The organism is Mycolicibacter longobardus (assembly GCF_002102265.1).
Taxonomy (GTDB): Bacteria; Actinomycetota; Actinomycetes; order Mycobacteriales; family Mycobacteriaceae; genus Mycobacterium; species Mycobacterium longobardum.
In genome coordinates, this window is sequence record NZ_LQPG01000007.1 from 1 (window position 1) to 57,671 (window position 57,671).

General features: G+C 68.3%; 50 protein-coding genes and 2 riboswitches (1 of these 52 running past the window's edge). Of the genes, 22 read left to right on the top strand and 28 right to left on the bottom strand.

Going from position 1 to position 57,671, the window contains the following annotated elements:
- A partial coding sequence (locus tag AWC16_RS00910) for a PPE family protein (RefSeq protein WP_085262958.1) occupies positions 1-1,264 on the bottom strand: 1,264 nt, incomplete at its 3' end.
- Positions 1,265-1,300: 36 nt separating this feature from the next.
- Positions 1,301-1,432, bottom strand: a riboswitch (cobalamin riboswitch).
- 145 nt (positions 1,433-1,577) lie between these two features.
- Between AWC16_RS00910 and AWC16_RS00915 the strand changes: the two genes are divergently transcribed.
- Positions 1,578-3,284, top strand: a complete 1,707-nt coding sequence (locus tag AWC16_RS00915) for a glycosyltransferase (RefSeq protein WP_234812071.1) — start codon at positions 1,578-1,580, stop codon at positions 3,282-3,284.
- An 18-nt stretch (positions 3,285-3,302) separates the two neighbouring features.
- On the opposite strand, the gene AWC16_RS00920 is transcribed toward AWC16_RS00915, so the two are convergent.
- Entirely contained in the window at positions 3,303-5,537 is a 2,235-nt protein-coding gene (locus tag AWC16_RS00920) for an NADP-dependent isocitrate dehydrogenase (protein WP_085262959.1), read from the bottom strand.
- A 142-nt stretch (positions 5,538-5,679) separates the two neighbouring features.
- Positions 5,680-5,800, top strand: a riboswitch (SAM riboswitch).
- Between the two features lie 131 nt (positions 5,801-5,931).
- Between AWC16_RS00920 and AWC16_RS00925 the strand changes: the two genes are divergently transcribed.
- From AWC16_RS00925 to AWC16_RS00940, 4 genes are all read left to right on the top strand, one after another.
- A complete protein-coding gene (locus AWC16_RS00925; protein ID WP_085262960.1) occupies positions 5,932-7,272 on the top strand; it encodes a bifunctional o-acetylhomoserine/o-acetylserine sulfhydrylase in 1,341 nt (446 codons plus the stop codon).
- Between the two features lie 11 nt (positions 7,273-7,283).
- Positions 7,284-8,423 (top strand): homoserine O-acetyltransferase MetX, encoded by a 1,140-nt coding sequence (gene metX, locus AWC16_RS00930; protein ID WP_085262961.1) that lies wholly within the window; start codon positions 7,284-7,286, stop codon positions 8,421-8,423.
- Positions 8,420-9,172 (top strand): class I SAM-dependent methyltransferase, encoded by a 753-nt coding sequence (locus tag AWC16_RS00935; RefSeq protein ID WP_085262962.1) that lies wholly within the window; start codon positions 8,420-8,422, stop codon positions 9,170-9,172. The genes metX and AWC16_RS00935 overlap by 4 nt, the downstream gene beginning before the upstream one ends.
- Before the next feature lie 116 nt (positions 9,173-9,288).
- Complete coding sequence (locus tag AWC16_RS00940; RefSeq protein WP_085262963.1) at positions 9,289-9,723, top strand: DUF732 domain-containing protein; 435 nt, start codon at positions 9,289-9,291, stop codon at positions 9,721-9,723.
- 17 nt (positions 9,724-9,740) lie between these two features.
- Here the strand turns inward: AWC16_RS00940 and AWC16_RS00945 are convergent, their stop codons facing one another.
- The 6 genes from AWC16_RS00945 to AWC16_RS00970 all read right to left on the bottom strand — a co-directional run bounded on the left by AWC16_RS00945 (position 9,741) and on the right by AWC16_RS00970 (position 15,133).
- Complete coding sequence (locus tag AWC16_RS00945) at positions 9,741-10,604, bottom strand: cyclopropane mycolic acid synthase family methyltransferase (protein WP_085262964.1); 864 nt, start codon at positions 10,602-10,604, stop codon at positions 9,741-9,743.
- Between the two features lie 42 nt (positions 10,605-10,646).
- The gene (kasB, locus tag AWC16_RS00950) at positions 10,647-11,909 is read right to left on the bottom strand and encodes a 3-oxoacyl-ACP synthase KasB (protein WP_085262965.1); all 1,263 of its coding nucleotides are present in this window, start codon (positions 11,907-11,909) and stop codon (positions 10,647-10,649) included.
- 24 nt (positions 11,910-11,933) lie between these two features.
- Positions 11,934-12,794, bottom strand: coding sequence for a cyclopropane mycolic acid synthase family methyltransferase (locus tag AWC16_RS00955; RefSeq protein WP_085262966.1), 861 nt, complete (start codon positions 12,792-12,794; stop codon positions 11,934-11,936).
- Between the two features lie 27 nt (positions 12,795-12,821).
- Positions 12,822-13,712 carry a cyclopropane mycolic acid synthase family methyltransferase gene (locus AWC16_RS00960; protein WP_085262967.1) on the bottom strand — a complete coding sequence of 297 codons (891 nt, stop codon included), beginning with the start codon at positions 13,710-13,712 and terminating at the stop codon, positions 12,822-12,824.
- Between the two features lie 282 nt (positions 13,713-13,994).
- Positions 13,995-14,288, bottom strand: coding sequence for a DUF3017 domain-containing protein (locus AWC16_RS00965; RefSeq protein ID WP_085262968.1), 294 nt, complete (start codon positions 14,286-14,288; stop codon positions 13,995-13,997).
- Positions 14,285-15,133 carry a bifunctional methylenetetrahydrofolate dehydrogenase/methenyltetrahydrofolate cyclohydrolase gene (locus AWC16_RS00970; protein WP_085262969.1) on the bottom strand — a complete coding sequence of 283 codons (849 nt, stop codon included), beginning with the start codon at positions 15,131-15,133 and terminating at the stop codon, positions 14,285-14,287. Before AWC16_RS00970 ends, AWC16_RS00965 begins: the two co-directional genes overlap by 4 nt.
- A 39-nt stretch (positions 15,134-15,172) precedes the next feature.
- Between AWC16_RS00970 and AWC16_RS00975 the strand changes: the two genes are divergently transcribed.
- Together AWC16_RS00975 and AWC16_RS00980 are read left to right on the top strand one after the other, a co-directional pair.
- Entirely contained in the window at positions 15,173-16,357 is a 1,185-nt protein-coding gene (locus AWC16_RS00975; protein ID WP_085262970.1) for an NADH:flavin oxidoreductase, read from the top strand.
- A gap of 64 nt (positions 16,358-16,421) precedes the next feature.
- Entirely contained in the window at positions 16,422-19,115 is a 2,694-nt protein-coding gene (locus AWC16_RS00980) for an ATP-binding cassette domain-containing protein (protein ID WP_085262971.1), read from the top strand.
- A 9-nt stretch (positions 19,116-19,124) separates the two neighbouring features.
- Here AWC16_RS00980 and AWC16_RS00985 read toward each other — a convergent pair whose 3' ends face one another.
- From AWC16_RS00985 to AWC16_RS01000, 4 genes are read right to left on the bottom strand one after another with little or no spacing between them, the layout of a single operon-like run.
- The gene (locus AWC16_RS00985; RefSeq protein ID WP_109561242.1) at positions 19,125-19,700 is read right to left on the bottom strand and encodes a GTP-binding protein; all 576 of its coding nucleotides are present in this window, start codon (positions 19,698-19,700) and stop codon (positions 19,125-19,127) included.
- On the bottom strand, positions 19,693-20,109 hold the full coding sequence (locus tag AWC16_RS00990) for a DUF742 domain-containing protein (RefSeq protein ID WP_109561243.1): 417 nt from the start codon (positions 20,107-20,109) through the stop codon (positions 19,693-19,695). Before AWC16_RS00990 ends, AWC16_RS00985 begins: the two co-directional genes overlap by 8 nt.
- A gap of 17 nt (positions 20,110-20,126) precedes the next feature.
- Positions 20,127-20,570 carry a roadblock/LC7 domain-containing protein gene (locus AWC16_RS00995; protein ID WP_085262974.1) on the bottom strand — a complete coding sequence of 148 codons (444 nt, stop codon included), beginning with the start codon at positions 20,568-20,570 and terminating at the stop codon, positions 20,127-20,129.
- Positions 20,567-23,404, bottom strand: coding sequence for an ATP-binding protein (locus AWC16_RS01000; RefSeq protein ID WP_085262975.1), 2,838 nt, complete (start codon positions 23,402-23,404; stop codon positions 20,567-20,569). Before AWC16_RS01000 ends, AWC16_RS00995 begins: the two co-directional genes overlap by 4 nt.
- A gap of 248 nt (positions 23,405-23,652) precedes the next feature.
- On the opposite strand from AWC16_RS01000, the gene AWC16_RS01005 reads away from it, so the two are divergent.
- On the top strand, positions 23,653-24,117 hold the full coding sequence (locus tag AWC16_RS01005; RefSeq protein WP_085262976.1) for a tRNA (cytidine(34)-2'-O)-methyltransferase: 465 nt from the start codon (positions 23,653-23,655) through the stop codon (positions 24,115-24,117).
- Between the two features lie 119 nt (positions 24,118-24,236).
- On the opposite strand, the gene AWC16_RS01010 is transcribed toward AWC16_RS01005, so the two are convergent.
- Both AWC16_RS01010 and AWC16_RS01015 read right to left on the bottom strand, forming a co-directional pair.
- Entirely contained in the window at positions 24,237-24,884 is a 648-nt protein-coding gene (locus AWC16_RS01010; RefSeq protein ID WP_085262977.1) for a nitroreductase family protein, read from the bottom strand.
- 19 nt (positions 24,885-24,903) lie between these two features.
- Positions 24,904-28,215 (bottom strand): error-prone DNA polymerase, encoded by a 3,312-nt coding sequence (locus tag AWC16_RS01015; RefSeq protein ID WP_085262978.1) that lies wholly within the window; start codon positions 28,213-28,215, stop codon positions 24,904-24,906.
- Positions 28,216-28,329: 114 nt separating this feature from the next.
- Here AWC16_RS01015 and AWC16_RS01020 point away from each other — a divergent pair, with 114 nt between their 5' ends.
- Positions 28,330-28,761 (top strand): MmpS family transport accessory protein, encoded by a 432-nt coding sequence (locus AWC16_RS01020; RefSeq protein ID WP_085262979.1) that lies wholly within the window; start codon positions 28,330-28,332, stop codon positions 28,759-28,761.
- Complete coding sequence (locus AWC16_RS01025) at positions 28,758-31,655, top strand: MMPL/RND family transporter (protein ID WP_085262980.1); 2,898 nt, start codon at positions 28,758-28,760, stop codon at positions 31,653-31,655. The genes AWC16_RS01020 and AWC16_RS01025 overlap by 4 nt, the downstream gene beginning before the upstream one ends.
- A 10-nt stretch (positions 31,656-31,665) precedes the next feature.
- Here the strand turns inward: AWC16_RS01025 and AWC16_RS01030 are convergent, their stop codons facing one another.
- Positions 31,666-32,529 (bottom strand): universal stress protein, encoded by an 864-nt coding sequence (locus tag AWC16_RS01030; RefSeq protein WP_085262981.1) that lies wholly within the window; start codon positions 32,527-32,529, stop codon positions 31,666-31,668.
- Positions 32,530-32,614: 85 nt separating this feature from the next.
- On the opposite strand from AWC16_RS01030, the gene otsB reads away from it, so the two are divergent.
- Together otsB and AWC16_RS01040 are read left to right on the top strand one after the other, a co-directional pair.
- On the top strand, positions 32,615-33,736 hold the full coding sequence (gene otsB / locus AWC16_RS01035; RefSeq protein ID WP_085262982.1) for a trehalose-phosphatase: 1,122 nt from the start codon (positions 32,615-32,617) through the stop codon (positions 33,734-33,736).
- A gap of 61 nt (positions 33,737-33,797) precedes the next feature.
- Positions 33,798-34,019, top strand: coding sequence for a hypothetical protein (locus AWC16_RS01040; protein ID WP_085262983.1), 222 nt, complete (start codon positions 33,798-33,800; stop codon positions 34,017-34,019).
- A gap of 53 nt (positions 34,020-34,072) precedes the next feature.
- Here the strand turns inward: AWC16_RS01040 and AWC16_RS01045 are convergent, their stop codons facing one another.
- Positions 34,073-34,942: a MaoC/PaaZ C-terminal domain-containing protein gene (locus AWC16_RS01045; RefSeq protein ID WP_085262984.1), complete on the bottom strand. Its 870-nt coding sequence runs from the start codon at positions 34,940-34,942 to the stop codon at positions 34,073-34,075.
- 87 nt (positions 34,943-35,029) lie between these two features.
- On the opposite strand from AWC16_RS01045, the gene AWC16_RS01050 reads away from it, so the two are divergent.
- The 3 genes from AWC16_RS01050 (at position 35,030) to AWC16_RS01060 (ending at position 38,795) form a co-directional block, all read left to right on the top strand.
- On the top strand, positions 35,030-35,737 hold the full coding sequence (locus tag AWC16_RS01050) for a histidine phosphatase family protein (protein ID WP_085262985.1): 708 nt from the start codon (positions 35,030-35,032) through the stop codon (positions 35,735-35,737).
- 78 nt (positions 35,738-35,815) lie between these two features.
- On the top strand, positions 35,816-37,831 hold the full coding sequence (locus AWC16_RS01055) for an SDR family oxidoreductase (RefSeq protein ID WP_085262986.1): 2,016 nt from the start codon (positions 35,816-35,818) through the stop codon (positions 37,829-37,831).
- Between the two features lie 10 nt (positions 37,832-37,841).
- A complete protein-coding gene (locus AWC16_RS01060; RefSeq protein WP_085262987.1) occupies positions 37,842-38,795 on the top strand; it encodes a nucleoside hydrolase in 954 nt (317 codons plus the stop codon).
- A 115-nt stretch (positions 38,796-38,910) separates the two neighbouring features.
- On the opposite strand, the gene AWC16_RS01065 is transcribed toward AWC16_RS01060, so the two are convergent.
- Both AWC16_RS01065 and AWC16_RS01070 read right to left on the bottom strand, forming a co-directional pair.
- On the bottom strand, positions 38,911-40,506 hold the full coding sequence (locus tag AWC16_RS01065; RefSeq protein WP_085262988.1) for a DNA polymerase Y family protein: 1,596 nt from the start codon (positions 40,504-40,506) through the stop codon (positions 38,911-38,913).
- Positions 40,507-40,512: 6 nt separating this feature from the next.
- Positions 40,513-41,217 carry a hypothetical protein gene (locus tag AWC16_RS01070; RefSeq protein WP_085262989.1) on the bottom strand — a complete coding sequence of 235 codons (705 nt, stop codon included), beginning with the start codon at positions 41,215-41,217 and terminating at the stop codon, positions 40,513-40,515.
- Positions 41,218-41,422: 205 nt separating this feature from the next.
- Here AWC16_RS01070 and AWC16_RS01075 point away from each other — a divergent pair, with 205 nt between their 5' ends.
- Both AWC16_RS01075 and AWC16_RS01080 read left to right on the top strand, forming a co-directional pair.
- The gene (locus AWC16_RS01075) at positions 41,423-42,277 is read left to right on the top strand and encodes an oxygenase MpaB family protein (RefSeq protein WP_085262990.1); all 855 of its coding nucleotides are present in this window, start codon (positions 41,423-41,425) and stop codon (positions 42,275-42,277) included.
- Positions 42,255-42,857, top strand: a complete 603-nt coding sequence (locus AWC16_RS01080) for a TetR/AcrR family transcriptional regulator (RefSeq protein ID WP_085262991.1) — start codon at positions 42,255-42,257, stop codon at positions 42,855-42,857. Before AWC16_RS01075 ends, AWC16_RS01080 begins: the two co-directional genes overlap by 23 nt.
- A gap of 4 nt (positions 42,858-42,861) precedes the next feature.
- On the opposite strand, the gene guaA is transcribed toward AWC16_RS01080, so the two are convergent.
- Positions 42,862-44,415 (bottom strand): glutamine-hydrolyzing GMP synthase, encoded by a 1,554-nt coding sequence (gene guaA / locus AWC16_RS01085; protein ID WP_085262992.1) that lies wholly within the window; start codon positions 44,413-44,415, stop codon positions 42,862-42,864.
- 47 nt (positions 44,416-44,462) lie between these two features.
- Here guaA and AWC16_RS01090 point away from each other — a divergent pair, with 47 nt between their 5' ends.
- Both AWC16_RS01090 and AWC16_RS01095 read left to right on the top strand, forming a co-directional pair.
- Positions 44,463-45,242, top strand: a complete 780-nt coding sequence (locus AWC16_RS01090) for a beta-phosphoglucomutase family hydrolase (protein ID WP_085262993.1) — start codon at positions 44,463-44,465, stop codon at positions 45,240-45,242.
- A 10-nt stretch (positions 45,243-45,252) separates the two neighbouring features.
- Entirely contained in the window at positions 45,253-47,613 is a 2,361-nt protein-coding gene (locus AWC16_RS01095; protein ID WP_085262994.1) for a glycoside hydrolase family 65 protein, read from the top strand.
- Between the two features lie 11 nt (positions 47,614-47,624).
- Here AWC16_RS01095 and AWC16_RS01100 read toward each other — a convergent pair whose 3' ends face one another.
- From AWC16_RS01100 to guaB, 3 genes are all read right to left on the bottom strand, one after another.
- On the bottom strand, positions 47,625-49,385 hold the full coding sequence (locus tag AWC16_RS01100) for a GMC oxidoreductase (RefSeq protein ID WP_085262995.1): 1,761 nt from the start codon (positions 49,383-49,385) through the stop codon (positions 47,625-47,627).
- Positions 49,386-49,504: 119 nt separating this feature from the next.
- Positions 49,505-50,653 carry a GuaB3 family IMP dehydrogenase-related protein gene (locus AWC16_RS01105; RefSeq protein ID WP_085262996.1) on the bottom strand — a complete coding sequence of 383 codons (1,149 nt, stop codon included), beginning with the start codon at positions 50,651-50,653 and terminating at the stop codon, positions 49,505-49,507.
- A gap of 121 nt (positions 50,654-50,774) precedes the next feature.
- On the bottom strand, positions 50,775-52,241 hold the full coding sequence (gene guaB / locus AWC16_RS01110) for an IMP dehydrogenase (protein WP_207572236.1): 1,467 nt from the start codon (positions 52,239-52,241) through the stop codon (positions 50,775-50,777).
- Positions 52,242-52,504: 263 nt separating this feature from the next.
- Between guaB and AWC16_RS01115 the strand changes: the two genes are divergently transcribed.
- On the top strand, positions 52,505-52,909 hold the full coding sequence (locus AWC16_RS01115; RefSeq protein WP_024440345.1) for a DUF5319 domain-containing protein: 405 nt from the start codon (positions 52,505-52,507) through the stop codon (positions 52,907-52,909).
- Here the strand turns inward: AWC16_RS01115 and AWC16_RS01120 are convergent, their stop codons facing one another.
- Complete coding sequence (locus AWC16_RS01120) at positions 52,910-53,734, bottom strand: hypothetical protein (RefSeq protein WP_085262998.1); 825 nt, start codon at positions 53,732-53,734, stop codon at positions 52,910-52,912.
- 256 nt (positions 53,735-53,990) lie between these two features.
- Here AWC16_RS01120 and AWC16_RS01125 point away from each other — a divergent pair, with 256 nt between their 5' ends.
- Both AWC16_RS01125 and AWC16_RS01130 read left to right on the top strand, forming a co-directional pair.
- On the top strand, positions 53,991-54,281 hold the full coding sequence (locus AWC16_RS01125) for a WhiB family transcriptional regulator (RefSeq protein ID WP_085262999.1): 291 nt from the start codon (positions 53,991-53,993) through the stop codon (positions 54,279-54,281).
- Positions 54,282-54,465: 184 nt separating this feature from the next.
- Positions 54,466-54,777 (top strand): DUF732 domain-containing protein, encoded by a 312-nt coding sequence (locus tag AWC16_RS01130; protein WP_085263000.1) that lies wholly within the window; start codon positions 54,466-54,468, stop codon positions 54,775-54,777.
- Between the two features lie 24 nt (positions 54,778-54,801).
- Here the strand turns inward: AWC16_RS01130 and AWC16_RS01135 are convergent, their stop codons facing one another.
- The 5 genes from AWC16_RS01135 to AWC16_RS01155 form a co-directional block, all read right to left on the bottom strand.
- Positions 54,802-55,080, bottom strand: a complete 279-nt coding sequence (locus tag AWC16_RS01135; protein WP_085263001.1) for a hypothetical protein — start codon at positions 55,078-55,080, stop codon at positions 54,802-54,804.
- Positions 55,081-55,089: 9 nt separating this feature from the next.
- Positions 55,090-55,389, bottom strand: a complete 300-nt coding sequence (locus AWC16_RS01140) for a GlsB/YeaQ/YmgE family stress response membrane protein (RefSeq protein ID WP_085263002.1) — start codon at positions 55,387-55,389, stop codon at positions 55,090-55,092.
- A 112-nt stretch (positions 55,390-55,501) separates the two neighbouring features.
- Entirely contained in the window at positions 55,502-56,383 is an 882-nt protein-coding gene (locus tag AWC16_RS01145) for an NAD(P)-dependent oxidoreductase (protein WP_085263003.1), read from the bottom strand.
- Positions 56,380-56,760, bottom strand: coding sequence for a carboxymuconolactone decarboxylase family protein (locus tag AWC16_RS01150; protein ID WP_085263004.1), 381 nt, complete (start codon positions 56,758-56,760; stop codon positions 56,380-56,382). Before AWC16_RS01150 ends, AWC16_RS01145 begins: the two co-directional genes overlap by 4 nt.
- 119 nt (positions 56,761-56,879) lie before the next feature.
- A protein-coding gene (locus AWC16_RS01155) for a ferritin-like domain-containing protein (protein WP_085263005.1) crosses the window boundary here: on the bottom strand, positions 56,880-57,671 show its 3' portion. 309 nt of this gene lie beyond the right edge of the window; 792 of the gene's 1,101 nt are visible here — the last part of the coding sequence; the start codon falls outside the window, past its right edge; it ends in the stop codon at positions 56,880-56,882.

A 57,671-nucleotide genomic window follows, 5' to 3' on the forward strand; every position in this document is an offset into this window, starting at 1 on the left:
GCGGTGCGGGAGCCGGGGAGGGTGCCGGAGCCGGAGCGGGCGCCGGAGCAGGCGGCTGGGCCATGGCCAGCCCGAGCGACGGCGGGGCGGGCGGCGGCGGGACCGCGACCGCGGCCGCATGGTGCGCCAGAGCACCGATACCCAGGCCCCCGATCACCCCGGCCGGAGCCAGTACCGTCGAGCCGGCCAACAGCGGCAGCAGCGCCGGTAGCAGCGCCGTCTGGGTGAGCGAGTAGTTGAGCACCTGGATGGTGTTGCCGATCGTGGACCCGATGATCTCGACCATCGCCAACGGCACCACAAGACCAAGGCCTTGCGGATTGAACAGTGCGGTGTACAGGATCGCCAGCAGGTCGTCGACAACAACCTTTGCGGTCAGCGCGATGTAGGTTCCCGGGTCCAACGGCACCGAGAACATGTAGGCAAGGACTCCGGGGTTGAAATAGCCGAACGGATTCCCCGACCAGGCCAGCCACGAGCCAGGGACCCCCCACGGCGGCAGCAACGACGAGCCGTTCTGCAGGCCGGCGAAGAGTTCTGCGAGCGGGTCCCCGATGCCGGTGTAGCCGACCTGGTCGAAGAATTCCAGCAGCTGCAGATACAGCGGGTAGTCGCCGATGTTCGGATATTCCGGGGTGGGGATGAGTCCGTGCAGGAACGCCGCCAACTCGGCGAACCAGTCCGGCGGCGCGGGCGGTGTCGCCTCCGCCGCGCCCGGCACCAGCGGGTTGAGCACCGGCGGCGCCGGGTCGAGCTGCGGTGGCGCCGCCACAGCAGCGGTCGCGGTCGCGTCGTAGCCGGCCATCACGGTGGCCGCCTGCACCCACATCCGTGCGTAGTCGGCCTCGTTCAGCGCGATCGGAATCGTGTTGATCCCGAAGAAGTTGGTCGCCACCAGAACCCCGTGAACGGCATGGTTGGTGGCCAACTCGGCCATGGTCGGCATCGCCGCCAGCGCGGCGGTGTGGGCGCTCGCCGCCACCTGCTGCGCGGCCGCCACCGCGGCCGCATCGACACCGGCGCGCACCAGCCACGCCAGGTAGGGAACGTGGGCCGCCAGGTAGGCCTCTGCGGACGGACCCTGCCACGCCCCGGCCTGCACCTGGCCCAGCACGGCCGCCAGCTCGTCGGCGACGTCGGCGTACTCCGTGCTCAGCGCGGTCCAGGCCGCCGCCGACGCCAGCAGCGGGCCGGCTCCGGGTCCGGCCGACAGCAACGTGGAATGGACTTCCGGAGGTGACGCGATCCAGATCGGCGCGGTCACGGTCGCCAGCTCTCTCGGGGTGCTCCGCCCCGAACCGAGGGTGCGACGACGATGCCAGTATCTGGCTCTCGGGTGAGGCTCACTCCCGATAACAGTGGCGGGACCGCTCCGGATTCGCACCGGATTCCTGCATCGTCATCGCCTTACCGGCGAATTGTCGCACGTTGGACCACGCCCCGGTACTGTTCGCGCATCCAGGAGCCCGGTGTCGTCGGGGTCCTGGCGCCCCGCCGAGGGCTGTCCCCGGCCAATTGCGGAGGGCCCGCCCGGAACTCATTCCGCCGGTTCCCCCGCACCGGGTACCCTGCCAACCGTGTCCGACCCGGCGAACACCCGTTCCGCGATCTGCCTCAACATGATCGTGCGAGACGAAGCCCACGTCATTCAGGAGGTGTTGGACGCCGCCGCGCCCTACATCAGTTCGTGGGTGATCGTCGATACCGGCTCACAGGACGGAACCCAGCAGGTGATCCGCGACCACATGGCGGCACTGGGCATCCCTGGTGAGCTTTACGAACGGCCCTGGCACAACTTCGGGCACAACCGCACCGAGGCGCTGACCCTCGCCCAGGGCCGTGCCGACTACATCTGGGTCATAGACGCCGACGACGAGGTCCTGGGCACACCCGATTTCACCGGTCTGAACGCCGACGTCTACCTGGTGTGTATCCGGCAGGGCCCCAACGCCTACTGGCGCCCCCAAGTGTTCCGCGACGGGTTGCCGGTGCGCTACGCCGGTGTGGTCCACGAGCACGTCGAATACGACAAAGAGGCCTACGTCACCGGCTATATCGGTGGCGACTTCGCCATCGAATCGCGGCGCCTCGGGGCCCGCAACCTGGATCCGCAGAAGTATGCGCGCGACCGCGATCTGCTGCTGGCTGAGGTCGAACGCAATCCCGAGGACGCACGGTCCGTCTTCTACCTCGCGCAAAGCTACTTCGATCTGGAGGACTACGCCGTCGCGCGCACGTGGTATGCGCGGCGAGCCGAAATGGGGGGCTATGACGAAGAGGTGTACTACTCGCTGTTCCGCCTAGCCGCGGCCGTGGAAGCACTCGATGAACCGTGGACTGACGTACGGGATGCCTACCTCCACGCCTGGGGGTTCCGACCGACCCGCGCCGAACCGCTGTACCAACTGGCCCGATACCTGCGCCTCAACGGAAATTACCGACTCGCCTACGGGTTCGCCCGATGCGCGGCCGCTATCCCGCTCACGCAGGACGAGCTGTTCGTCTACACCGATGCCTACACCTGGCGCTCGACCGATGAGCAGGCAGTCTGCGCCGACTGGATCGGCAAGCACGAAGAAACGTTCACGCTGTGCCGGGGCCTGCTGGCCCGACCCGACGTGCCCGAGGAGGATCGTCAACGGATCGCCGCCAACCGCGACGTTCCGGTCCCGTACATGCTGGATGCCGCATCACCATATCCGGAAGCCCTGGCACACAGCCTGATTGCCGGCCCACCCGACGCCGAAGTGACCGTGAGCCTGCTCGCCGGACCCGACCAAGCCAGTACCGAGCAGACCCTGAACTCGTTCCTGAACTGCTGCCTCGACGTGACGCGCTGCGGCCGCTTCCTGGTGATCGACACCGGCCTATCGGGAACCGATCGGGCCACCCTGGCGCAGCGGTACGGATTCATCGAGTTCGCCGATGCCCCTGCGGCCGGACCCGGCGACCAGCTCGAGTGGATCCGCACCCAGATCGGCGGACGATTCTGGCTGCACCTGGGCCAAGGCTGGCGATTCTTCGCCCCGGAGAACCTCATCACCCGACTGACCGACGTACTGGAGGCCGAACCGCAGGTGTTCCAGGTGGGCATCAACTTCACCGACGCGGTGAAGCTGACCGGCACCTGCGCCGCCGAGGACATCGTGCGCCGCGCCCCCGGCGCAGGCCGCTACCTGTTGACAGAGCGGCCTGCCACCGGCCCGGCGATGTTCGACACCGCGCGGATGAACCACGTCGGCGGCACCGCCACCCTCGACGAAGTTCTCTGCATCACGGACTGAGCCCACCGGCAGATCGGGTCAGTCCTTCTCGCCGACGGCTGCGTTGAAGGTGGCGCTGGGCCGCATCACCGCCGAGGTCAGGTCGTGATCCGGCGCGTAGTAGCCGCCGATGTCCACCGGCTCGCCCTGCACCGCGGTCAGTTCGCTCAAGATGACGTCCTCGTTCTTGTCCAACGTGTCCGCCAGCTCCGCGAAGTGCTTGGCCAGCTCGGGGTCCTCGGTCTGCGCGGCGAGTTCCTCCGCCCAATACTTGGCGAGGTAGAACTGACTGCCGCGGTTGTCCAGCTCACCGGTCTTGCGCGACGGAGACTTGTTGGCGTCCAACAGTTTGCCGATCGCCGCGTCCAGCGTCACGCCGAGGATCTTGGCCTGCACATTGCCGGTCTTGACACCCAGGTCATCGAAACTGGCTGCCAGCGCCAGGAATTCGCCGAGCGAGTCCCAGCGCAGGTGGTTCTCCTCCACCAACTGCTTGACGTGCTTGGGCGCCGAACCGCCCGCGCCGGTCTCGTACATGCCCCCGCCGGCCATCAGCGGCACGATCGACAGCATCTTGGCGCTGGTGCCCAGCTCCAGGATCGGGAACAGGTCGGTGAGGTAGTCGCGCAGGATGTTGCCGGTGGCGGCGATGGTGTCCTGGCCGCGGATCAGCCGCTCCAGGGTGTAGCGCATGGCCCACACCTGCGGCATGATCTGGATCTCCAGGCCCTCGGTGTCGTGGTCTTTCAGGTAGGTCTTGACCTTCTTGCGCAGTTCCGCCTCGTGCGGACGCTCGGTGTCCAGCCAGAACACCACCGTCATGCCCGACGCCCGTGCCCGCTGGACGGCCAGCTTCACCCAGTCCCGGATGGCGGCGTCGGTGACGGTGCACAGCCGCCAGATGTCGCCGGCCTCCACGTTCTGGCTCAGCAGCACCTCACCGGTGTTGAGGTCGACGATGTCGGCAACCCCGGCCTCGGGGACCTCGAAGGTCTTGTCGTGGCTGCCGTACTCCTCGGCCTTCTGCGCCATCAGCCCGACGTTGGGCACGGTGCCCATGGTGGCCGGGTCGAACTGGCCGTGGGTCTTGCAGAAGTTGATCAACTCCTGGTAGATCCGCGCGAACGTCGACTCGGGGTTGACCGCCTTGGTGTCCCTGGGCCGCCCGTCCGCGCCATACATCTTGCCGCCGGCCCGGATCATCGCCGGCATCGAGGCGTCCACGATCACGTCCGAGGGCGAGTGGAAGTTCGTGATGCCGTTGGCCGAGTCCACCATCGCCAGTTTGGGACGGTGCTCGTGGCAGGCGTGCAGGTCCTCGATGATCTCCTCGCGCTGCGAAGCCGGCAGCGTCTCGATCTTGTTGTAGAGGTCGACCATGCCGTTGTTGACGTTGACGCCCAGGTCGTCGAAGAGCTTCTGGTGCTTGGCGAACGCATCCTTGTAGAAGACTTTGATGGCGTGGCCGAACACGATGGGGTGGCTGACCTTCATCATGGTCGCCTTGACGTGCAGGGAGAACATCACACCCGTCTTGTGGGCGTCCTCCATCTGCTCCTCGTAGAACTCGCGCAGCGCTTTCACGCTCATGAACATCGAGTCGATGACCATGCCGTCGAGCAGTGACACCTTCTCCTTGAGCACAATCGTCTTGCCGCTCTTGGTTTTCAGCTCCATCTTGACGTCACGATCGCGGTCCAGCGTCATCGACTTCTCGCCGTGGTAGAAGTCGCCGTGGCGCATGGTGGCCACATGGGTGCGCGACGCCTGCGACCACTCACCCATGCTGTGCGGGTGCTTGCGTGCGTACTCCTTGACCGCCTTGGGCGCACGCCGGTCCGAGTTGCCTTCCCGCAGAACCGGATTCACCGCACTGCCCAGGCACTTGGCGTAGCGGTCGCGGATGTCGCGCTCCCGGTCGGTCTTCGGGTCCTCGGGGAAGTCCGGCAGCGCGAAGCCCTTGCCCTGCAGCTCCTTGATGGCAGCGACCAGTTGCGGCACCGACGCGCTGATGTTGGGCAGCTTGATGATCGTGGTGTCGGGCAGGTGGGTGAGCCGGCCGAGCTCGGCCAGGTTGTCCGGCACCCGTTGCGCCTCGGTCAGCTCATCGGGGAACTCGGCCAGGATGCGGGCGGCCAGCGAGATGTCGCTGGGTTTCACGTCGATACCCGCGGGCCCGGTGAAGGCCTGCACGATCGGCAGGAACGAATAGGTCGCCAGCAGCGGCGCCTCGTCGGTCAACGTGTAGATGATGGTCGGCTGGTCGGCGCACATGGCTGTTCTCCCGGCGTCAGGTTCGTAGCGATCATTGATGCCGCGTGGTACACGGCGGCATCAGTATCGCGTACCGGCCCCGCGCGTACACCGCCGGTGAGCAGGTGGCGACATCTCCGGGAGATGCGATAGGCTGCGTGACGGTCATGAGTGCCAGCGCTAAGCCCCGGCTTGCTGGCCGGCAACCCTCCAACCGCGGTGGGGTGCCCCGGGTGAAAGACCGGGTTGAGTAGCCACCGTCGGCTACGCGGCAAGCGCGGGTCCGCCACAACGGGCCCCCCGAGTAGACAGGGGAACCTGATGCGTGCCTCCTTGTGCCCGCTCTCCCGTTGCTGTTGTCGCTGAAACCCCACTCCTGCACCAGCGATAACACCCACGAAGAAGGCATTCACCAATGAGCACCGACAACAACGTCGACCCAGCTGCGCACTGGTCGTTCGAGACCAAGCAGGTCCACGTCGGGCAGGTTCCCGACGCTGCCACCAACGCCCGCGCGCTGCCGATCTACCAGACCACCTCCTACACGTTCGACAACACCGATCACGCGGCCAAGCTGTTCGGCCTGGAGGTTCCGGGCAACATCTACACCCGGATCATGAACCCGACCAATGACGTCGTCGAGCAGCGGATCGCCGCGCTCGAGGGCGGGGTCGCCGCCCTGCTGCTGGCCTCCGGGCAGGCCGCGGAGACCTACGCGATCCTGAACATCGCCGGTGCCGGCGACCACATCGTTTCCAGCCCGCGACTCTACGGCGGTACCTACAACCTGTTCCACTACTCGCTGCCCAAGCTGGGTATCGAGACCACCTTCGTCGAGGACCCCGATGACCTGGAGTCCTGGCGGGCGGCGGTGCGGCCGAACACCAAGGCCTTCTTCGCCGAGACCATCTCCAACCCGAAGATCGACGTGCTCGACATCCCGGGAGTGTCGGCGGTGGCCCACGAGCACGGGGTGCCGCTGATCGTGGACAACACCGTTGCCACCCCCTACCTGATCCAGCCGCTGGCCCACGGCGCCGACATCGTGGTGCACTCGGCCACCAAGTACCTGGGCGGGCACGGCTCGGCGATCGCGGGCGTGATCGTCGACGGCGGCACCTTCGACTGGACCCAGGGCCGCCACCCGGGCTTCACCACCCCCGACCCGAGCTACCACGGGGTGGTCTTCGCCGACCTGGGAGCTCCGGCGTTCGCGCTGAAGGTCCGGGTGCAGCTCCTGCGCGACCTGGGCGCGGCGGTCTCGCCGTTCAACGCCTTCCTGATCGCCCAGGGCCTGGAGACGCTGAGTCTGCGGGTGGAGCGTCACGTCGCCAACGCCCAGCGGGTCGCGGAGTTCCTGGAGGCCCGCGACGACGTGTTGAGCGTCAACTACGCCGGGCTGTCCAGTTCGCCGTGGCATGCCCGGGCCCGCCAACTGGCACCGAAGGGTGTCGGCGGCGTGCTCTCCTTCGAGCTCGCCGGGGGTATCGACGCCGGCCGGGCCTTCGTCGACGCCCTGCAGCTACACAGCCACGTCGCCAACATCGGTGACGTGCGCTCGCTGGTCATTCATCCGGCGTCGACGACACACGCCCAGCTCAGCGCCGAAGAGCAGCTGGCCAGCGGTGTCACCCCGGGCCTGGTGCGGCTGGCGGTCGGCATCGAGGGCATCGACGACATCCTGGCCGACCTGGAGCTCGGCTTCACCGCAGCCTCAGCACAGCTCGGCGACTCGTCGGCGCTGGCGGCTCGTTGAGGCGGTCCCCGGTGACGATCTCCGACGTGTCCAGGCAGCTGCTGCCCGCCGAGTCAGAGACCGGCGTGGTCGACATCGGGTCGCTGACGTTGGAGTGCGGCGCGGTGCTCGACGATGTGCATATCGCCGTGCAGCGCTGGGGCGAGCTGTCAGCGCGGCGCGACAACGTCGTGATGGTGCTGCACGCGCTGACCGGGGACTCCCACGTCACCGGGCCCGCCGGGCCGGGGCATCCCACCCCGGGCTGGTGGGACGGGATCATCGGGCCCGGCGCCCCGATCGACACCGACCGCTGGTGCGCGGTAGCCACCAACGTGTTGGGCGGCTGCCGCGGCTCGACCGGTCCCGGATCCCTGGCTCGCGACGGAAAGCCCTGGGGTTCAAGGTTTCCCGCGATCTCGATTCGTGACCAGGTCCAGGCCGACGTCGCCGCACTGGCCGCGCTCGGCATCACCGAGGTGGCCGCGGTGGTGGGCGGTTCGATGGGCGGTGCCCGCGGGCTGGAGTGGATGGTCGGACACCCGGACCGGGTGGGCGCGGGCCTGCTGCTGGCCGTCGGCGCCCGGGCGACCGCCGACCAGATCGGCACCCAGAGCACCCAGATCGCCGCGATCAAGGCCGACCCGGACTGGCAGGGCGGGGACTACCACGGCACCGGCCGCAGTCCCGACGCCGGGCTGGCGATCGCCCGGCGTATCGCGCACCTGACCTACCGCGGCGAGGCCGAGCTGGACCGGCGGTTCGCCAACGACGCCCAGGACGGGGAGGACCCGACCAACGGCGGCCGCTACGCGGCCCAGAGCTACCTGGAACATCAGGGCGCGAAGCTGGTGGCCCGGTTCGACGCCGGCAGTTACGTGACCCTGAGCGAGTCGCTGTCCAGCTACGACGTGGGAGCCGGGCGTGGCGGGGTGGCCGCGGCGCTACGCGGCTGTCCGGTGCCGGCGGTGGTCGCCGGGATCACCTCCGACCGGCTGTATCCGCTGCGCCTGCAGGCCGAGCTGGCCGAGTTGCTGCCGGGCTGCGACGGCCTGCAGGTGGTGGATTCCGACTGCGGGCACGACGGCTTCCTGCTGGAGACCGACCGGGTCGGCGAGCTGATCCGCCAGACCCTGGATTTGGCGGCCACGGCCGGGGACCACCGGCGGTGAGCCCGTCCGGACAGGCCCGGCGCGACCGCTCGCTGTCGTTCGGCTCGCAGGCCGCCGCCTACGAGCGTGGCCGCCCGTCCTATCCCCCGGACGCGATCGACTGGCTGCTGCCGCCGGATGCCCGCGACGTCCTGGATCTGGGCGCCGGCACCGGCAAGCTGACCGCCCGGCTGGTGGAGCGCGGCCTGGACGTGGTGGCCGTGGACCCGATCGCCGAGATGCTGGAGGTGCTGGCCACCGCGCTGCCGGGGACCCCGGCCCTGCTCGGGACCGCCGAGCAGATCCCGCTGCCGGACAACAGCGTGGACGCCGTGCTGGTGGCGCAGGCCTGGCATTGGTTCGACGCCAGTCGGGCCATCCCCGAGGTGGTTCGGGTGCTGCGACCGGGTGGCCGGCTGGGCCTGGTGTGGAACACCCGCGACGAACGGCTGGGCTGGGTCAAGGAGCTGGGCAACATCATCGGCCGCGAGGACGCCCGCGACGCGGTGGATGGCGGGGTGAGCCTGCCCGCACCGTTCGGCGACATCGAAAGCCACCAGGTGGAGTGGACCAACTACCTGACACCGCAGGCGCTGATCGACCTGGTCGCCTCCCGCAGTTACTGCATCACCTCACCGGACGCGGTGCGCACCAAGACTCTGGACCAGGTGCGCAACTTGCTGGCCACCCATCCGGCGCTGGTGGGCTCGACCGGGCTGGCACTGCCCTACGTCACGGTGTGCACGCGAGCGACGCTGCACGACTCGTAGACAAACCGTGACGCGGCGGATTCGTCGTTGTGACCGCTTTGATGCAGGATTTCAATCAAGGACGTTCGGCGATCTTCGGGGTGCCTGTCGCCGCCGGAGGCTAACGAGGGGGATGCATGCGACGTTTCACGGTCAAAGCAGGGCTGGGGGTGGGTGCCGGCCTGATCGCCGCCGCGGGATTCGCAGCGCCGGCGCAGGCGAGCCCCGTCGACACCTCGTTCCTGTCCGATCTGGCCGGCGCGGGCATCCCGGTCGCCGACCCGGCCGCGACGGCTGAGCTGGGCCAGTCCGTCTGCCCGATGATCACCGAGCCCGCCGGCACCGCCGCCTCGGTGGCGGCTCCGGTCAGCGGACTGGGCGGCGGTCCCGCCATGTCACCGGAGATGGCGCAGATGTTCACCGAGATCGCGGTGCAGGTCTACTGCCCGCAGATGCTGTCGCAGTTGGCCAACGGCCAGGTGCCGGAGCTGCCGCAGATCCCGGGGATGTCGCTGGGTATCCCCGGCCTGTCCGGTGGGATCCCGGCCATTCCGGCCATCCCTGCGCTGTAGCGCGGTCATCGCCAGACCTACTTCTGCAGGGTGAACTGGTTGACGTCGATGTAGCCGGTCCGGAATCCGTCGGCGCAACCGGTCAGGTAGTGCATGTAGCGGTCGTAGACCTCCTGGCCCTGGAGCTCGATGGCCTTGTCCCGGTTGCTCGCCAGCGCGGCCGCCCAACAGTCGAGGGTCCGGGCGTAGTGCGGCTGCAGCGACTGCCGTCGGGTCAACGTGAAGCCGGCCCGAGCCGAGTGATCCTCGACCATCTCGATGGTGGGTAGCCGGCCACCCGGGAAGATCTCGGTGGCGATGAACTTGATGAAGCGGGCCATCGCGAAGGTCAGCGGCATGCCGCGCGCGGTCATCTGCGGCAGGGTCAAACCCGTGATGGTGTGCAGGAGCATCACCCCGTCCGGCGGCAGCGCGGCGTGGGCCATGGCGAAAAAGTCGTCGTAGCGTTCGTGGCCGAAGTGCTCGAACGCGCCGATCGACACGATCCGATCGACCGGTTCGCGGAAGTTCTCCCAGCCCTCCAACAGCACCCGCTTGGTGCGTCTGCTGTCCATCGCGTCGAACATCGCCTGCACGTGGACAGCCTGGTTTCTGCTCAGGGTCAGCCCGGTGACGTTGACGTCATGGTTTTCCACCGCGCGCCGCATGGTGGCGCCCCAGCCACAGCCGATATCGAGCAGCGTCATGCCAGGGCGCAGGCCCAGCTTGCCCAGCGCCAGGTCGACCTTGGCCAGCTGGGCCTGTTCGAGTGTCATGTCGTCACGCTCGAAGTAGGCGCAACTGTACGTCTGGGTCGGATCGAGGAAGAGCCGGAAAAACTCGTCGGAGAGGTCGTAATGGGCCTGCACGTCTTCGAAATGCGGTTTCAGATTCCTTGCCATGACAATGCGCTTTCGGCCATACGCCGAAAGCACTCCCCCCTTCTAGTACTTTCCGAAGGCAAGCGCGACGTTGTGCCCGCCGAACCCGAACGAATTGCTGATCGCGTGGTGGTAGTCGCCCGCGCGCGGATCCCCGGCGACGACGTCCAAGTCGATCTCCGGGTCGAGGCGATGCAGATTGAGCGTCTGCGGGACCACGCCGTCCCGCAGCGCCAGCACGGTCAGGATCGCCTCCACCGCCCCGACCGCGCCGACCGAATGGCCGAGGGCGGCCTTCGGGGCGTACACCGCCGGCCGGTGGGCTCCCATGGCGTTGTTGATCGCCTGGGCTTCGGCCAGGTCGCCGATCCGGGTGCCGGTGGCGTGCGCATTGACATGGTCGATGTCAGCCGGGACCAGGCCGGCGAGTTCCATCGCCCGTGTCATGGCATGGCCGGCCCGTTCGCCGAGCGGATCGGGCGCCACGATGTGGTGGCCGTCGGAGGTGATGCCGGCACCCATCAACCGTCCGAGAATGGTTGCCCCGCGCGCCTTTGCGTGCGCCAGGGTCTCGATCACCATCAAGGCACCCGCCTCGCCGAACACGAACCCGTTGCGGTCGGCGTCGAACGGACGGCAGGCACCGGCGGGGTCGTCGTTGGTGGTGGACAACACGATGCGCATCGCAGCGAATCCCGCGATGGGGACCGCCTCGATCTTGGTCTCGACGCCGCCGCAGATCGCGATGTCGGCTTCGTCGTAGACGATGTTGCGCCAGGCCTGCGCGATACCCTCCGCCCCGGAGGCGCAGGCCGAAACCGGGGTGAAGACACCGGCTTTGGCGCCGCGTTCCAGCCCGACGGCGGCGGCAGCCGCATTGGGCATGTACTTCTGCACCCCCAGCGGTGAGACGGCCTTCATGCCGCGCGCCACCATGCCCTGATATCCCCAGACCAGTTCCTCGGGTGACCCGAGTCCGGTGCCGATCGACACCAGCAACCGCCGCGGATCCACCTCTGGCGAACCGGCATTCGCCCAGACCCGGCGGCCGAGGATGACCGACATCTTCTGCAGATACGACAGCCGGTGCAGTTCCTTGCGGGTCAGCTCGTGGTCGAACTCCTCGAGCAGGTGTCCGCCGATCCGGACCGGCAGGTCGAACCGCTCGACGAAAGGGTCGTCGAGCTTGCGGATGCCGCTTTGGCCGTCCAGCAACTTCTTCCAGGTGTCGTCGACATTCGTCGCCAGTGCGGTCGTCATCGCGACACCGGTGACAACCACCTCGGGGAGGCCGTGCCCCGTTGCGAACCGAGTGGATGGAGCCATATCCCCGCCTCGCTTCCCTGGTCGCTACTTGCTCAGGACGAACTGTCCGACGTTGCTGATCCCACGCCGGAAGAGGTCCGCGCAGCCGGTCAGATAGCGCAGGTAGCGCTCGTAGACCTCTTCGGACTGGATGGCGATGGCACGTTCGCGGTTGCCCCGCAGATTGGCCGCCCACATATCCAAAGTCCGTATGTAGTGCTCCGGCATCAGAAAGGTGTCCTCGATCCGGAATCCGGCGCCTTGTGAGTACTCGCAGATGTCGTCGCGGCCTGCCATCTGCCCACCCGGAAAGATCTCTTTGCCGAGGAATCGAAAGAAGCGCAGGTCGCTCATCGTCACTTTGATGCCGTGCTCGCGCCAGTACGTCTGCGGGTAGGTGAATATGCTGTGGCACAACATTCGCCCGTCATCGGGCAGAACCTCGTAGGCACGTTCGAAGAACGCGGCGTAACGCTCCTTCTTGAATGCGTCGAACGCCTCGATGGTGAGAATCCGATCGACCTTCTCGTCGAACTCCTCCCATCCCTGCAGGCGCGCCTCGGCATGCCGCTCGGTGTCGACCGCCGCCAACGTGGCAGCGCTGCGCGCACAGTGGTTGCGGCTGAGCGTGATACCGATGACGTTGACGTCGAACTTGGTCACCGCCCGAACCAAACTCGCACCCCACCCGCAACCGATGTCCAGCACCGTCATTCCGGGTTCGAGATCGAGCTTGCGTAACGCCAAGTCGTACTTGGCATTCTGCGCTTCCTCCAGGGTCATGTCGTCGCGCTCGAAATACGCACAGGTGTAGGCCATGGTCGGGTCGAGGAACAACGAGAAGAACTCATCGGAGATGTCGTAAGCCGCTTGGGACTCTTCGTAGTACGGCTTCAGATCGGTCATTGCTGCCACCTCGTCCTCGCAGATCGGTTACGCCACCGTCTTTTCCATCGTGAATTGGCATACGTTGGTGTAACCATCACGGAACAGCTCGCGACAACCGGTCAGGTACTTCAGGAACGTCTCGTAGGTCTGTTCACCTTTGAGCTCGATCGCCTGGTCCTTGTGCGCTTCGAGCGCCTTGGCCCAGGTGTCCAGGGTGCGCACATAGTTCGACCCGATCACGTGATGGCGGGTGATGGAGAATCCACATCGGGTCGCGTGCTCGTCGACGGTCGAGATCTGCGGCAACCGGCCCCCGGGATAGATCTCGGTCATGATGAAATGGATGAAACGCAGCAGCGACATCGTCTTCTTCAGCCCCAGCCGCTCGCCCTCTTCTGCGGTGGGCACCACGATGGAATGCAACAACATCACTCCGTCGTCGGGCAACACGCGATAGCACATCTCGAAGAAGTCGTCGTAGCGCTCGTAGGTGCCGACCCCGTCGGCGAAATGCTCGAATGCGCCCAGCGATACGATGCGGTCTACCGGTTCGTCGAATCCCTCCCAGCCCTGCAACCGCACCTTTTTCGAACGCCCGCTGTCCATTTCCGCGAATTTCTGTTCGCAATGGACCACCTGGTTTTCACTCAAAGTCAACCCGATCACATTGACGTCGTACTTCTCGACGGCCCGCCGCATCGTGGATCCCCAACCGGACCCGATATCGAGCAGTGTCATGCCGGGCCGTAATCCCAACTTGCCCAACGCCAGATCCACCTTGGCCATCTGCGCCTGTTCCAGCGTCATATCGTCGCGCTCGAAAAACGCACAGCTGTATGTCATCGTCGGATCCAGCCACAGCCGGAAGAACTCGTTGGACCGGTCGTAGTGCGCCCGGATGTGGTCGACATCCGGGGTCAGTTCGACGTCACTCATCTGTTCCTCCGCGCTACCCGGCCGCTCCCAATCGGCGCTGGCACAACCGAAATGGACGGCGGTTCAGATCAGCGCGCCGGGTGCTGCCAGTCGATTCTCGAGTGCGGCCTATGCGACCAGCGGTCTTGAACAGGGCTGTTGCGCCAATGAATCGGGCAAACCGCCCCCTCCCCGACCCAGTCGACCGTCGTGGCCGGCCGGACACACGGGTTCCCGCCGAGTGGAGCCGTCAAACCCGACGACTGACCCAGATCTGAGAGCAGTGCCGGACCGTGAGGGCGACTAGCTGGTCCCGAGCGGGTCGATGGTGGCCGCCACGTAGAGCATCACCGTCGCCGCCGTCGTCATCGTCGCGAAGTCCAGCCCACGGTCCCGCAGTACCAGCAGTCCGGCCCGGTCCTCGGACAGCACCAGCCGCAGCGCGGCGGCGACCCCGGTCCCGATCCCGATCAGCAGCGCGCCGCGGCGCCAGAAATTGGCCCCGGCCAGCACGAACGCCACCGTGAAGATCAGCCCGACCAGCACGATCGGCCACTGCCGGGTGAGGATCGCGCGGAGGCGGGCCAGAGGTGTCACGCGATCCCCTCGACTCTTTCCACCACGTTGGTCAGCAGGAACGCCCGGGTCAGCGGGCCCACACCGCCGGGGTTGGGCGACACATGGCCGGCCACCTCCCACACGTCCGGGTGCACATCGCCGACCAGTCCGGCGTCGGTACGGCTGACACCGACGTCGACGATCGCGGCCCCCGGGCGCACCATGTCGGCGGTGAGCATGTGCGGCACCCCGACCGCGGCGACGATGATGTCCGCCTGCCGGGTCAGCTCCGCCAGATCGCGGGTACCGGTGTGGCACAGCGTCACGGTGGCGTTCTCCGACCGGCGGGTCAGCAGCAGCCCCAGCGGGCGGCCTACCGTCACTCCGCGCCCGATCACCACGACATGGGCACCGGCGATCGGCACGTCGTAACGGCGCAGCAGATGCACGATCCCGCGCGGAGTGCACGGCAGTGCGGCCGGGGTGCCCAGCACCAGCCGGCCCAGGTTGGTCGGGTGCAGGCCGTCGGCGTCCTTGGCGGGGTCGACGCGCTCCAGTGCGGCGTTCTCGTCCAGATGTTTCGGCAGCGGCAGCTGCACGATGTAGCCGGTGCAGTCCGGGTTGGCGTTCAGCTCGTCGATGGTCTCGTTGAGCTGCGCCGTACTGGCGTCGGCCGGCAGGTCGCGGCGGATCGAGGTGATGCCGACCTTGGCGCAGTCGGCGTGCTTGCCACGCACGTAGGCGTGCGAGCCGGGGTCGTCGCCGACCAGGATGGTGCCCAGCCCGGGCGTGCGGCCCGCCCGCGCGAGCTCGTCCACCCGAGCTTTGAGGTCGACGAAGATCTCGTCGCGCGTGGCCTTGCCGTCCAACGTGATCGCACCCACGCGGACAGTCTGGCATGCCCGCGCGCGTACTCTCCCGATATGCCTGTCCCCGACGTCTTCAGCCCGGCGAAGCTGGGTCCGATCACCCTGCGCAACCGGACGATCAAGGCCGCCACCTTCGAGAACCGCACACCCGATGCGCTGGTCTCCGATGACCTCATCGAGTACCACCGGCTGCCGGCGGCCGGCGGAGTGGGCATGACCACGGTCGCCTACTGCGCGGTCTCCCCCGGTGGCCGCACCTCCAACGACGGGTTGTGGATGCGCCCGGAGGCGGTCGCCGGGTTGCGCCGGCTCACCGACGCCGTGCATGCCGAGGGAGCCTTGGTCAGCGCGCAGATCGGCCACGCCGGCCCGGTCGCCGACGCCCGCTCCAACAAGGCCCGCGCCCTGGCACCGGTGCGGTTCTTCAACCCGATCGGCATGCGGTTCGCCAAGAAGGCCACCCGCGACGACATCGACGAGGTGACCGCCCAGCACGCCGACGCCGCCCGCTACGCCCTCGACGCCGGGTTCGACGCGGTCGAGATCCACCTCGGCCACAACTACCTGGCCAGCTCGTTTCTGAGCCCGCTGATCAACCGCCGCTCCGATGAGTTCGGCGGGTCGCTGGCCAACCGCGCCAAGGTGGCCCGCGGGATCGTGCAGGCGGTGCACACAGCGGTGGGCGGGCAGATCGCGGTGACGGCCAAGCTGAACATGTCCGACGGGGTGCGCGGCGGCATCAGCCTGGACGAGTCGCTGACCACCGCCAAGTGGTTGCAGGATGACGGCGGCCTGGACGCCCTGGAACTGACCGCGGGCAGCTCGCTGGTCAACCCGATGTACCTGTTCCGCGGACACGCCCCGGTCAAGGAGTTCGCGGGTGTCTTTCCGCCGCCGCTGAGCTGGGGCATGCGGATGACCGGCAACAGGTTCCTGCGTCAGTACCCCTACACCGACGCCTACCTGCTGCAAGAGGCTCGGCTGTTCCGCGCCGAATTGTCGCTGCCGCTGATCCTGCTGGGCGGCATCACCAACCGGGCGACGATGGACCTGGCGATGGCCGAGGGATTCGAGTTCGTCGCGATGGCCCGGGCGCTGCTGGCCGAACCGGACCTGATCAACCGGATAGCCGCCGAACCGGCCACGCTGTCGGAATGCATCCACTGCAACCAGTGCATGCCGACGATCTATGAGCGAACCCACTGCGTGGTCACCGGCGCCCCGGACTCGATTCACTGATCCGCGCCGACTCGCGGTGCGGTGGACAGACCGTCCGTTCCGTCCGACCGATACAGTTGATCCGATGAGTCACCCAGCTCCGCCGGTGCTGACCGTGCGCTACGACGGCTCAGAAGCCACGTTCTCCGCGGGCCACGATGTGGTCATCGGACGTGACCTGCGCGCCGACATCCGCATCCCGCATCCCCTGGTCTCCCGCGCCCACCTGCTGCTGCGCTTCGAGCAGGGCAGGTGGCTGGGGATCGACAACGGCTCCCTGAACGGCATCTACGTCAACGGGCAGCGAGTGCCGGTCGTCGACATTCGCGACGGCCAGACCGTCAACCTGGGTAATCCGGACGGGCCGCAGGTGTCCTTCGAGGTGGGCCGGCACCAGGGTCAGGCCGGCCGGCCGCCGCAGACGGTCTCGATCCACGTGCCACCACCCGGTATCGCGCGCCCGGGCCGGCCACCCCAGCCACCGGGTTCATACGGCGGTTCCAGCTTCAGCTCTCCTCCGTCGAGCCTCGCTGAACCACCGGGCTGGCCGTCTCATCCCGACCCCGCGCCCTACCCGGATCCGCGTTCAGCCGGACACTCCGGCTTCCAGCAGCCCTACCGGCCGCCGGCCGGCCCGGCTCCGTATCAGCCACCGCCGCTTTCCCCCCGGCAACCGGCGTACCCGGCCGGGCCAGCCGGCGAGGCGGCACTGCGGCCGAATTATTCGCCGCCCGCCGAGCCGTTTCCGCCGCGGCAGCCGTCCACCCGGATGGCGCCGGTGGCGGCGAAACCGCCAGAAGCCGGCAACATCGCCACCCGGATGATCGACATCCTGCGGCAGGGATCCTCCTCGCCGCCGAATGCACCGGCCGGCGCGTTGACCATCGGGCGCGCCACCGACAATGACGTCGTCATCTCCGACGTGCTGGCCTCCCGGCACCACGCGATGCTGATCCCGACCCCGCTGGGTACCGAGATCCGCGACAGCCGGAGCATCAACGGAACATTCGTCAACGGTGTCCGGATCGGCTCAGCGATCCTCACCGAGGGCGACCTGGTCACGATCGGCAACGTCGACCTGGAGTTTCACGGCGGCAATCTGGTGCGCCGCACCGAGACCGCGGCCGGCACCGGCGGACTGGAGGTTCGCGACGTCTGCTTCGACGTCGAGGGCGGCAAGCGGCTGCTCAACAACATCTCACTGAACGCCCGGCCGGGCACGCTCACCGCGATCATCGGCGGCTCGGGCGCCGGCAAGACCACCCTGGCCCGGCTCATCGCCGGCTACACCAGCCCCAGTTCCGGCTCCACCCTGTTCGAGGGCCACAACATCCACGCCGACTATGCCTCGCTGCGCAGCAGGATCGGGATGGTCCCGCAGGACGACGTGGTGCACCGTCAGTTGACGGTGAACCAGGCCTTGGGCTATGCCGCCGAGCTACGGCTGCCGCCCGACAGCAGCCAGGCCGACCGCGACCAGGCCGTCGCGCGGGTGCTTGAGGAACTCGAGATGACCAAGCACGCCGAGACCCGGGTGGACAAGCTCTCCGGCGGTCAGCGCAAACGTGCCTCGGTGGCGTTGGAGCTGCTGACCGGGCCGTCGCTGCTGCTGCTCGACGAGCCGACATCGGGCCTGGACCCGGCACTGGACCGCCAGGTCATGCTGATGTTGCGCGGTCTCGCCGACGCCGGCCGCGTGGTCATGGTGGTCACCCACTCGGTGGCCTACCTCGACGTCTGCGACCAGATTCTGCTGCTGGCTCCCGGCGGCAAGATGGCATATTGCGGCCCGCCCAAAGAGGTCTTCCCGGCCATGGGTGCCGACAACTGGGCCGACATCTTCGCCAATGTGGGTGCCGATCCCGACGAAGCCAACCGACGCTTCCTGGAGCGCAACGGGGGCCAGCGGTCCGCGGTGGCGCTGGCCGAGACACCCCCCGCCGACCTCGGCAAACCGGCGGCCACCAGCCTGCTCAAACAGCTGTCGACGATCGCGCGCCGCCAGGTCCGGCTGATCGTCTCCGACCGCGGCTACTCGATATTCCTGGCCCTGCTGCCCTTCATCGTGGGGATATTGTCGTTGACCGTCGAGGGCGACCACGGGCTGGGCATACCGGCGCCCGATGCGCCCACCGAACCCCGGTACATCATGGTGCTGCTCAATATCGGCGCCGTGTTCATGGGTACCGCGCTGACCATCCGCGACCTGATCGGCGAACGTCCGATTTTCCGAAGAGAGCAGGCCGTCGGACTGTCGACGGTGGCCTACCTACTCGCCAAGATCGCGGTGTTCTGCGTGTTCGCCACGGTTCAGGCGGCGATCGCCACCACGATCGTGGTACTGGGCAAGGGCGGCCCGGCGCGCGACGCCGTGCTGTTCGGCAACGTGAACTTCGAGTTGTTCCTCGGGGTGGCCGGCACCTGCGTGGCCTCGGCGATTCTCGGGTTGGCGCTGTCGGCGTTCGCGCAGTCCAACGAGCAGATCATGCCGATGCTGGTGGTGTCGATCATGTCGCAGTTGGTGTTGTCCAGCGGCATGATTCCGGTCGGCGGCCGAACCGGTCTCGACCAGTTGTCCTGGCTGACCCCGGCACGCTGGGGGTACGCGGCGGGCGGGTCGACCGTCGATTTCAACACCCTGATGGACGCGCCGCAGATCCCCAAAGACCGGCTGTGGGACCACGACAAGGGCACCTGGCTGCTCGACATGGGGATGCTGGCGGTGCTGTCGGTCGTCTACTCCGTGTTGGTGTGGTGGAAGATCCGACTCAAGCGCTGAGATCAGAGCTCAGGCGTGTGGCGCCAGGGTGGACAGCGCGTACTCGCTGATCGCGATGAGCGCATCCCGGGCCGAACGGGGGTCGCGCGCGTCGACGGTGATCACCGGAATGCGATCCGGCAGGGCCAGGGCCTTGCGCACCGCGGCGACCGGATAACGCGGCGCGCCCTCGAACTCGTTGACCGCGATCAGGAATGGCAGATTGCGGTGTTCGAAGAAGTCCACGGCGGCGAAGCTGTCCTGCAGCCGACGGCAGTCGGCCAGGATGATCGCGCCGATCGCGCCGCGCACCAGGTCATCCCACATGAACCAGAACCGGCGCTGGCCGGGCGTCCCGAACAGGTACAGCACCAGGTCGTCGGCCAGCGTGATGCGGCCGAAGTCCATCGCGACGGTGGTGGTCCGCTTGTCCGGGGTGTCCTCCAGCGCGTCGACACCGGCCGAGGCGTCGGTGACCAGCGCCTCGGTGCGCAGCGGCATGATCTCCGAGACGGTGCCGACGAAGGTGGTCTTGCCGACCCCGAACCCGCCCGCGATGACGATCTTCGTCGATGCCGATTCCCTCGGCGCTGCAGGCCTATCCAAGCGCTCGGAGGCCACGGAGCGTCCTTCCTATCAGTTCTCGGCGTTCGTCCCGGGTGGATGCCTCGGTCAGGGTGGGACGCACCCGAAGGTATCCCGACGTGACCAGATCGCCCACCAGGACGCGCGCGACACCCAGCGGCAGGTTTAACCGGGCGGAGATCTCAGCGACCGACGGGGCCGCCTGACACAGTTCGACGATGAGGCCGCGCGGATCGCTGACCGGCCACTGGTTGGGGTGGGCCGCCCGCATGGTCTGCACCGGGGCTTCCAGCGGCAGACTCACGTCGGTGTGGGTCCTACCGGCGGTCAGCGTGTACGGGCGTACCAGGCTGGCCTCGGCTTCCGGCGCTTCTAGAGTCTCCAGGGCTTCCGGGGTCTCCGGGCGCGCCCATTCCTGGGAAGTGTCCATCACCATTCACCGGTACCTCACGAACGGCCGCCCCGCGATGCCGCCGTCCGGCGCGATGACTGCACCACCGCACCGACCCGTTCCACCAGAACCGCCATCTCGTAACCGATCTGGCCGATATCGCAGGAGGTGTTGGCCAACGTCGCCAGGTGTGAGCCGTCGCCGACCCGCATCAGCAGCAGGTAGCCCTGTTCCATCTCCACCACCGACTGCAGCACCCGGCCGCCCTCGAACAACTGCGCCGCCCCGGTCGCCAGACTGGCCAATCCGGACGCCACGGCGGCCAGCTGGTCAGCCCGCTCGGTGGGCAGGTGTTCGCTGGCCGCGACTGTCAGTCCGTCGACCGATACCAGCATCGCGTGGGATACCCCGGGGACCTCGCGGGCGAAGTTGGTCACCAGCCAGTCCAGTGAGCTTTCTGGGCCGCGGCGCTGTTCGGGGTGGTCAGTGGGGAAAGTCATTGCTGGTTCTGTCCCTGATCGGTGTCCACACTTTTATCCAAACCGTTTTCCCGGGCGCGCGATCTCGCGGCATGCACCCCGCCGAAGTGGCTGCTGATCGAGGCACGGATCGCCGCGGGATCCCGCTCCGGTGTCTCAGGGGCGGGCCGGTGGGGCACGCCGTTGGATGCTACCGGCTCATCGGTGTCGCCCTGATTGTGTGTCGGGGCGTCGGGGTCATCCCCCGACGGCTCGGCTTCGGCCGAGCCGGGCACCAGCCGGGCGCCGGGCTCGCGGACCGGCAGTCCGTGCTCGGTGTGGTCGACGACCGGCACGTTCTCGGCCTCGGCGGCCACCGACCAGCCGCGGTCCCACACCGACTGCCAGTCCAGGTCGGCCCGCAGGCTCGGCTCGTTGGGGTCGTTGCCCACCGACTCCGAGAGCATCCGCTGATAGATCGTGTCGGTGTCGGTGCCGGTGTCGGCAGCCGGAGGGTCGCCGGCGGCCCGGGCACGCGCCGCGAAATACGCCGAAGTGTCAGCGGGAGCGGGTCTTTCGACAACCGGCTCGGGCGCCGGCTCCGGTTCCCGAGGCGGCGCCCCGGTCCCTTCGTCGGCCTCCCACCAGGGTTGCGGCAGCTCACGGCGCACCCGTTCAGCGTCGGCCGGCGGGGGCCCGGGCTGTTCGGTGGACTCTTCGTCGGGCACACCGGTGATGCCACTGGAACCCGGGGTGCGCCGCGGCAGCAGTGAGACGACGGGGCCGGCCTCGGCGGCATCGGGTTGCTCGTACTCCCCGTACTGCTCGTACTGGCCGTACTGCTCGTACTGGCCGTACGGCTCATACGGCTCGGGTTCGGGCGGTTCGGGTGCGGCGGGCCCGGGATAGGGCTGGATCGGCGGTGCGGGCGCGGCGAACATCGGCGAGGCCTGCTCCTCGACGGCGTCGGCGGTCAACAGGTGCGGCGGCAGATACACCTCGGCGGTGATGCCGCGAGACCCCTGCGATGCCGGGAACAACCGGACCTCGATCCCGTGCCGGTGCGCCAGCCGTGAGATCACGAAAAAGCCCATGTGGCGGGCGTTTTCCGGGCTGAACTCACTGCCGGATGCCAGGCGCATATTGGCCATCCGGAGATCGGCGTCGGTCATGCCCAACCCGACGTCGACGACCTCGACCACCACCCCGCCGTCGTTCTCGAAACCGGCGACCACCCGCACCGGCTCGGTCGGCGCCGAGTAGCGCAGCGCGTTGTCGATCAGTTCCGCGAGCAGGTGGACGCAATCCGGGGCGGCCGCGCCGATCACCGTGATGTCGGGCACCAACACGGTCTGCACCCGGTGGTAACCCTCCACTTCCGAGGCGGCCGCGCTGATCAGGGTGGCCAGCGGTGTCGGCCGGCCTCGCTCGTGCGGCACCCGCGCACCGGCCAGCACCAGCAGGTTGGCGCCGTTGCGCCGCATCCGGGCAGCCAGATGGTCCAGGCGGAACAGGCTCTCGAGCCGGTCCGGGTCTTCCTCGTTGCGCTCCAGCCCGTCGATGAGCGCCAACTGCTGGTCCACCAGGGACCGGTTGCGGCGCGACATCGTCTCGAACATCTCGTTGACCAGTCGCCGCAGCCGCGCCTCGTCACCGGCCAACAGCAGCGCTTGGGCGTGCAGTTCGTCGACGGCGTGGGCGACCTGCCCGACCTCCTCGGTGGTGTAGACCGGCAGCGGGGCGGGGTCGCGTTCGGTACCGGAGCCGCCGGCACGCAGCCGGGCGATCTCGTGTTCGAGGTCGGTGTGAGCGACTTGCAATGCACTGTCCCGCAAGGTGCGCAGCGGGCGCACCAGCGAGCGCGCCACCAGCCACACCGCTAACAGCGTGGCGATGATGGCACTCAGCACCAGCGCGATGTCGCGCATGGCGGCATTGCGCCGGTCCGCGGCGCGGTCCTCCACCGCACTCGTCACCGCCCCGGTGTTCTCGCTGATCAGCCGGGAGGCGATCTGGTCGGTGGTACGGATCGAGTCCCGCAGCACCGGGTTGTTCGGCAGCACCTGCTCCGGGTCCGACATGATCGCCATCCGGGTCACCAACTGCTGCTGCAGGGCCTTGGCGTCCGGGGAGTCCACCCCGAGCACCTGGCTCATCCCGAACAGCGTCGACGGCTCGGTCCCGGCCAAGGTCATCATCGAGCTGCGCAGCTCCGGGTCGGGCAGCTCGCCGCCCCGATTGACCAGCAGTTCCTGCATCATCATCTGGCCGCGGGCGCCGACTGCGCGGCTCAGGCCCTCGGCCTGTGCCCGGATCCGTTCACTGTCCAGACGCACCGACCCGGTGATGGCGTCCTCGGCGGTCAGCAGGATGGGCGCGTAACCCGTCACCTCCTCGCGCAGGCCGACCCCGGTGGACACCAGATCCAGCAAACCCTGGCCACGCTCGATCAGGGTGTCCACGCCGGACCGCACATCGGTCGCCACATCGGTGTGCGACAGCCGCGACTGGAGCTCGTACTTGCGGTTCTCGAAGTTCTTCCGGGCGCCCTGGGCGTCGCCGTCGGAGGACGCGGCCACCAGCGCGTCGCCCAGCGCCGACATGTAGTTGGTGATGGCCGGGATCATCTCGGCGCGGTCGGCGACCAGCCGCAGCCGGTTGGCCTCGGTGAGCGCGCTGGAGATCCGCAGCCCGCCGAAGAACCCGGCCAACAGCAGTGGCAGCAAGGCGATCGCCAGTACTTTCCACCGCACCGGCCAGTTGCGCACCGACCACCGGGACGGACGTTTGACCGCAACGGCCTCCGACTGCTGTTCGCGGTCGGCTTGGTCGTCCAGGGCCGGGTCCACCCCGTCCGGGTGGTCGAAAAGCGTCACCGGTCAGCGGCCGGCTCGCCGGCCGCTCGGCTGAAATTCACCGTCTGCGCCTCATTCATCGGACTTTCTCCGGACATCGCACCGCACACGGGTTGCGATGTGGTTCACGCCATAGCAATTCGACGAGTATGCCAGTCGCCCGCAGGCCTGACCAGAATTTTTACTGAACAGAACACTTTTCGAGACCTTCGCGTGTCTTCGCGAACTCCGGTCGAGCAAACAGACCGGCGGGCTGTCATCATCGACTGATGATCCGGGTGCTGTTCTATTCACCCCGCATCCCGCCCAATACCGGCAACGCGATCCGGATGGTGGCGGCGACCGGAGCGGAACTGCATCTGGTGGAGCCCATGGGTTTCGACCTGTCCGAACCGAAGCTGCGACGGGCCGGTTTGGACTATCACGACCTGGCCTGGGTTCGGGTGCACTCGTCGTTGCCGGCCGCGTGGGAGGCGTTGGGGCAGGCCCGGGTGTTCGCGTTCACCGCAGGCGCGGATACGCCCTACACCGACGTGCGCTACCAGCCCGGTGACGTGTTGATGTTCGGCCCCGAGCCCACTGGGCTGGATGAGGCGACGCTGGCCGACCCGCACATCACCGCCCGGTTGCGCATCCCGATGCTGGCCGGGCGACGGTCGCTGAACCTGTCGAACGCCGCCGCGGTCGCGGTCTACGAGGCGTGGCGCCAGCAGGGGTTTGCCGGCGGGGTGTGAATCTACCGGCGGGTGTGAATCTACCGGCGGGGTGTGAATCTACCGCCGCTCGCCGAGTGTCAGGTTATGACCCACGATTCGCCGAAAAACGTGTCATAACTCGACATTCGCTGCGAGATTCACCAAGTGTCGAAGTGCGCCAGCTGCTCGGCCGGCAACCGCTTGGCCGGTTTGAAGTCGGTGCCCTTGGTGTAAGCGATCGGGAACAGTCCGCCCTGGCTGTACTCCTCGTGCGGGATGCCGAGCACCTCGGCGGCCTGCTTCTCGCCGTCCTCGAGCAGGTGCAGCGTGGTCCAGCACGAACCCAGCCCGCGATTGCGCAACGCCAGACAGTAGCTCCACGCGGCCGGGAACAGCGACGCCCAGAATGACGCGCTGAGCCCCAGCGGCGCCTCCTCCACCCGGCCCTCCAGGCACGGGATCATCAGCACCGGCACGTCCTGCAGGTTCTCGGCCAGGTATCGGGCCGAGCCGCTGACCAACTCCATCCGCTCGCTGCGCACGTCGCCCTCGCCATAGTCGGGCTTCATCCGGTTCAGGTAGGGCAGGGCGTTCGCGCGGTAGATGTCGGCGATCGCCTGCTTCTTGACCGGGTCGGTGACGAACATCCACTGCCAGCCCTGAGCGTTCGAACCGGTGGGGGCCTGCAGGGCGATCTCGAGGCACTCCATGAGCACCTCGCGGGGAACCGGCTTGTCCAGGTCGAGACGCTTGCGGACCGATCGGGTGGTGGTCAGGACTTCGTCTGCAGACAAGTTGAGGTTCATGGGTGGAGGTTACCGCCGGTTACCGGAAGTCCCGGGAGCGCGACCCCACCGTCAGCTCAAGGGCGCCCAGCCGATCGGCCAGCACGGTGACCGCCCCGCTGGCGTTCTGCACCCGACCGCGGATCAGCAACGCCGCCGCGGTCTGCGCCAGCCGGCGATACCGCGTCCACACCCCCGGCGTACACAGCACATTGACCATCCCGGTCTCGTCCTCGAGGTTGACGAACGTCACCCCGCGGGCGGTCGACGGCCGCTGCCGATGCGTCACTGCCCCGGCGATGAGCACCCGGGTGCCATCGGGCACGCTCAGCAGCTGGTCGGCGGGAATCACCCCGAGCGCATCGAGATCGGCGCGCAGGAACTGCGTCGGATAGCTGTCCGGGGACACCCCGGTGGCCCACACATCGGCGGCGGCCAACCCGATATCGCTCATCCCGGGCAGTGCCGGAGTGTGCGTGGACACCCCCACCCCGGGCAATCGGTCCGGCCGCTGGCCCGCCGCCGCCCCGGCCGCCCACAGCGCCTCGCGGCGCGACATGCCGAAGCTGTCGAACGCACCGGCGGTTGCCAGCGCCTCGGCCTGCGGTACCGAAAGCTGAACCCGGGCAGTCAGATCCAGCAGCGAGGCGAACGGACCGTGAGCTTCGCGATCGGCCACCAGCCGCTCGGCGAGATCGACGCCGATATTGCGAACGACACCCAATCCGAGCCGGACCTGCGTTCCGGCTTCGGTCAGCGTGGGGTGCGCCAGGCTGGCGTTGACGTCCGGGCCGTGCACGACGACCCCGTGCCGGCGGGCATCTGCCACCAGCGACTGCGGCGAGTAGAAGCCCATCGGCTGGGCCCGCAGCAACGCGGCGCAGAACGCCGCCGGGTGGTGCAGCTTGAACCAGGCCGAGTAGAACACCAGCGACGCGAAGCTCATCGCGTGGCTCTCCGGAAATCCGTAGTTGGCGAAGGCTTCCAGCTTTTCGTAGATCCGGTCGGCGACGGCACCGGTGATGCCGTGGCACTCGCGCATGCCGTCGTAGAACCGGGTGCGCAGCTGCCGCATCCGTTCGGTGGACCGTTTGGAACCCATGGCCCGGCGCAGCTGGTCGGCTTCGGCCGGCGAGAACCCGGCGCAGTCGACGGCGAGTTGCATCAACTGTTCCTGAAACAGCGGCACCCCCAACGTCTTGTGCAGCGCAGGCTCCATCGACGGGTGCTCGCACTTGAATCGGTCCGGATGGCTGGGGTCATTGCGGCGCTGGATGTAGGGGTGCACCGAGCCGCCCTGGATCGGCCCCGGGCGGATCAGCGCGACCTCCACCACCAGGTCGTAGAACTCCCGCGGCTTCAGCCGCGGCAGGGTGGCCATCTGGGCCCGCGACTCCACCTGGAACACCCCGACGGAATCCGCCCGCGTCAGCATCTCGTACACCGCGGGCTCGGACAGGTCGATTCGGGCGAAATCCACCTCGATGCTCTTATGCTCTGCCACCAGGTCTTTCATGTAGTGCAGCGCAGAGAGCATGCCCAGGCCGAGCAGGTCGAATTTCACCAGACCGATTGCTGCACAGTCGTCTTTGTCCCACTGCAGCACGCTGCGGCCCGGCATGCGCGCCCACTCCACCGGGCACACATCGGCGATCGGGCGGTCACAGATCACCATGCCGCCGGAGTGGATGCCCAGATGCCTCGGCAGATCGGCGATCTGAGTCGCCAAATCGATCACCGGTTCGGGAATGCCGTCGGTATCGGAGGATTCAGCCACTCCATGCCACCGGCCGACCTGTTTGCTCCAGGCGTCCTGCTGCCCCGGGGAGTAGCCCAGCGCCCGGGCCATGTCGCGCACCGCACTGCGGCCCCGGTAGGTGATGACGTTGGCGACCTGGGCGGTGTAGTCACGCCCGTAGCGGGCGTAGACGTACTGGATGACCTCTTCGCGCCGGTCCGACTCGATATCGATGTCGATATCGGGGGGCTCGTCACGTTCCGAGGACAAGAACCGCTCGAACAGCAGGTTGTTGGTGACCGGATCCACCGCGGTGACACCGAGGGCGTAACAGACCGCGGAGTTGGCCGCCGACCCCCGGCCCTGACACAGGATGTCGCTGCGCCGGCAGAACTGGGTGATGTCGTGCACCACCAGGAAGTAGCCCGGAAACCCGAGCCGGGCAATGACATTCAATTCATGCTCGATCTGCGTATACGCTTTGGGCGCCTGCGCCGGTGGTCCGTAGCGCTCCTGCGCGCCGGCCAGGACCAACCGTCGCAGCCAGCTGTCCTCGGTATACCCGGCCGGGACGTCAAAAGGCGGTAGCTGCGGGGCGATGAGCTGCAGCGCGAAGGCGCACTGCTCACCGAGTTCGGCTGCGGCCGTGACCGTCGCGGGATACTGCGCGAACAACCGGGCCATCTCCGCGCCGGACCGCAGATGTGAGCCGCCCAGCGGAGCCAGCCGGCCGGCGGCCGCATCCAGAGACTGCCGGGCCCGGATCGCCCCCATCGCCATCGCCAGCCGCGCCCGGGACGGCCCGGCGAAATGCGCGCCGGTGGTGGCCACCAGCCCCACCCCGAACCGGGGCGCCAGGGCGGCCAGCGCCGCATTGCGCTCGTCGTCGCACGGATCCCCGTGCCGGGTCAGCTCGACGCTGACCCGCGCGGCTCCGAACCGGTCCACCAGATCGGCCAGCGCGGCGGCGGCGGCGTCCGGTCCGCCGGTGGCCAGCGCATGGCGGACGTGCCCCTTGCGGCATCCGGTCAGGATGTGCCAGTGCCCGCCCGCCGCCTCGGTCAGCGTGTCGAGATCGAAACGCGGCCTGCCCTTCTCGCCGGCCAGGTGTGCGGCGGCGATCTGTCGCGACAACCGCCGATACCCCTCCGGACCGCGGGCCAGCACCAGCAGGTGCGGGCCGGGCGGGTCCGGGTGCTCGGTTCGAGACCCGTAATCGGCAGGTGCCAGCGACAATTCGGCACCGAACACGGTGCCTATCTCCAGGCCCGCGGCGCCCAGCTCCTTGGCCGCTTCGGCGAACCGCACCACCCCGTACAGACCGTTGTGATCGGTCAGCGCGATCGCCCGCAGCCCCAGCCGGGCGGCCTCGGCGACCAGCTCCTGCGGGCTGCTGGCGCCGTCCAGGAAGCTGTACGCCGAGTGCGCGTGCAGCTCGGCATAAGGCGGGCAAGGCCGAGAAGGCCGAGAAGGCACCGCCCGGCGTGGCTCGGACCGCGGGGCCGATGAGACGCGATCCGCCGACACACCGGCCGCATCACCGGTGTGACGAGGCTTACCATCGAGCACCCGCTCCATTTCCGCCCAGCTCGACGGCCCGCTACCCCAACCCACGCCTCTCAAGCTATCGAACATACGTGCGAAGAACACTGGGCTGGGTGTGAAAAAGAACTTTGATGCACTAATCTGTGTCAGGTTCCGGCACGATGCGAAAGGGCCACTGCTTTCATGTTCGGCGTTGTCAGACGCGCGTGGTTACCCCTGCTCATCGTCGTAGTCCTCGCGGTGGGGGGGTTCACTGTGCAGCGAGTCCGCGGCTACTTCGGAGCCGACGACAGCGGCAATGGGACCGTCCCGTTCGAGGACACCAAGCCCTTCCACCCCAAGGTCGTGGTCTACGACGTCTTCAGCCCGGACGGGACCTACGCCGACATCAACTATCTGGACCTGGACGCCACGCCGCAGCGGATCGACGGCGTCGGCCTGCCGTGGTCGCTGACCCTGTCGACCACCAACCCGGCGGTGAGCCCCAACATCGTCGCGCAGGGTGACGGCACCACCATCGGCTGCCGGGTCACCATCGACGGCGTGGTCAAAGAAGAACGGATCTCCAGCAGCCCCGTGAGCGCCCAGACCTTCTGCATTGTGAAATCCGCATGAGCGAACACAGCCCCGACGCCCCGACCGATACGTTGCCGGCCGCACGACCGCCTCAGCGCGGCGGTATCCCGGCGTGGATCCGCCGGCTGGCGGTGCCCATCATCCTGGTCTGGGTGGCGATCACCGTGCTGGTGAATGTCATTGTGCCGCAGCTCGACGAAGTCGGGAAGATGCGCGCGGTGTCGATGGCCCCCAAAGACGCTCCATCGATGATCGCCATGATGCGCATCGGAAAGGTGTTCGAGGAGTTCAAGTCGGACAGCTCGGCGATGGTGGTCATCGAAGGCGACCAGCCACTGGGCGACGACGCCCACAAGTATTACGACGAACTGGTCACCAAGATGGAGGCCGACGGCGCCCACGTCGAGCACATCCAAGACTTCTGGAGCGATCCGCTGACCGCGGCGGGCTCGCAGAGCCCGGACGGCAAAGCCGCCTATGTTCAGGTGTATCTGGCCGGCAATATGGGCGAGACGCTGGCCAACGAGTCGGTCGAGGCCGTTCAGCAGATCATCGCCGACACTCCGGCACCCCCCGGGGTGCATGCTCACGTCACCGGCGGTGCGGCCCTCAACGCCGATCAGCACATCGCCGGTGACAAAAGCCTGAAGATCATCACCGCACTGACGTTCGTGGTGATCATCACGATGCTGCTGTCCATCTACCGGTCGATCGGCACCGTGCTGCTGGTGCTGGGCATGGTGGTCTTCGAACTGAGCGCTGCCCGCGGCGTGGTGGCCGTGCTCGCCTACCACAACATCATCGGCCTGTCGACGTTCGCGGTGAACCTGCTGGTGACACTGGCCATCGCCGCCTCGACGGACTATGCGATCTTCCTACTCGGCCGCTATCAAGAGGCACGAGCACTCGGCGAGGACAAGGAATCGGCCTTCCACACCATGTATCACGGCACCGCGCACGTGATCCTGGGTTCGGGGCTGACCATCGCCGGCGCGACCTTCTGCCTGCACTTCACCCGACTGCCCTATTTCCAATCGCTGGGCGTTCCCCTGGCTATCGGCATGGTGGTCGTGGTGTTCGCAGCGCTCACCTTCGGCTCCGCGGTGGTGGCGGTGGCCAGCCGCTTCGGCATGCTGGAGCCCAAGCGGGCGATGCGGATCCGCACCTGGCGACGGATCGGCGCGCTGATCGTGCGCTGGCCGGGGCCGGTACTGGTGGCCACCACGGCGGTCTGTCTGATCGGGCTGCTCACCCTGCCGGGTTACCGGAGCAACTACAACGACCGGCAATACCTGCCGGATTATGTGCCGGCAAACATCGGCTACGCCGCCGCCGACCGGCACTTCTCCCAGGCCCGGATGAGTCCGGAACTGCTGATGATCGAGACCGACCGCGACCTGCGCAACCCGGCGGACTTCCTGGTCATCAACCGGATCGCCAAGCGCGTGTTCGAGGTGCCGGGCATCGGGCGGGTGCAGACCATCACCCGGCCGCTGGGCACGCCGATCGAACACACCACGATCCCGTTCGCGATGAGCATGCAGGGCACCACCCAGCAGCTGAACATGAAGTACCAGCTCGACAGCATGAAGAACATGCTCAAGATGGGCGACGACATGCAAGTCTCCATCGACAGCATGAAGCAGATGCTCGAGGTCACCCGCGAGATGTCGGTGACCACCCACAGCATGGACCTCAAGATGCACCACATGCTCGACGACATCCAGAAGATGCGCGACTCGATCGCCGACTTCGACGACATGTGGCGACCGATGCGCAGCTACTTCTACTGGGAGCCGCACTGCTTCGACATCCCGATCTGCTGGTCGATCCGATCGATCTTCGACGTCATGGACGGCCTCGACCAGATGACCGAGGATTTCGAAAAGGTCCTGCCCGACATCGACAACCTCGACCGGCTGATCCCGCGGATGCTCGAGATCATGCCGCCGATGATCGAGACGATGTCGAACATGCGGACCACCCAACTGAAGATGCAGTCCACCATGGAGGGCCTGCAGCTTCAGATGGAGAAGATGATGGAAGGCCAGAACGCCATGGGCAAGGCGTTCGACGAGTCCAAGAACGACGACTCGTTCTATCTGCCGCCGGAGGCGTTCGACAACGAAGACTTCAAGCGCGGCATGAAGATGTTCCTGTCCCCCGACGGGCACGCGGTGCGCTTCATCATCTCCCACGAGGGCGACCCGATGTCCGAGGAGGGCATCTCGCACGTGCAGCCGATCAAGCACGCCGTACACGAGGCGCTCAAGGGCACCCCCCTGGAAGGCTCCAAGGTCTATCTCGGCGGCACCGCGGCCATGTTCAAGGACATGAAGGACGGGTCGTCCTACGACCTGATCATCGCCGGCATCGCGTCGCTGTGCCTGATCTTCATCATCATGTTGCTCATCACCCGGGCCGTGGTGGCCTCGGCGGTGATCGTCGGCACGGTGCTGCTCTCACTGGGCACGTCGTTCGGGATCTCGGTGCTGATCTGGCAGCACATCATCGGCCTGGAACTGCACTGGATGGTGCTGGCGATGTCGGTGATCATCCTGTTGGCGGTGGGTTCGGACTACAACCTGCTGCTGGTCTCCCGGATGAAGGAAGAGCTACCCGGCGGAATCAAGACCGGCATCATCCGTGCGATGGGAGGCAGTGGCTCCGTCGTCACCTCGGCGGGCCTGGTGTTCGCGTTCACCATGATGTCGATGCTGGTCTCCGACCTGCGCGTTATCGGTCAGGTGGGTTCCACCATCGGACTCGGTCTGCTCATCGACACCCTGGTGATCCGCTCGTTCATGACGCCGTCGATCGCCGCGCTGCTGGGCCGCTGGTTCTGGTGGCCGCAGCGGGTGCGGTCGAGGCCGGCACCGGCCGCACAGCAGCCGGTGTCGCAGTCGAAGCCAGCCCCGATACCCGTCAGCTGACGGTCCGTCCTCAGATCGGGCGGCGGACGACGACAACCGGCGCGTGCGCCGACTCCACCACCTCCTGGCTGACCGAGCCCAGCAGCATGCCGACGAAGCCGCCGCGGCCGTGGCTGCCCACCACCACCAGCTGAGCCTCTTTGGACTGATCGATCAGTTGGTCTGCCGGCCGGTCATCGACCACCACCCGGCGCACCGTGACGTCGGGGTAACGCTCCCGCCAGCCGGCCAACCGCTCGGCCAGAGCCAATTCGCCGTCGGACGCCAGCACAGCGGGGTCGAGACCGGGAAAGTCCATCAACCCGGTGTCGTGCCAGGCATACACCGCGATCAGCTCTACCCCACGCAGCGATGCCTCTTCGAACGCCAGCGCCGTCGCGGCCTCCGACACCGGGGAGCCGTCGATGCCGACCACCACGGGTGCGTCGGCCGGGTGGGGATGCCCCTCGTGGATGACCGCGACCGGGCAGTGCGCGTGCCGGACCAGTGACGAACTGGCCGAACCGAGAAACCGGCGGCGCAGCCGCCCATGCCCGCGGGATCCAACCACCAGACAGGCGGCGTCGCGGCTCAGGTCCACCAGCGTCGGGACCGTGGAGCCCAGCACGGTCTCCGCGGCGACCCGCGGCGCCCCGGCCGCTTCGGCGACCTCGACGGCGTGGCGCAGGTGGCGTTCGCCCTGTTCACGCTGCCATTCGGTGAATCCGGGCGGCATCGGTGTCTCGGGGAATGTCATCACCACGGGCGGGGCCAGCACGTGAACCAGGGTCAGAGGCAGGTTGTGCAGAGCGGCGTCACGGGCCGCCCAGTCGACCGCCGCGGCCGACGACGGCGATCCGTCGACACCCACCAGGATTCCGGAAATGGACGACATCGGGTTCTCCTTGTGCTCGGGACCTCTCCAGACCCCTACCACGCTAATCCTGATCGGGCTGTGGCACCGTGGTGGCATGGTTGGCATGTCGGTCACGATCGACCCGCGCCGCCACGACGCGGTGCTGCTGCGCCTCGGCGGCGCCGTCAACGACTCGGTGACACTGACCGAACGGTTGCAGCGGGCCGGGGTGCAGGTGGATACGGTGGCCCCCGATAGCTCCAGTGCCGGCCTGGTGCACGCCGCCGCCGGGTTGGCGGTGCGGCCCGGCCGGTGCGTGGTGCTCACCGACTCCGAATCGGGCGTAACCGCCGCCCGCAGTGCCGGTTTCGCCCTGGTGATCGGCGTGGGATGCGACGGCGGCGACGCGGTGGTGGCCGGCCCGGGCGAGGTCGGGGTGCGTACCGGTGACCGGCCGATGTCGGCCCTGCCGGATGCGATGGCCGCCCTGGACGGCTCGGCGTTGCGCGCCGCCCTCGAACACCCGGCGGTGTTCTTCGACTTCGACGGGACCCTGTCGGACATCGTCGACGATCCCGACGCGGCCCAGCCGGTGGCCGGCGCGCTGGATGCGTTGGCCGCGTTGGCCACCCGGTGTCCGGTTGCGGTGCTGTCCGGACGTGACCTGGCCGATGTGCGGACGCGGGTGGGCCTGGACGGGATCTGGTACGCGGGCAGTCACGGCTTTGAGCTGGTCGGCCCGGACGGCTCCCACCACCAGAACGACGCCGCCGTCGACGCGGTGCTGGTGCTGGCCGGTGCGGCCGGTTCGCTTGACGAGAAGCTCGGCGCGATCCCGGGAATCATGGTGGAACACAAGCGCTTCGCCGTTGCCGTGCACTACCGCAACGCCGCCCGGGACCGGGTCGGCGAGGTGCTGGCGGCGGTGCGGGAGGCGGGCCGGCGCCGCGGGTTGCGGGTGACGACCGGGCGCGAGGTGATCGAGCTGCGCCCCGAAATCGACTGGGACAAGGGCCGCACGCTGCGCTGGATCCTGGATCGGCTGGCCGGGGTGACGCCGCTGTTTATCGGCGACGACATCACCGACGAGGACGCGTTCGACGCGGTGGCCGATCTGGAGGGCACCGGAATCGTGGTGCGGCACAACGACGACGGCGACCGGGCGACCGCAGCCCATTACGCGCTGGACAGCCCGTCGCAGGTGGCCGAGTTCACCGCGCGATTGGCTAAGCGGCTCGCCGGCTGAGCGTACGGCTGGGGACTTCCGTCCCTTCCGTTGCCCGCAGCTGCGGTGATCGGATGGGTTCATGGACGCGTACACGACCGCGGAGAGCGCGGCGATCGGCAGCGAGTATCTGGAGTTCCCGGAGCTGGACGACCGCGACTTCCAGCGGCTGGCCCACGCCCGCGTCGGCAAACTCACCAAGATGTTCATGCCGTCCAACCACCCGCCGGTGGTGGAACTGATGGTGTCGATCTGGGTGGACGGCCTGGCCACCGGGCTGCGGATGGCTAAAGAAGACGCCTAGCACCTCACGGGTGGTGGCCCACCAGCGGAAGATGCTCCCGGCTCGCTGGAGCCTCAGTCCCGGTACTCCACCGCACCGTCGTCAAGCACCACCCGCGGGTTGGCGCCGTCGGGACCGGCGGCCTCGGTGCGGAACACCGCCTTGCCCGGCTCGGTCCGCCAGATCGAGGTGGTCAGCGTCTCCCCCGGGAACACCGGGTCGGTGAAGCGCGCCGCGATCGCACCGATCCGGCCGGCGTCACCGCCGCCGAGTTCGGCGACCAGCGCACGGCCGGCGAAGCCGTAGGTGCACAACCCGTGCAGGATCGGCTTCGGGAAGCCGGCCAGCGTGGTGGCGAACCACGGGTCGCTGTGCAGCGGGTTACGGTCGCCGGAGAGCCGATACAGCAGCGCCTGATCGCCCCGGGTCGCATACGCGATGCGCGAGTCAGGTTGTGCGTCGGGGATCTGCGGGGCGGCCGCGCGCTGCCCGGGGTTCCCGCCGAAGCCGCCGGCCTTGCGGATGACCAGGGTGGTCAGCGTCTCGACGATGGGCTCGGAGGTCTTGGCGTCGGTGCCGCGCGCCCGCAGCATCACGACGGCGTTCTTGCCCTCCCCCTTGTCCTGGATGTCGGCCACCTCGGCCACTATCTGCAGGCTTCCGGCGGGCGGCAGCGGCGCGAACAGCCGCACCTCTTGGGAGCCGTGCAGCAGCATCGCCGGGTTGAAGGTGCCGATCTTGCCGGCGGCCGCGAAACCCATGCAGCAGATGACGGCGTAGGTGGGCAGCACCTGCTGGGGGATGTCGTGGCTGTTCTCGGTGGTGAACGCCAAATCGTCCGTCCCGGCGCCGACTCCGAGCGCATAGAGCATGGTGTCGCGATCGGTCCATGTGAACGGCACCGGATCGGTGGTCACGCCGATGGCCGTCGGGTCCAGTGCCATGGGTTCTCCTTCACCTCGGACGGATTGGCCCAACCATTTCAACAGAACCGGTCCCGTCTGCGCCGCCGACACGGCAGGCTATCGCCCATGGGGAAGCGCAACTGGGGGACCGTGTTCGCAATGTTGGCGGCGGCGCTGGCCGCGGCCCTGGTGCTCGGCGGCTGTTCGGGGACACCGCACCCGCGCACCATCACTCTGACACTGGTCCGGCACGCGGAATCCGAAGCCAATGCCGCCGGGATCGTCGACACCTCGGTGCCCGGTCCGGGGCTGACCGAAAAGGGCCGCGTCCAGGTTCAGGAGATCACGAAACAGCTCTCGCACAACCACCACGACGGGGTCTACGCCTCTTCGATGGTGCGCAGCCAGCTGACCGCTGCCCCGTTGGCGCGCGAAGTCGGCCGTCAGGTGCAGATCCTGCCCGGGCTGCGGGAGATCAGCGCCGGCTGGTTCAGCGGTAAGCCGGGGGCGATAGCCGACCCACCGTATTCGCTCGCCCCGCGAGCCTGGATTCGCGGTGACCGGACCGCAGCGATACCCGGCTCGATCGACGGCAACCAGTTCAACGACGAGTTCGGCGGCGCGGTGCAGCAGATCTACGACAGCGGCGACAAGAATCCGGTGGCGTTCGCGCACGCGGGATCGATCATGACCTGGACGCTGATGAACGTCAAGAATCCCCGCGACGAGCTGGCGATCGACCACCCGTTGCCCAATATCGGCAAGGTGGTGATCACCGGCAGCCCGACCTCCGGCTGGAAGCTGGTGGAGTGGGACGGTATTCGCGCGTTCTGAGCGCACCGGCACGCAGCCCCGGCCGACGGCGCTGAACCCATGGTTGACGTGGCCGCTGTGACGGGCCACCATGGCCGCATGCGTTATGTCGTTACCGGCGGTACCGGGTTCATTGGGCAACGGGCGGTGTCGCGTCTGCTGGAGACCAGACCCGACGCGCAGGTGTGGGTGCTGGTGCGCCGCGCGTCGCTGGGCCGCTTCGAGCGCCTCGCCGCCAAATGGGGCGCGCAGGTCAAACCGCTGGTCGGCGACCTGACCGCGGAGCACCTCGGGCTGACCGACGCGGTGCTCGCCGAGCTCGGGGACATCGATCACGTCCTGCACTGTGCGGCCATCTACGACATCACCGCCGGCGCGGCCGAACAGCAGGCGGCCAATGTCGAGGGCACCCGAGCCGTGATCGGGCTGACCCGGCGCCTCGACGCCACCCTGTCGCACCTGTCCTCGATCGCGGTGGCCGGCGACTACGCCGGCGAGTTCACCGAAGACGACTTCGACATCGGCCAGGAGTTGCCGACCCCGTATCACCAGACCAAGTTCGAGGCCGAAGCGCTGGTGCGCTCGACCCCGGGGCTGCGGTACCGGGTGTACCGGCCGGCGGTGGTGGTGGGCGATTCCCGCACCGGCGAGATGGACAAGATCGACGGGCCGTACTACTTCTTTCCGCTGCTGGCCAAGCTGGCGGTGCTGCCCAGGCTCACCCCGATGGCCGTACCCCACACCGGGCGCACCAACGTCGTCCCGGTCGACTATGTGGTCGACGCGCTGATCGAGCTGATGCACGCCGACGGGTATGACGGGCGCACCTTCCACCTGACCGCGCCGAAACCCATCGGGCTTCCCGACATCTACCGGGCCGTCGCGCGGGAAGCCGGACTGCCGCCGCTGCGCGCCACGCTGCCCGGCGCCGTGGCGGCCCCGGTGCTCAATGTCGGTGGGCGTGCCCGGGTGTGGCGCAACATGGTGGCCACCCAGCTGGGGCTTCCCGCCGAGGTGCTCGACCTGGTGAACCTGCGGCCGACGTTCGTCGCCGACGCCACCCGGGCAGCGCTGGGAAGTACCGTCCGACTGCCCGAGTTCGCCGACTACGCGCCGCGGCTGTGGCGGTACTGGGCGGCGCACCTGGATCCCGACCGTGCCCGCCGCGACGATCCGGCCGGGCCGTTGGTCGGACGGCACGTCATCATCACCGGGGCGTCCAGCGGCATCGGCCGGGCCTCGGCGATCGCCGTCGCCGAGCGCGGCGGGACGGTCTTCGCGCTGGCCCGCAGCGCCGCCGCACTGGATGATCTGGTGGCCGAGATCCGGGCCGCCGGCGGGCAGGCCCATGCGTTCACCTGTGACGTCACCGACTCGGCGTCGGTGGAGCACACCGTCAAAGACATCCTGGGCCGGTTCGAGCACGTCGACTACCTGGTGAACAACGCCGGCCGGTCGATCCGCCGCTCGGTGTCCAACTCCACCGACCGGCTGCACGACTACGAGCGCACGATGGCGGTCAACTACTTCGGTGCGGTGCGGATGGTGCTGGCCCTGCTGCCGCACTGGCGGGAACGCCGATTCGGCCACGTCGTGAACGTCTCCAGCGAAGGGGTGCTGGCGAACAGTCCCCGCTACAGCGCGTACGTGCCCACCAAGGCGGCGCTGGACGCGTTCGCCGACGTGGTGTCGACCGAGACACTGTCGGACCACATCACATTCACCACCATCCACATGCCGCTGGTGGCCACCCCGATGATCGCGCCGTCGCGAAAGCACCTCCCGGTCGGGGCGATCAGCGCCGAGCACGCGGCGGCCATGGTGGTGCGCGGCCTGGTCGAGAAGCCGGACCGGATCGACACCCCGCTGGGCACCCTGGCCGAGACCGGCAACTACATCACTCCCGGGCTGGCTCGCCGGGTGCTGCACCAGGTCTATCTGGGCTACCCCGACTCCCCTGCCGCGCGCGGCGTCGCACTCGCAGAATCCATTGCGGCACAACCGACTCGGCGGCCTTCGCGCCGGCCGAAGCGGCCGTCGCGGGCGATCACCCGGGTGCGGGTACCCCGCCCGGTCAAGCGTGCGGTGCGGCTGGTGCCGGGCGTGTACTGGTGATCACGCGGCCGTGACACTGCCCGTCTTCGCCGACGTCGATACCGGCGTCGACGATGCGGTCGCGCTGGTGTATCTGCTGGCCAATCCGGGCGCCCGGCTGGTCGGTGTCGCCTCCACCGGGGGAAATGTTGCGGTGCAACAGGTCTGCTGCAACAACCTGGCCCTGCTGGAGTTGTGCGGGGCGGCTGGAGTTCCGGTGTCCAAGGGTGCCGACGCGCCGCTGAACGGCCCGGCCCACACCGCGGAAGCCCTGCACGGGCCGCAGGGGCTGGGGTATGCCGAGTTGGCGCCCGGCAGCGGCCGGCTCACCGGACACGACGCGGCCGCGGCCTGGGTCGCCGCCGCGCGGGCACACCCGGGGCAACTGATCGGACTGGCCACCGGTCCGCTGACCAACCTGGCACTGGCGCTGCGAGCCGAGCCGGCACTGCCCACGCTGCTGCGCCGGCTGGTGATCATGGGCGGCGCGTACTCCGGCGAACGGTCCGACCGGGCCGAGTTCAACATCGGGTTCGATCCGGAGGCGGCCGCGGAGGTGTTCGCGGCGTGGGGAGCGGTTGCACCGCAACGGCTCCCGATCGTGTGCGGGCTGGATCTGACCCGACAGATCGCGATCACGCCGGCGATCCTGGCCCTGCTGCCGGCCCCCGCGGACAACCCGGTGGTCCGGCTGCTGGACGACGCGTTGCGGTTCTATTTCGAGGCGCATCAGGCTCGGGGCCACGGCTACCTGGCGTATCTGCACGACCCGCTGGCCGCGGCGGTCGCACTGGAACCCGAACTGGTGACCACCCGACTGGCCACAATACGGGTCGAGCTCGCAGCCGGGGCGGCGCGCGGGCGGACGATCCCCAGCTGGGATGCCGAGCAGCCCAACGCACTGATCGGTGTCGGGGTCGACCCGGCGGTGTTTTTCGACCGGTTCGTGCAGCGGGTCGGCGCATTCGCGCGCCGGCTGGGCTGACGCCGACCCACTCCCCTCGCCGCGAACGTGCACTGAGGACGGGATTTTCGCGACTTCTCCCGCTCTGAGTGCACGTTCGACGCGGCGGGCCAGGCCGGGCCGGGCAGCCCCGGACTCACTCGTACACCCCCTCCAGATACCACCGCCGCAGGCGGTAGCACAGCAGCAGCGCCTGCCCGGGCGCTGCGCTGCCCGGTGACTCCTCCAGCAGTGCCTGGACCCGGGCGGTGCGCCCCGACCCCGGCCCCTCCCGCTGCGGATCCCACCACCGCTCGTCGACCGGCCAGGGCCCGGCCCACCAGCGCAGCCGGTCGTCACGGCCCCGGGCGACCAGCCATGCCGGGTCGGCGGAGAACAGCCCCCGGCCGGTCACCCGGATCGGGTTGCGTTCGACGTCAAGCAGTTCCACCGGGTCGTCGAGCAGTACCGCCGGCGACGGCTCGGGCAGCCGGCCGGGCCACGGCTGGCGAGGGTCGGCCATCGGCACCGGCTCATCCCCCAGCGGCGTCAAGGTGATGCGCTCCGCGGGGCCGCGGCCGCCGGACAGCACCGGCACCTGCACCGCTTCGAGGCCGAGGAGGCCCTGCACCCGCACCAGGGCGCGGCGGGCACGCAACCGGTCCTCCTCGCCGAGGCCGCCCCACAGCGGCAGCTGCAGTGCCTCGGTCGCCGACAGCACCTCCACCGGCTCCAGCCGCAGCAGCGTCACCGGGCCGGTGGGCCGATCCCGGGTGACGCGGCTGTTCAGCCAGCCGTCAAGTTGCCAGCGCACCCGGTCGGCGGTGGCGTCCTCGGTCAACGGCTCCGCGCACCGCCACACCCGGGTCAGCTCTTCCCCGGTCTCGGTGACGGCGTGAATGGCCAGCCGGGTGCACCCCACCCCGGCGGCCATCAACGTCCGGTGCAGCACACCGGCCAGCGAACGGCCGGCGAACGCCGCGGCATCGACCCGGTCGATCGGCGGATCGCAGTGCAGCACGGCCTCGAGGTCCGGTGTCGGTTCCCGCCCGAACGGCCCGCGTTCCGGCTCGGCGCGGGCGAACCGGTGCGCGGTGAGCGCATCGGGGCCGAACCGCGATGTGACATCGGGGCGCGGCAGCGCGGCGAACTGTCCGATGGTCCGAATACCCAAGCGCCACAACAGGTCGACCAGGCCGTCGCGCCCGGGGCCGGACAGGCTGGGCTCGGCGGCCAGCTGCCGGATCGACAGGGCCGACAGGAACCGGGCATCTCCCCGGGGCGGCACCACAGCGCCGGCGCGGGCGGCGAGCACCGCGGTGGAGAGCCCGTCGGCGATCCCGACCTGGCATTCGACGTCGGCCGCGGCCACCGCGTCGACCAGGCGTTCGGCGGCCTGCTCCTCAGAACCGAAGGCCCGCACCGCACCGCGCACCGAGACCACCAGCAGTCCGGGCCGCAACACCTCGGCGGCCGGTATCAGGTCGTCGACCGCGGCGAGGACCGGTTCGAACAACCGGGCGTCGCGGTCGGTGTCGGCGGCCACCACATGCAGTGTCGGACAGCGGGCGGCCGCTTCCCGGCGCCGCAGCCCGCGCCGCACCCCCGCCGCGCGGGCGCCCGCCGAGCAGGCGATCACCCGGTTGGCCAGGGTGACCGCAACCGGCGCGGTGGCCGGCAGCCCCGCTGCGGCTGCCGCGGCGACTGCAGGCCAGTCCATGCACCAGAGCGCCAGTACTCGGGAGTCGGCCATGACCGGCTATCCGGCCCTGGCCCGCCCGGCGGCACGCCCGGCAGCCCGCACTTCGAGTCGCACCGCACCGATCCGCCCGAACCCCGGAACGGTCGCGCAGCCTGTCGTCTCATAACCACTCACCCGGGCGTCCAGCCGCAGCGCCGCACCCTGCCAGTCACCGCCGGAGACCAGCAGGGTGCATCCCCGGTGGCGGGCCCGGGCCAGCACCACCCGGGTGCGTGCCGACGGCACGCAGCGCCCACCCAGGCCGAGCACCACCAGATCCAGGCCGTCCATCAGCACCGCGGCCACCTCCACCGGATCATTGCCGGGGTCGGGGATCACCGCGAGCCGGCTCAGGTCGGCGCCCATCTCCGCGGCGGCCAGCAGCCCGATGTCCGGCTGGCCGACGATGGCCGCGTTACCGCCGGCCGCCGTCACCGCGGCCACCATGCCCAGCATCAGCGACCGGGCTCCCGACAGCACCGCCACCGCGCCCCGCGGCAATCCGGCGGGCAGCACCCCGGCCAGCATGGGCGGGACCGGCAGCACGGCCTCGAAAACCGGCGCGGCCGAGGCGGCCGGAGCTCCCGGAACCGCGCTGAGCTCCTGCCTGGCGCCGCCCACCTTCCCGGCCACCGCAGCCATCTGGCGCCGTAGTTGGTTCAGCTGTTCAGTGCGATTTTCAGGGACGTCACGACGTTGCCCCAAGCTCACCGCCGCCGTCATACCCGCCTCCGAAAAGCTAAGCAAAACTCGAATCCGAATCGAAAATATGTTCGATTGACCCGAGTGAACACTCCCCCACCGACAAACGTCAAGCCGGATCCACCGACAGCGCATCAACGGCCCCGCAGGTCACATCCGCACCGCCACAGGGCCATCTGCCACCCGCCGATTGGTACACAGTGCAAAATATGTAACACTGTTTCTCATGACCCAATCCGTGGAGGCAGATGCGGCTACCGATGCGCTACCGCTGGGGCCGCAGTCCCTGGTGTGGCGCTACTTCGGTGACAACCGGATGTATTTGATCGGGCCACGACCGGCGGTGCTGCAGAACATGCTCGCCGAGCTGGGCCAGGGCGTGCTCGATCACTCGGTGTTCTTCACCGACACCGCCGCCCGCGTCAAACGCTCGCTGCCGCCGATCTTCATGACCGTCTACGGCGCCGAGTCCGACAATCCCGGCCAGCAGGTGCGCGACTTCCACCGCAACATCAAGGGTCAGATGCCCGACGGAAATCGGTATCACGCCCTGGATCCCGAAACCTACTTCTGGGCGCACGCCACCTTCGTCGAGCAGGTGCTGTACTTCGCCGACACCTTCGTCAAGCGCCTGAGCGCCGAAGACAAAGAGCAGATCTACCTCGAATCCAAGACCTGGTATCGCCGCTACGGGGTCAGCGACCGGGCGATGCCGGCCGACTACGCCGAGTTCGAGCGGTACTGGAACCAGATGCTGGACAAGGTCCTCGTCGATCACCCGACCGCCAAGTACGGCGTCGGGTATGTCACCAAGGGCTTCCCCTGCCCCAAAGGGGTGCCACCGAAGCTGTGGCGGCTGGTTGCCATGGTGTTCGATCCGCTCGCGGCGTTCCTCACCACCGGCGGTATGCCGCCGAGCACCCGCGACCTGTTGGGGCTGCCGTGGAGTGATCGACAGGAGCGGCGCTATCAGCGGTTCGCCGCACTCTGCCGGTCGCGGCCGGTCAACTGGGTGTGGGACCATTTGCCGATGCGACTGCGTTACAACAAATTCGCCTATGCCGGCTACACCCGGGGCTGACCCGGCGACCATCGCCATCCTCGACGCCGCGGTTGCCGAGTTCGAGCAGCACGGCTTCCGGCGAGTGGCGCTGGACGACGTGGCCCGCCGTGCCCGGGTCAGCCGCACCACCATCTACCGCCGGTTCGCCGGCCGCGACGAGCTGGTCGCCGCGGTCATCGACCGGGAGAATGCCGCACTGTTCGCCGACATCGCTGCCGAGCTGAAAAACTCTGGCCCACAGTCGAATTACTACGTCGAGGCGTTCACCTCGGCGATCATGCAGTTCCGTCGTCACCGGGTGCTGAACCGGATGATCACCGACGAGCCGGCACTGGCGCTGGAGCTCGCCCAGCATCACTACGGCGCGATCGTGGACCGGATGTCCGACGCGCTGCAGGTGATCTTCCCGGCCGGGTTCGCCGAACGCATCGGCCCAACGGTGGTCACCGAGCTGGCCGACACCATCCTGCGGTACGCGGCGATGGCGCTGTTGTTGCCGACGCGCGAACCGCTGGATTCCACCGAGGACGTCCGCACGTTCGCGACCGTGCATTTTCTGCCCAGCCTTCCCGCGGCGCTCCGCGCAGTGCCGGTGTAGCGGGCTACTCCCACTCGATAGTGCCGGGCGGCTTGCTGGTGACGTCCAGCACCACGCGGTTGACCTCGGACACCTCGTTGGTGATCCGGGTGGAGATGCGCTCCAGCACCTCGTAGGGCACCCGGGTCCAGTCGGCGGTCATGGCGTCCTCACTGGACACCGGCCGCAGCACGATCGGATGCCCGTAGGTGCGGCCGTCGCCCTGCACCCCGACCGAACGGACATCGGCCAGCAGCACCACCGGGCACTGCCAGATCTGGTGGTCCAGACTCGCGGCGGTCAATTCCTCGCGGGCTATCGCGTCGGCCGCCCGCAATGTGGCCAGCCGCTCCGCGGTGACCTCGCCGACGATCCGGATCCCCAGCCCGGGACCCGGGAACGGTTGGCGCGCAACGATCTCCTCCGGCAGTCCCAACTCGCGTCCCACCGCGCGCACCTCGTCTTTGAACAGCAGCCGCAGCGGCTCGACGAGGCTGAACTTCAGATCGTCGGGCAGCCCGCCGACGTTGTGGTGGCTCTTGATGTTCGCGGTGCCGGCACCCCCGCCGGATTCCACCACGTCGGGATACAGCGTGCCCTGCACCAGGAACTCGACATCGTGATCTCCCAAGGTGTCTCGCACCGCACCCTCGAAGGCCCGAATGAACTGCCGCCCGATGATCTTTCGCTTGCCCTCGGGATCGGACACCCCGGCCAGCGCGTCGAGGAACACGCCCGCGGCGTCCACGGTGACCAGGTTCGCGCCGGTGGCGGCGACGAAGTCGTTCTGCACCTGCTCACGCTCCCCGGCGCGCAACAGCCCGTGGTCGACGAACACACACGTCAGCCGGTCACCGATGGCACGCTGCACCAGCGCCGCGGCCACCGCGGAGTCCACTCCGCCGGACAGTCCGCAGATGGCATGACCGTCGCCGATCTGTTCGCGCACCCGGTCGATCAGCGCGTCGGCGATATTGGCCGGGGTCCACTGCGCGTCGATACCCGCGAACTCGTGCAGGAACCGGCTGAGCACCCGCTGCCCGTACGGGGTGTGGATCACCTCGGGGTGATACTGCACCCCGGCCAGCCGGCGGGCGCGGTTCTCGAACGCGGCCACCGGCGCACCCGCGGTCTGGGCCACCACCGTGAACCCGTCCGGTGCGATGGTCACCGCGTCGCCGTGGCTCATCCACACCGGCTGAGTGCCCGGAAGGCCCGAATGGAGTTCCCCGCCGGTCACTTTCAGCTCGGTGCGGCCGTACTCACTGGTGCCGGTGCGCTCGACGACGCCGCCGAGTGCGGCCGCCATGGCCTGGAAGCCGTAACAGATGCCGAACACCGGAACCTCGAGGTCGAACAGCGCCGGATCGAGCCGGGGGGCGCCGTCGGCGTAGACGCTGGCCGGGCCCCCGGACAGCACGATCGCCCGCGGGTCGCGGGCCTTGATATCTTCGACTGTCGCGGTGTGCGGAACGACCTCGGAGAACACCCGCGCCTCGCGGACCCGGCGGGCGATCAGTTGGGCGTACTGCGCGCCGAAGTCGATGACCAACACGGGGCGAGACGATGGTGACGACACCGCAAAGAGTGTAGTGGTGGCAAAACTGCGCCGATCCGACGGCGGGCATGGTGAAGTGGACACCAGCCGGAAGGAGACCCGCTGTGTCCGAGCTGCTCGGCCTGCCCGGATCGGTGCGTGCCTGCCTGTTCGACCTCGACGGTGTGCTAACCGACACCGCCAGCGCGCACACCCGGGCCTGGAAGTCCATGTTCGACGCGTATCTGTCGGCGCGGGCCGAACGCACCGGCGGGCCGTTCGTGCCGTTCGACCCGGTGGATGACTACCTGCGCTTCGTCGACGGCCGGAAACGCGACGACGGGGTGCGCACCTTCCTGGCCAGCCGTGAGATCGTGCTGCCCGACGGCCTCGACGACGACCCGCCCGATGCCGAAACCGTGCACGGCCTGGGCAACCGCAAGAACGCGGCGTTCCACGCGACGCTGCAGGCCGACGGGGTGGACGTGTTCGAGGGGTCGCGACGCTACCTGGCGGCGGTCACCGCGGCGGGCCTGGCCACCGCGGTGGTGTCGGCCAGCGCCAACGCCGGCGAGGTACTGGCGATCACCGGCCTGGAGAAATTCATTCAGCAGCGTGTCGACGGCGTGACGCTGCGCACCGAACACATCGCCGGCAAACCGGCACCGGATTCGTTCCTGCGGGCGGCGCAGCTGCTCGGCGTCGCCCCCGCCGCCGCCGCGGTGTTCGAGGACGCGCTCGCAGGCGTGGCGGCCGGGCGGGCCGGTGGGTTCGGTTTCGTGGTGGGTGTCGACCGGGTGGGTCAGGCCGAAGACCTGCGCAGCCACGGCGCCGACGTCGTCGTCACCGATCTGGAGGAACTGTTGTGAAAGCGAGCCGATGATCTCAGAGGACTACTTTCCGATCGAGCCGTGGCAGATCCGTGAGCCCCGGCTCGACCTGAATCTGCTCGGACAGACCGAAGCCCTGTTCACCCTGTCCAACGGGCACATCGGCTTACGCGGCAACCTCGACGAGGGCGAGCCCTACAACCTGCCCGGCACCTACCTGAACTCGTTCTACGAGGTACGGCCGCTGCCCTACGCCGAAGCCGGATACGGCTATCCGCAGGCCGGGCAGACCGTCGTCGACGTGACCAACGGCAAGATCATCCGGCTGATGGTCGACGACGAGCCGTTCGACGTCCGCTACGGCGAGCTCATCGACCACGAACGCATCCTCGACATGCGGGCGGGCACCCTGACCCGCCGCGTGCACTGGCGCTCCCCGGCCGGCAAGCAGGTCAAGGTGCACTCCACCCGGCTGGTGTCACTGGCGCAGCGCAGCGTCGCGGCGATCGAATACGTCGTCGAGGCGATCGACGAATTCGTGCGCGTGACAGTGCAATCCGAGCTGGTGGCCAACGAGGATCAACCGACGACCAGCGGCGACCCCCGAGTCGCGGCGATCCTGGACAACCCGCTGGAAGCCGTCGAGCGCGAGCGCACCGACTCCGGCGCGGTGCTGGTGCACCGCACCCGGGCCAGCGGACTGATGATGGCCGCGGCCATGCATCACGAGATCGAGGTCCCGGGCCGGGTCCAGGTCAACACGATGGCCATCCCCGACGTGGCGGCGACCACCGTGGTGTGCGGCCTGCGTCCGGGGCAGAAGCTGCGGATCGTCAAGTATCTGGCCTACGGCTGGTCCAGTGAGCGGTCCCGGCCCGCGTTGCGCGACCAGGCGATCGCAGCGCTGACCGGTGCCCGCTACAGCGGCTGGCAGGGGCTGCTCGACTCCCAGCGGTCCTACCTGGATGAGTTCTGGGACGGCGCCGACGTCGAGGTCGACGGTGACCCGGACTGCCAGCAGGCGGTCCGCTTCGCGCTGTTCCACCTCCTGCAGGCCAGCGCGCGCGCCGAACGCCGGGCGATACCCAGCAAGGGGCTGACCGGCACCGGGTATGACGGCCATACCTTTTGGGACAGTGAGAGTTTCATACTTCCGGTACTGATCTACACGGCTCCGGATGCGGCGGCCGACGCGCTGCGGTGGCGGGCGACGACGATCGATCTGGCCCGCGAGCGGGCCGCCGAACTCGGGCTGGCCGGAGCGGCGTTCCCGTGGCGGACGATCCGGGGCCAGGAGTGCTCCGGGTATTGGCCGGCGGGTACCGCCGCCTGGCACATCAACGCCGACATCGCGGCGGCGTTCGAGCAGTACCGGATCGTCACCGGGGACGACTCGCTGGAGACCGAGTGCGGGCTGACGGTGCTGGTCGAGACCGCCCGGCTGTGGCGGTCGCTGGGTCACCACGACCGGCACGGCGTGTGGCACCTGTCCGGGGTGACCGGCCCCGACGAGTACACCGCGATCGTCCGGGACAACGTGTTCACCAATCTGATGGCCGCCCACAATCTGCGCACCGCCGCCGAAGCGTGCGCCCGCCACCCCGATGCCGCCCACGAGTTGGGGGTCACCACCGAGGAGATGGCGGGCTGGCGGGATGCCGCCGACGCCGCACACATCCCCTATGACGAAGAGCTGGGCGTACATCCGCAGTGCGAGGGCTTCACCTCCGCCGCGGAGTGGGACTTCGACGGGCGCACCACCTATCCGTTGCTGCTCAACGAGCCCTACGTGCGGTTGTACCCGGCCCAGGTGGTCAAGCAGGCCGACGTCCTGCTGGCCATGCACTGGCGCAGTCACGCGTTCACCCCCGAGCAGAAGGCCCGCAACGTCGACTACTACGAGCGGCGCACGGTGCGGGACTCGTCACTGTCGGCGTGCACCCAGGCGGTGATGTGCGCCGAGGTGGGACACCTGGAGCTGGCCCACGACTACACCTACGAAACGGCGTTCGTCGACCTGCGCGATCTGCACGACAACACCCGCGAGGGACTGCACCTGGCGGCGCTGGCCGGGACCTGGCTGTCCCTGGTGGCCGGGTTCGGCGGCCTGCGTGACGACGACGGCGTGCTGATGCTGAACCCGGCCCTGCCAGACGGGATCTCCCGCCTTCGATTCCGGTTGCGCTGGAAGGGGTTCCGCGTGACGGTCAATGTCACCGACACCGAGGTCACCTACATCCTGCGCGACGGCCCAGACGGCCGGCTGACGATCAACCATGCCGGTGAGGAACTCGAGTTGACCACCCAGTCACCCACGACGGTGCCGGCGCGCCGCCGTGACCCACTGCTGCCACCACCGCAGCAGCCGCCCGGCCGCGCGCCGAGCCATCGGCGGGAGGTCGGCCGGTAGCGCCTGCCGGATCAGCCCGCGGAGCCGACCGAGTCGGCGGGTTTCCAGCGCAGTGTGCCGACGGCGCGATCCGGCACCACCGGGTTCTTCGGCGCGATCGGGTCCAGCCGCCGATAGGCCTCGTTCTGGGCCGGCCGCAGATCGGTCTCACCCTTGTTGGGCCACAGTGACGCGGCGCGCTCGGCCTGCGCGGTGATCGACAGCGACGGGTTGACGCCGAGGTTCGCCGACACCGCCGCGCCGTCCATCACCGCCAGTGTCGGGTAGCCGTACACCCGCTGGTAGGGATCGATGACGCCGTGCTCGGGACTGTCCCCGATCGCCGCACCGCCCAGGAAGTGCGCGGTCAGGGGGATGTTGAACAGCTCCCCCCAAGTGCCGCCGGCCACCCCGTCGATCTTGGCGGCGATGCGGCGGGTGACGTCGTTGCCGACCGGGATCCAGCTCGGGTTGGGCTCGCCGTGCCCCTGCTTGCTGGAGTAGCGGCGGATGCCCAGCTTGCCGCGTTTGGTGAAGGTGGTGATCGAGTTGTCCAGATGCTGCATGACCAGCGCGATGACGGTGCGCTCGCTCCAGTGCCGCGGGTTCAGCAGCCGCAGGATGTGGCGGGGGTCTTCGCGGGCCTGGTCCAGCAACTGGCGCCACCGCGGGGTGTCGGTCCCCTGCGGACCGGCGCCGTCGGTCATCAGGGTCTGCAGCAGTCCCATGGCGTTGGAGCCCTTGCCGTAGCGGACCGGTTCGACGTGGGTGTCGGAAGTGGGGTGAATCGAGGAGGTGATCGCCACCCCGTGGGTCAGGTTCAGATCCGGATCGACGTTCAATGTCGCCGCACCCACGATGGATTCGGAGTTGGTGCGGGTCAGCACGCCCAGTTTGTCGGACAGCTTGGGCAGCTTGCCCTTGTCGCGCATCTTGAACAGCAGCCGCTGGGTGTTGTAGGTGCCGGCGGCCAGAATCAGATACCGCGCGGTGAAGGTCTTGCGGCCGCGACGCACCCGCAGGCCGGTGCGCACCGTGTGCACCTGCCACAGCCCGTCCCCGCCCTGTTCGAAACCGGTTACGGTTGTCATCGGATGCACCTGTGCGCCAGCGGATTCCGCCAGATACAGGTAGTTCTTCACCAGGGTGTTCTTGGCGCCCCAGCGGCAGCCGGTCATGCACTCGCCGCATTCGAGACAGCCGGTGCGGTTCGGGCCGGCGCCGCCGAAGTACGGGTCGGCCACCGTCTGGCCCGGTGTCTTGGCCCCGCCCTCGCCGAAGAACACCCCGACCGGGGTGGCCACGAATGTGTCACCGACCCCCATCTCGTCGGCGACCTCCTTGACGATGCGGTCCGCGTCGGTGAACGTCGGGTTCTTCACCACCCCGAGCATCCGCTGCGCCTGGTCGTAGTGCGGCATCAGTTCGGCGCGCCAGTCGGTGATGTGGGCCCACTGCTTGTCGGCGAAGAACGGCTCCGGCGGCACATAGAGCGTGTTGGCGTAGTTCAGCGAGCCGCCGCCGACCCCGGCTCCGGCCAACACCATGACGTTGTTGAGCAGGTGGATTCGCTGGATGCCGTAGCAGCCCAGCTTCGGCGCCCACAGGAACTCGCGCAGGTGCCAGGAGTTCTTGGCGAAGTCCTCGTCGTGGTATCGCCGGCCCGCCTCCAAAACGCCTACGCGATACCCCTTCTCGGTCAGTCGCAGCGCACTGACGCTGCCACCGAAACCAGAACCGATGATCAGGACGTCGTAATCGGGCTGGCAGTCAGGCTGGCTGTGCGAATCCATAGCATCACAGTATGGACCTACTCGTCGGTAACCGAGCCGAATAGGCGACCCTAACCACCGGTTTCATGCGGCGGTCCCAGCTTCGCCTCTCCTCCGTCGAGCCTCGCTGAACCACCGGTCTAGGACCCGACGGTCAGCCCGACCTTCTGGAATTCCTTGAGGTCGCAGTAGCCGGCCTTGGCCATCGACCGGCGCAGCCCGCCGACCAGATTCAGCGAACCGAACGGGTCGTCCGAGGGGCCGTCGAGCACCTGCGCCAGGCCGGGGCGCTCCCCGTAGGCGACCTGCATGAGGGCGCCGCGCGGCAGCGACGGGTGGGCCGCCGCCGATGGCCAATACCAGCCGTCCCCCTGCGCCTCGGCCGCGGCGGCCAGCGGTGTGCCCAGCACCACCGCGTCGGCACCGCAGGCGATCGCCTTGGCCAGATCCCCGGAGGTGTGGATGTCGCCGTCGGCGAGCACGTGCACGTAACGGCCGCCGGTCTCATCCAGGTATTCGCGGCGAGCCGCGGCGGCGTCGGCGATCGCGGTGGCCATCGGCACGGAGATGCCCAGCACCTCATCGGAGGTGGTCACCCCGGAGGTGGAGCCGTAGCCGACGATCACCCCGGCCGCTCCGGTGCGCATCAGGTGCAGCGCGGTCCGGTGGTCGATCACCCCGCCGGCGACCACCGGGATGTCCAGCTCGGAGATGAAGGTCTTCAGGTTGAGCGGTTCCCCGGCTCCGTCCCGGTCCACGGCCACCCGCTCGGCGGAGATGATGGTGCCCTGGATGACCAGCAGGTCGACGCCAGCGGCCACCAGCGCCGGTGTCAGCGCCTGGGCGTTCTGCGGGCTCACCCGTACCGCGGTGGTCACGCCGGTCGAGCTGATGCGCGCCACCGCGGCGCCGAGCAGCTCGGGGTCCAACGGCGCGGCGTGCAGCTGCTGCAGCAGCCGGATCGCCGCCGCCGGCTCCGGCTCTTTGGCGGCGGCCTCGGTCACCTGGGCGATCTTGGATTCGACGTCGGCGTGCCGGCCGATCAGCCCCTCGCCGTTGAGCACGCCCAGACCACCGAGCCGGCCCAGCTCGATGGCGAACTCCGGGGAGACCAGCGCGTCGGTGGGGTGGGCCAGCACCGGTATCTCGAACCGGTAGGCGTCGAGCTGCCAGGCCGTCGACACGTCCTTGGAGGAGCGGGTGCGCCGGGACGGCACGATGTTGATGTCGTCGAGCTCATAGGTGCGACGGGCGGTACGGCCCATGCCGATCTCAACCATGTCACGCACTGTGCCGTCTCCTCTTCGCGCAAGCGCTCATCGGCGGGTCAGCCTCGTTTCTATCTCTCCTCGAGACCGACATTTTGCAGCAGAAGTGCGAGAAGCGACCTGCAGAACGTCGGTTTCGGCGTCAACGGACGTAGTAGTTCGGCGCTTCGACCGTCATCGTGATGTCGTGCGGGTGGCTCTCCTTCAAACCCGCTGCGGTGATCCGCACGAACTGCGCCTGCTGCAGCGCCTCGATGGTCGCCGACCCGGTGTAACCCATCGCCGCCCGCAGCCCGCCGGTCAGCTGGTGGATGACCGTGGACAACGGTCCACGGAACGGCACCCGGCCCTCGATGCCCTCGGGCACCAGCTTGTCCTCGGAGAGCGCGTCGTCCTGGAAGTAGCGGTCCTTGGAGTAGGACTTGGCCCCACCCCGGCCCTGCATGGCCCCCAGCGAGCCCATCCCGCGATAGCTCTTGAACTGCTTGCCGTTGACGAAGATCAGCTCGCCGGGAGACTCGGCGGTGCCGGCCAGCAGCGAGCCGAGCATGGTCGTCGACGCGCCGGCGGCCAGGGCCTTGGCGATGTCACCGGAGTACTGCAGCCCGCCGTCGGCGATCACCGGCACTCCGGCCGGTGCGCAGACCGCCACTGCCTCCATGATGGCGGTGATCTGCGGGGCACCCACCCCGGCGACCACCCGGGTGGTGCAGATCGAGCCGGGGCCCACCCCGACCTTCACCGCGTCGGCGCCGGCTTCGACCAGTGCGGCGGCCCCGCTGCGGGTGGCCACGTTTCCGCCCACCACATCGACCCGCTCCCCCACTTCGGCCTTGAGCTTGCCGACCATGTCCAGCACCCCCCGGTTGTGGGCGTGCGCGGTGTCCACGATCAGCACGTCGACTCCGGCGTCGACCAGGGTCATGGCCCGCACCCACGCGTCGTCGCCGACGCCGACCGCGGCCCCGACCAGCAGTCGGCCGTCACTGTCCTTGGTGGCCAGCGGGTGCTGCTCGGTCTTGACGAAGTCCTTGACGGTGATCAGCCCGGTGAGCTTGCCGTGGCCGTCGACGATCGGCAGCTTCTCGATCTTGTGCCGGCGCAGCAGGCCCAGCGCGGCGTCGGCGGAGACGCCCTCCTGCGCGGTGATCAGCGGCGCCTTGGTCATCACCTCGGCGACCGGCTTGTTCTGGTCGACCTCGAAACGCATGTCCCGGTTGGTGATGATGCCAACAAGTTGGCCCAGCGAGTCCACCACCGGCAGTCCGGAGATCCGGAACCGAGCGCACAGGGCGTCCACCTCGGCCAGGGTGTTTTCCGGCGTGCAGGTGACCGGGTCGGTGACCATGCCGGCCTCGGAACGCTTCACGGTCTCGACCTGGCCGGCCTGCTCGGTGACCGGCAGGTTGCGGTGCAACACGCCCATGCCACCGGCACGGGCCATCGCGATCGCCATCCGGGCCTCGGTGACGGTGTCCATCGCGGAGCTGACCAGCGGCACCTTGAGCGCGATGTTGCGGGTCAGCCGACTGGCGGTGTCGGCGGTGGCCGGGACCACGTCGGAGGCTGCCGGAAGCAGCAGGACGTCGTCGAAGGTCAGCCCCAACATGGCGATCTTGGGGGCCTGCCCATCGAACGAGCCACCGGCGTACACCACATCGTCTTGCGGGCCCACGGCACCGGTGGAATAGGACATCGTCGGGGCACTGGCGTCACCAACGGACATTGGAAGCCTCCACTACGCAGCCGGGGTGAGAAGTCCATCCTAATCGCGGCGCGCAGCTGCTTTCGTCCGCCACCACCCTTGGCCGCCGCGCACCCCCTCAGGCTGCCGCTGGCGTTCTGTCCTGACGACTGCGTACCCTGATGGGCGTGCGTGACCACCTGCCACCCGGTTTGCCGCCCGACCCGTTCGCCGACGATCCTCACGACCCGTCTGCCGCGTTGGACGCCGTCGAGCCGGGCCAACCGCTGGATCCGCAGGAACGCACCGCAGTCGAAGCCGATCTCGCCGACCTGGCGGTCTACGAAGCGTTGCTGGCGCACCGGGGGATCCGCGGCCTGGTGGTGTGCTGCGACGACTGCCAACAGGACCACTACCACGACTGGGACATGCTGCGCGCCAACCTGCTGCAGCTGCTCATCGACGGCACCGTCCGCCCGCACGAGCCGGCCTACGACCCGGAGCCGGACAGCTACGTGACCTGGGACTACTGCCGCGGTTACGCGGATGCGTCGCTCAACGGGGCGACCTCGGAGGCCGACGGCTACCGCTGATCAGGGCTGCTGCCAGCTGCCTCCGCGGCGGCGCACCAGCTCGGCTGCGTCGTCACGCACACCGTGCAATTCGGCGATCGTCCGCGCACTGGCTGTGTCGTTCAGGCCGTTCAAATCGATCAACATGCACGCCAGCGCCCACCGCAGCGGAACCAGGCCCAACCGACCGGTCTCCTCGAGCGCGGCGTCGGCAACCGCCCGCGCCCGATCGACGCTGCCGGCGCAGCACAGCGCACCGGCCAACACCACCTGGCTTTTCACCCGGTGGCGCACCATGACGCCATCTCCCAGGCCCGCGAGCTCGCACGCCCGCTCGGCATTGCGCACCGCGGTGGCACCGTCACCGGTGACCATCGCCAGCTCGGCGGTCACCCAGTGCCGGCGGACCGCCAGGCGCGCCGGTGCGGTGGACGGCTCCGGCCCGACTCGGGCCAACAGCGCCGCCGACGCCGCGAAACGCCCGACCCCCAGAGCGTCGGCAGCGAGCCCGACCAGGGCATCGGCACGGGCCTCCGGGTCGACTTCGTGGTCGTTGAAGGCCAGCGCCAGCGCCCGGCCGTCGAAGCCGCGGGCCAGATCGTGCCCGCCGAGCTGGCGCAGGAAGGACGCCCGGGTGCTGTGCGCCAGCGAGGCCAGCGGGGCCGGCGGCGCATCGCGCAGCAGGGCCGCCAGATCGGCGGCGGCGCTGGCGTAGCGCCCCTGACCGCCGGCGGCGACGGCCCGCAGCCACCGCTGCCTGGGGCTTGTCGCGGCGGGCAGCGGCCAGCGGCCGGGTTCACCACCGAAAGCGGCCGCGGCCAAAACCGCGTCTGGGTCCTGGGTCATCGCTGCGCGACACTACGCGTTCACGCGCCGTTCAACCGAATTCACTGCCCGTTTGAACAAGCGTCCACTCTCATGGAATGTCTACTCTTTTAGGCCAGCCTTTCTTAACCGTCGCGAGGGTTTAACTTCAGGCCGTTTAGCTACCGTCCCCACGGCGCCGGATACAGCCGGCGCTGTTTTACGCGCACCACCCAGACACCGCTCGATCGGCCGAATCGGAAGATCCGGCCGATCAAGCGTCTTGAGAGGGGTCCCCATGCCACAGGTTGAGCAGTTGCCCGGCCGCAACGCAGACGTATGGGATTGGCAGCTCCGGGGAGCATGTCGGGGTGTCGACTCGTCGGTGTTCTTCCCGCCCGACGGAGAGCGCGGCCGCGCCCGAGCGCAGCGCGAGCAGAACGCCAAGAAGTGGTGCCACAGCTGCCCGGTGATGGAGCAGTGCCGGGCGCACGCGCTGGCCGTAGGTGAGCCCTATGGCATCTGGGGCGGCATGTCGGAATCCGAGCGGCACGCCGCGCTGCGCTGCAACCTGCGGGCCAGCGGCTGAGTCTTCCCGATTGGGCCGACGGCGTCACATCCGCGGCCCTCGGGCGCACAGGGGCAGCCCCCGGTTATCCGGGGGCTGTTCGCGCTCTATGTCCCCGTTATCCGAACCCCGGGCCAACGGCGCCACTACGCTTCTAATCCGGTAGGCCCGCCGGTCCGGAGGGCCGGAGGAGCAAGGGGGCACCATGAAGAAACAATTTCTGATGGGGACCGTCGCGGCAGGGTTGGCCATCGGGTTCATCGGTGCGCCCACGGCCAGCGCCGATGAGGCAGGGTTCCTCAACGAACTGCGGGCCAACGGGTTCCCCGGTCTGACCGTCGGAGACGCCCAGATGCCCGACGGTGTGGTCGTGGCGAACGGCTGGATGGCCTGCAACAGGCTCCACCTCGGCGAGAAGCCGGAACAGACGCTGGCCCAACTGAACCCGAACGACGTCGACAAGGGCCGCATGCTGCTGAACGCGGCACAGCACAATCTGTGCCCCGACACGCTCTGACGAGAGTCGGCGGCGGCGCCACGGTCAGCCGTGCGGCGCCTCAGATATCTTGCTGTCCGGCTTCCCCAGGGTCTTGCAGTAGGTCAATGCCGACAGCCGGGTTGCCGAGATCTCCAGACTGGCCGGTTCTGCGCCGCTTTGGTCTTTGAGCATCTTGGTGACCTCGTCGTCCTGCTTCTTCTGGTCCTGCTCGACGAAGTCCTTACACCTCGTGTCGCCACCGGTGTTGATCACCTGCGACGCCGAGCACCCGCTGGAAAACAGTACACCCAGCGCAATCGCAACGAACGCAATGCTTTTCATTGTCACACCTCAGGCTTCCCGGCCGAACAGGCGCAGCAGCCAGAGCAGGATGATCGCGCCCAGGACTGCGGTGAACAAGGTGAACCACCAGCCGCCGCTGGCGGTGTCGACGACGAAGCTGAGCAGGAATCCGCCGATCAGCGCACCGACTACACCGACGACGACGTCGGTGAGCAGGCCGTACTTGGTCTTCATGGCCATGCCCGCGATCCAGCCGGCAATACCGCCGATGATGATGTAGCCGAGCCACCCGACACTGGTCAACGTTGTGGAACGGGCCAGGAATTCGGTCGCCGCCACGGGGTCCATAGTGATCTCCTTTATTCAAGACCTTCAGCGCCGTCTGGCTCGACGTCGCGGCGGATCAATACCCGTTCTCGTCGGTTGTTAACCAAACACGCTGCGTGGGTGTCGAGGCGGTTCAGTCCTGCCCTCCCACGGTGACCCCGGAGCTTCGCTCCAAAACTTTGACGATCGAGGTGAAGTCGGAGTCGGCACCCTCATCACGCAAGGTCGATTCCCACATCCCGGCCACCGCGTCGGCCACCTGCCTCGGCAGGCCCAGCGCTTTCGCTTCCTCCAGGTAGAGCCGCACGTCCTTGACCATCAGACCGGTCGCGAATCCGTAGTCGAAGGTGCGGGGCAGCACGGCCTTGGGGAACTTGTCGCGGCTGGCGTGTGTGCCACCCGAGCCGGCGTTGAGCACGTCGAGCATCACCTGCGGGTCCAACCCGGACTTGACTCCCAGCACCATGACTTCGGCGGTCGCGGCCAGTGTCGTGGCCGCCACCAGGTTGTTGATCAATTTCATGGTCTGAGCCGCACCGGGCTTCTCGTCGACGAAGAACAGGCGTCCGAGCTCGCTCAACAGGGCTTGGGCAGCGGCGAACTGCTCGCGCGGTCCCGACACCATGATTGCCAGCGTGCCCTGCTGGGCACCGCTGACGCCGCCGCTGACAGGTGCGTCGAGCGCCGCGATCCCGCGGGTGGACAGCACCCGGTGATTGTGCTGCGCGACATCGCTTCCCACGGTCGACAGGTCGACGAACAGACGGATCTCGGCCCCGCCGGCCACCGCCTCGGCCACCTCCATGGATGCCTGCTGCGACGGCAGACTGGCCAGGACGATCTCGGCGCGATCTGCGACATCCCGCGGTGTCGAGGCGCGCTCTGCACCGAATTCCACTGCGCGATCAAGGGCTTCGCGCCGGGTGTCATAGACGACGAGTTCGTGCCCTGAGGCTGCCAGTCGGCGGGCCATGGGAGATCCCATATGGCCCAGGCCGATGAACCCGACTGTCATCGCTCGTTCTCGTATTCCGCGAACGCCTCACGAGCGATCCGGAAACTGTCCACAGCGGCTGGAACGCCCGCATAGATCGCCACCTGCATGAAGACTTCGCGGATCTCCTCACGCGTGACGCCGTTGGTGAGCGCCCCCTTGACGTGGGTGCGCAGCTCGTTGGGCCGATTGAGCGCCGCGATCATCGCGAGGTTGAGCATGCTGCGGGTCTTACGCGACAATCCGTCGCGACCCCACACCGCACCCCAGCAGTACTCGGTGACGAAGTCCTGGAACGGTTTTGCGAAGTCATCACCACTGCCGGCTTGGGCTACATACGCCTCACCGAGCACAGCCGTGCGGATCTCCCGGCCCTTGTCATAGGTTGCTTGGTCCATGGCTCCACGTTAGCCACCGGAGCCCTTCGGCAGGTGGTAGGCGAAGGACTTCTCTTCGATGAACTGCGGGCCGGACTGAAATTCGCCTCGACGGGGCTATTAGCGCCCAGCCCGTTGGCTTAGCCGGCGCCCGCGGCGATCACCTCGTTGACCTCGACGGCCCGCTCGGCCATCTCGGCATGCGCCTTGTCCAGCGCCTCGGCCTGATCCTCGTCGGCCTTCATCAGCGCCTCGATGTCGAAGCCGGCCATGTCGAGCACACCCATGTCCCGGAAAGCCTTCTGGACCTTGGGACCCCACAACCCGATGTCCTTGACGATCGGCACGATGCGGCTGAACAGATGCGAGCGGAACTGGGTCATCAGCGGCGAGGTTTCGACCCATTCCGCGCACACTTTGACGTCCAGGCCGAGGGTCTCGAAGACCTCCTCGCCGCGGAATCGGTCACGCATCAGATAGCAGGCATCCACCACGAACTCTTCCCGCTCGTCCCGCTCGGCCTCGGTCAGCGCAGAGTAGTAGTCCTTTAACGAGATCCGACCGAAGGCGACATGCCGGGCCTCGTCCTGCATGACGTAGGCCAGCACCTTCTTGGCCAGCGAATCGGGCGCCGACACGTCACGCAGCACCCCGAAGGCGGCCAGGGCGAGCCCTTCGATGAGAACCTGCATGCCGAGATAGGGCATGTCCCAACGGGAGTCGCGCAGAGTGTCGTCCAGCAGCGCAGTCAGGTTCTTGTTGATCGGATAGACCAGGCCGACCTTCTCCTGCAGGAACCGTGAGAACGCTTCGACGTGGCGGGCCTCATCCATGGTCTGGGTGGCCGCGTAGAACTTCGCGTCCAGGTCCGGGACCACCTCGACGATCTTGGCGGCACACACCATTGCGCCCTGCTCTCCGTGCAGGAACTG

Coding starts and splice junctions, on each gene's coding strand:
- AWC16_RS01145 (WP_085263003.1), bottom strand. CDS start 56,383: ATGACAGTCGGGTTCATCGGCCTGGGCCATATGGGATCTCCCATGGCC.
- AWC16_RS01100 (WP_085262995.1), bottom strand. CDS start 49,385: ATGGATTCGCACAGCCAGCCTGACTGCCAGCCCGATTACGACGTCCTG.
- AWC16_RS00995 (WP_085262974.1), bottom strand. CDS start 20,570: ATGACTTTCCCCACTGACCACCCCGAACAGCGCCGCGGCCCAGAAAGC.
- AWC16_RS01135 (WP_085263001.1), bottom strand. CDS start 55,080: ATGAAAAGCATTGCGTTCGTTGCGATTGCGCTGGGTGTACTGTTTTCC.
- AWC16_RS01010 (WP_085262977.1), bottom strand. CDS start 24,884: ATGAACCTCAACTTGTCTGCAGACGAAGTCCTGACCACCACCCGATCG.
- AWC16_RS01040 (WP_085262983.1), top strand. CDS start 33,798: ATGGACGCGTACACGACCGCGGAGAGCGCGGCGATCGGCAGCGAGTAT.
- AWC16_RS01130 (WP_085263000.1), top strand. CDS start 54,466: ATGAAGAAACAATTTCTGATGGGGACCGTCGCGGCAGGGTTGGCCATC.
- AWC16_RS00940 (WP_085262963.1), top strand. CDS start 9,289: ATGCGACGTTTCACGGTCAAAGCAGGGCTGGGGGTGGGTGCCGGCCTG.
- AWC16_RS00975 (WP_085262970.1), top strand. CDS start 15,173: ATGCCTGTCCCCGACGTCTTCAGCCCGGCGAAGCTGGGTCCGATCACC.
- AWC16_RS00925 (WP_085262960.1), top strand. CDS start 5,932: ATGAGCACCGACAACAACGTCGACCCAGCTGCGCACTGGTCGTTCGAG.
- AWC16_RS00960 (WP_085262967.1), bottom strand. CDS start 13,712: ATGAGTGACGTCGAACTGACCCCGGATGTCGACCACATCCGGGCGCAC.
- AWC16_RS00945 (WP_085262964.1), bottom strand. CDS start 10,604: ATGGCAAGGAATCTGAAACCGCATTTCGAAGACGTGCAGGCCCATTAC.
- AWC16_RS01055 (WP_085262986.1), top strand. CDS start 35,816: ATGCGTTATGTCGTTACCGGCGGTACCGGGTTCATTGGGCAACGGGCG.
- AWC16_RS01080 (WP_085262991.1), top strand. CDS start 42,255: ATGCCGGCTACACCCGGGGCTGACCCGGCGACCATCGCCATCCTCGAC.
- AWC16_RS01120 (WP_085262998.1), bottom strand. CDS start 53,734: ATGACCCAGGACCCAGACGCGGTTTTGGCCGCGGCCGCTTTCGGTGGT.
- AWC16_RS00980 (WP_085262971.1), top strand. CDS start 16,422: ATGAGTCACCCAGCTCCGCCGGTGCTGACCGTGCGCTACGACGGCTCA.
- AWC16_RS01030 (WP_085262981.1), bottom strand. CDS start 32,529: ATGTCGTCCATTTCCGGAATCCTGGTGGGTGTCGACGGATCGCCGTCG.
- AWC16_RS00955 (WP_085262966.1), bottom strand. CDS start 12,794: ATGACCGATCTGAAGCCGTACTACGAAGAGTCCCAAGCGGCTTACGAC.
- AWC16_RS01070 (WP_085262989.1), bottom strand. CDS start 41,217: ATGACGGCGGCGGTGAGCTTGGGGCAACGTCGTGACGTCCCTGAAAAT.
- AWC16_RS01140 (WP_085263002.1), bottom strand. CDS start 55,389: ATGGACCCCGTGGCGGCGACCGAATTCCTGGCCCGTTCCACAACGTTG.
- AWC16_RS01090 (WP_085262993.1), top strand. CDS start 44,463: ATGGTGAAGTGGACACCAGCCGGAAGGAGACCCGCTGTGTCCGAGCTG.
- AWC16_RS00920 (WP_085262959.1), bottom strand. CDS start 5,537: ATGTGCGCCGACCAGCCGACCATCATCTACACGTTGACCGACGAGGCG.
- AWC16_RS01065 (WP_085262988.1), bottom strand. CDS start 40,506: ATGGCCGACTCCCGAGTACTGGCGCTCTGGTGCATGGACTGGCCTGCA.
- AWC16_RS01005 (WP_085262976.1), top strand. CDS start 23,653: ATGATCCGGGTGCTGTTCTATTCACCCCGCATCCCGCCCAATACCGGC.
- guaB (WP_207572236.1), bottom strand. CDS start 52,241: ATGTTGGGGCTGACCTTCGACGACGTCCTGCTGCTTCCGGCAGCCTCC.
- AWC16_RS00990 (WP_109561243.1), bottom strand. CDS start 20,109: ATGGACACTTCCCAGGAATGGGCGCGCCCGGAGACCCCGGAAGCCCTG.
- AWC16_RS01125 (WP_085262999.1), top strand. CDS start 53,991: ATGCCACAGGTTGAGCAGTTGCCCGGCCGCAACGCAGACGTATGGGAT.
- otsB (WP_085262982.1), top strand. CDS start 32,615: ATGTCGGTCACGATCGACCCGCGCCGCCACGACGCGGTGCTGCTGCGC.
- AWC16_RS01020 (WP_085262979.1), top strand. CDS start 28,330: ATGTTCGGCGTTGTCAGACGCGCGTGGTTACCCCTGCTCATCGTCGTA.
- AWC16_RS01050 (WP_085262985.1), top strand. CDS start 35,030: ATGGGGAAGCGCAACTGGGGGACCGTGTTCGCAATGTTGGCGGCGGCG.
- AWC16_RS01150 (WP_085263004.1), bottom strand. CDS start 56,760: ATGGACCAAGCAACCTATGACAAGGGCCGGGAGATCCGCACGGCTGTG.
- AWC16_RS01045 (WP_085262984.1), bottom strand. CDS start 34,942: ATGGCACTGGACCCGACGGCCATCGGCGTGACCACCGATCCGGTGCCG.
- AWC16_RS01075 (WP_085262990.1), top strand. CDS start 41,423: ATGACCCAATCCGTGGAGGCAGATGCGGCTACCGATGCGCTACCGCTG.
- kasB (WP_085262965.1), bottom strand. CDS start 11,909: ATGGCTCCATCCACTCGGTTCGCAACGGGGCACGGCCTCCCCGAGGTG.
- AWC16_RS01095 (WP_085262994.1), top strand. CDS start 45,253: ATGATCTCAGAGGACTACTTTCCGATCGAGCCGTGGCAGATCCGTGAG.
- AWC16_RS01025 (WP_085262980.1), top strand. CDS start 28,758: ATGAGCGAACACAGCCCCGACGCCCCGACCGATACGTTGCCGGCCGCA.